The sequence below is a fragment of the Blautia sp. MSJ-9 genome (assembly GCF_018919065.1).
Lineage (GTDB): Bacteria > Bacillota > Clostridia > Lachnospirales > Lachnospiraceae > Blautia_A.
In genome coordinates this window covers 1-51,849 of the sequence record NZ_JAHLQG010000035.1, presented here as the reverse complement: position 1 = coordinate 51,849, position 51,849 = coordinate 1, and the positions used below count along the sequence as shown (strand labels likewise).

At 41.0% G+C, this 51,849-nt stretch carries 42 protein-coding genes, 1 pseudogene and 1 riboswitch; of the genes and pseudogenes, 7 read left to right on the top strand and 36 right to left on the bottom strand.

All coding sequences use genetic code 11. From position 1 onward, the window contains the following. Window positions 1-145: 145 nt before the first annotated feature. The 4 genes from KQI87_RS09915 to dapF all read right to left on the bottom strand — a co-directional run bounded on the left by KQI87_RS09915 (window position 146) and on the right by dapF (window position 4,130). Window positions 146-1,360, bottom strand: a complete 1,215-nt coding sequence (locus KQI87_RS09915) for a homoserine dehydrogenase (RefSeq protein WP_216460009.1) — start codon at window positions 1,358-1,360, stop codon at window positions 146-148. Between the two features lie 7 nt (window positions 1,361-1,367). Further along, window positions 1,368-1,823 carry an ACT domain-containing protein gene (locus KQI87_RS09910; RefSeq protein WP_216460008.1) on the bottom strand — a complete coding sequence of 152 codons (456 nt, stop codon included), beginning with the start codon at window positions 1,821-1,823 and terminating at the stop codon, window positions 1,368-1,370. A 242-nt stretch (window positions 1,824-2,065) separates the two neighbouring features. Next, a protein-coding gene (gene prfB / locus KQI87_RS09905) for a peptide chain release factor 2 (RefSeq protein WP_216460007.1) occupies window positions 2,066-3,176 on the bottom strand; the annotation gives its coding sequence in 2 pieces (ribosomal slippage) (window positions 2,066-3,100 and window positions 3,102-3,176; 1,110 coding nt in all). Window positions 3,177-3,281: 105 nt separating this feature from the next. Next, a complete protein-coding gene (gene dapF / locus KQI87_RS09900; RefSeq protein WP_216460006.1) occupies window positions 3,282-4,130 on the bottom strand; it encodes a diaminopimelate epimerase in 849 nt (282 codons plus the stop codon). A gap of 215 nt (window positions 4,131-4,345) precedes the next feature. Here dapF and KQI87_RS09895 point away from each other — a divergent pair, with 215 nt between their 5' ends. Continuing rightward, window positions 4,346-4,945 carry a hypothetical protein gene (locus tag KQI87_RS09895; protein WP_216460005.1) on the top strand — a complete coding sequence of 200 codons (600 nt, stop codon included), beginning with the start codon at window positions 4,346-4,348 and terminating at the stop codon, window positions 4,943-4,945. Window positions 4,946-5,403: 458 nt separating this feature from the next. Next, window positions 5,404-6,246 (top strand): AraC family transcriptional regulator, encoded by an 843-nt coding sequence (locus KQI87_RS09890; RefSeq protein WP_216460004.1) that lies wholly within the window; start codon window positions 5,404-5,406, stop codon window positions 6,244-6,246. Window positions 6,247-6,421: 175 nt separating this feature from the next. On the opposite strand, the gene KQI87_RS09885 is transcribed toward KQI87_RS09890, so the two are convergent. The 8 genes from KQI87_RS09885 to KQI87_RS17550 form a co-directional block, all read right to left on the bottom strand. Then, the gene (locus tag KQI87_RS09885) at window positions 6,422-7,885 is read right to left on the bottom strand and encodes a sodium-dependent transporter (protein ID WP_216460003.1); all 1,464 of its coding nucleotides are present in this window, start codon (window positions 7,883-7,885) and stop codon (window positions 6,422-6,424) included. Window positions 7,886-8,172: 287 nt separating this feature from the next. After that, on the bottom strand, window positions 8,173-10,746 hold the full coding sequence (gene secA, locus KQI87_RS09880) for a preprotein translocase subunit SecA (RefSeq protein ID WP_216460002.1): 2,574 nt from the start codon (window positions 10,744-10,746) through the stop codon (window positions 8,173-8,175). Window positions 10,747-10,950: 204 nt separating this feature from the next. Then, window positions 10,951-12,426: a 4-alpha-glucanotransferase gene (gene malQ / locus KQI87_RS09875; protein WP_216460001.1), complete on the bottom strand. Its 1,476-nt coding sequence runs from the start codon at window positions 12,424-12,426 to the stop codon at window positions 10,951-10,953. A gap of 197 nt (window positions 12,427-12,623) precedes the next feature. Beyond that, window positions 12,624-13,793 carry a putative hydroxymethylpyrimidine transporter CytX gene (gene cytX, locus KQI87_RS09870; RefSeq protein WP_216460000.1) on the bottom strand — a complete coding sequence of 390 codons (1,170 nt, stop codon included), beginning with the start codon at window positions 13,791-13,793 and terminating at the stop codon, window positions 12,624-12,626. Between the two features lie 5 nt (window positions 13,794-13,798). After that, complete coding sequence (gene thiD / locus KQI87_RS09865) at window positions 13,799-14,611, bottom strand: bifunctional hydroxymethylpyrimidine kinase/phosphomethylpyrimidine kinase (protein ID WP_216459999.1); 813 nt, start codon at window positions 14,609-14,611, stop codon at window positions 13,799-13,801. Between the two features lie 80 nt (window positions 14,612-14,691). Next, the gene (thiE, locus tag KQI87_RS09860) at window positions 14,692-15,336 is read right to left on the bottom strand and encodes a thiamine phosphate synthase (RefSeq protein ID WP_216459998.1); all 645 of its coding nucleotides are present in this window, start codon (window positions 15,334-15,336) and stop codon (window positions 14,692-14,694) included. Further along, window positions 15,323-16,144, bottom strand: coding sequence for a hydroxyethylthiazole kinase (gene thiM, locus KQI87_RS09855; protein ID WP_216459997.1), 822 nt, complete (start codon window positions 16,142-16,144; stop codon window positions 15,323-15,325). The genes thiE and thiM overlap by 14 nt, the downstream gene beginning before the upstream one ends. Before the next feature lie 112 nt (window positions 16,145-16,256). Beyond that, window positions 16,257-16,367, bottom strand: a riboswitch (TPP riboswitch). Window positions 16,368-16,464: 97 nt separating this feature from the next. Then, entirely contained in the window at window positions 16,465-16,656 is a 192-nt protein-coding gene (locus KQI87_RS17550; RefSeq protein WP_442860614.1) for a DUF6783 domain-containing protein, read from the bottom strand. On the opposite strand from KQI87_RS17550, the pseudogene KQI87_RS17545 reads away from it, so the two are divergent. Continuing rightward, window positions 16,633-16,689: pseudogene (locus KQI87_RS17545) on the top strand (hypothetical protein); the annotation flags it as partial. The gene KQI87_RS17550 and the pseudogene KQI87_RS17545 overlap by 24 nt on opposite strands. Here the strand turns inward: KQI87_RS17545 and hpf are convergent. From hpf to KQI87_RS09840, 3 genes are all read right to left on the bottom strand, one after another. Next, a complete protein-coding gene (hpf, locus tag KQI87_RS09850) occupies window positions 16,669-17,196 on the bottom strand; it encodes a ribosome hibernation-promoting factor, HPF/YfiA family (RefSeq protein ID WP_216459996.1) in 528 nt (175 codons plus the stop codon). The pseudogene KQI87_RS17545 and the gene hpf sit on opposite strands and share 21 nt — an antisense overlap. A gap of 334 nt (window positions 17,197-17,530) precedes the next feature. Further along, the gene (gene hisA, locus KQI87_RS09845) at window positions 17,531-18,298 is read right to left on the bottom strand and encodes a phosphoribosylformimino-5-aminoimidazole carboxamide ribotide isomerase (RefSeq protein ID WP_216459995.1); all 768 of its coding nucleotides are present in this window, start codon (window positions 18,296-18,298) and stop codon (window positions 17,531-17,533) included. A gap of 155 nt (window positions 18,299-18,453) precedes the next feature. Further along, window positions 18,454-18,921, bottom strand: coding sequence for a hypothetical protein (locus tag KQI87_RS09840; RefSeq protein WP_216459994.1), 468 nt, complete (start codon window positions 18,919-18,921; stop codon window positions 18,454-18,456). A 563-nt stretch (window positions 18,922-19,484) separates the two neighbouring features. Here KQI87_RS09840 and KQI87_RS09835 point away from each other — a divergent pair. Beyond that, entirely contained in the window at window positions 19,485-20,744 is a 1,260-nt protein-coding gene (locus tag KQI87_RS09835; protein WP_216459993.1) for a D-alanyl-D-alanine carboxypeptidase family protein, read from the top strand. Between the two features lie 218 nt (window positions 20,745-20,962). Here the strand turns inward: KQI87_RS09835 and dapB are convergent, their stop codons facing one another. From dapB to KQI87_RS09815, 4 genes are all read right to left on the bottom strand, one after another. After that, a complete protein-coding gene (gene dapB / locus KQI87_RS09830; protein ID WP_216459992.1) occupies window positions 20,963-21,724 on the bottom strand; it encodes a 4-hydroxy-tetrahydrodipicolinate reductase in 762 nt (253 codons plus the stop codon). A 103-nt stretch (window positions 21,725-21,827) separates the two neighbouring features. Then, window positions 21,828-22,721, bottom strand: a complete 894-nt coding sequence (gene dapA / locus KQI87_RS09825) for a 4-hydroxy-tetrahydrodipicolinate synthase (protein WP_216459991.1) — start codon at window positions 22,719-22,721, stop codon at window positions 21,828-21,830. 68 nt (window positions 22,722-22,789) lie between these two features. Beyond that, window positions 22,790-23,281: a cob(I)yrinic acid a,c-diamide adenosyltransferase gene (locus tag KQI87_RS09820; RefSeq protein ID WP_216459990.1), complete on the bottom strand. Its 492-nt coding sequence runs from the start codon at window positions 23,279-23,281 to the stop codon at window positions 22,790-22,792. Between the two features lie 315 nt (window positions 23,282-23,596). Then, window positions 23,597-24,223: a single-stranded DNA-binding protein gene (locus KQI87_RS09815; RefSeq protein WP_216459989.1), complete on the bottom strand. Its 627-nt coding sequence runs from the start codon at window positions 24,221-24,223 to the stop codon at window positions 23,597-23,599. 570 nt (window positions 24,224-24,793) lie between these two features. On the opposite strand from KQI87_RS09815, the gene typA reads away from it, so the two are divergent. Together typA and adhE are read left to right on the top strand one after the other, a co-directional pair. Next, window positions 24,794-26,626, top strand: coding sequence for a translational GTPase TypA (gene typA, locus KQI87_RS09810; RefSeq protein WP_008706255.1), 1,833 nt, complete (start codon window positions 24,794-24,796; stop codon window positions 26,624-26,626). A gap of 504 nt (window positions 26,627-27,130) precedes the next feature. Then, entirely contained in the window at window positions 27,131-29,788 is a 2,658-nt protein-coding gene (adhE, locus tag KQI87_RS09805) for a bifunctional acetaldehyde-CoA/alcohol dehydrogenase (RefSeq protein WP_216459988.1), read from the top strand. An 89-nt stretch (window positions 29,789-29,877) separates the two neighbouring features. Here adhE and KQI87_RS09800 read toward each other — a convergent pair whose 3' ends face one another. The 11 genes from KQI87_RS09800 to KQI87_RS09750 form a co-directional block, all read right to left on the bottom strand. After that, window positions 29,878-30,408, bottom strand: a complete 531-nt coding sequence (locus tag KQI87_RS09800; protein WP_216459987.1) for a class II aldolase/adducin family protein — start codon at window positions 30,406-30,408, stop codon at window positions 29,878-29,880. Window positions 30,409-30,511: 103 nt separating this feature from the next. After that, the gene (locus KQI87_RS09795; protein ID WP_216459986.1) at window positions 30,512-31,567 is read right to left on the bottom strand and encodes an FUSC family protein; all 1,056 of its coding nucleotides are present in this window, start codon (window positions 31,565-31,567) and stop codon (window positions 30,512-30,514) included. A gap of 101 nt (window positions 31,568-31,668) precedes the next feature. Beyond that, window positions 31,669-32,184: a flavodoxin family protein BilS gene (gene bilS / locus KQI87_RS09790; protein WP_216459985.1), complete on the bottom strand. Its 516-nt coding sequence runs from the start codon at window positions 32,182-32,184 to the stop codon at window positions 31,669-31,671. Between the two features lie 177 nt (window positions 32,185-32,361). Next, the gene (locus KQI87_RS09785; protein ID WP_055057898.1) at window positions 32,362-32,760 is read right to left on the bottom strand and encodes a hypothetical protein; all 399 of its coding nucleotides are present in this window, start codon (window positions 32,758-32,760) and stop codon (window positions 32,362-32,364) included. A gap of 227 nt (window positions 32,761-32,987) precedes the next feature. Next, complete coding sequence (locus KQI87_RS09780) at window positions 32,988-35,366, bottom strand: glycoside hydrolase family 31 protein (protein ID WP_216459984.1); 2,379 nt, start codon at window positions 35,364-35,366, stop codon at window positions 32,988-32,990. Window positions 35,367-35,398: 32 nt separating this feature from the next. Beyond that, entirely contained in the window at window positions 35,399-36,229 is an 831-nt protein-coding gene (locus tag KQI87_RS09775) for a carbohydrate ABC transporter permease (protein WP_118331180.1), read from the bottom strand. Window positions 36,230-36,243: 14 nt separating this feature from the next. Then, entirely contained in the window at window positions 36,244-37,467 is a 1,224-nt protein-coding gene (locus KQI87_RS09770; RefSeq protein ID WP_216459983.1) for a carbohydrate ABC transporter permease, read from the bottom strand. An 89-nt stretch (window positions 37,468-37,556) separates the two neighbouring features. Next, window positions 37,557-38,786 carry an extracellular solute-binding protein gene (locus tag KQI87_RS09765; protein WP_216459982.1) on the bottom strand — a complete coding sequence of 410 codons (1,230 nt, stop codon included), beginning with the start codon at window positions 38,784-38,786 and terminating at the stop codon, window positions 37,557-37,559. A 274-nt stretch (window positions 38,787-39,060) separates the two neighbouring features. Further along, window positions 39,061-40,083: a LacI family DNA-binding transcriptional regulator gene (locus KQI87_RS09760; protein WP_216459981.1), complete on the bottom strand. Its 1,023-nt coding sequence runs from the start codon at window positions 40,081-40,083 to the stop codon at window positions 39,061-39,063. A 149-nt stretch (window positions 40,084-40,232) separates the two neighbouring features. Beyond that, window positions 40,233-40,625: a VOC family protein gene (locus tag KQI87_RS09755; protein ID WP_022381321.1), complete on the bottom strand. Its 393-nt coding sequence runs from the start codon at window positions 40,623-40,625 to the stop codon at window positions 40,233-40,235. Window positions 40,626-40,672: 47 nt separating this feature from the next. After that, window positions 40,673-42,289: a mannitol dehydrogenase family protein gene (locus KQI87_RS09750; RefSeq protein WP_216459980.1), complete on the bottom strand. Its 1,617-nt coding sequence runs from the start codon at window positions 42,287-42,289 to the stop codon at window positions 40,673-40,675. 283 nt (window positions 42,290-42,572) lie between these two features. Between KQI87_RS09750 and KQI87_RS09745 the strand changes: the two genes are divergently transcribed. After that, entirely contained in the window at window positions 42,573-43,706 is a 1,134-nt protein-coding gene (locus KQI87_RS09745; protein ID WP_216459979.1) for an ROK family transcriptional regulator, read from the top strand. A 162-nt stretch (window positions 43,707-43,868) separates the two neighbouring features. Here KQI87_RS09745 and KQI87_RS09740 read toward each other — a convergent pair whose 3' ends face one another. The 6 genes from KQI87_RS09740 to KQI87_RS09715 form a co-directional block, all read right to left on the bottom strand. Beyond that, the gene (locus KQI87_RS09740) at window positions 43,869-44,861 is read right to left on the bottom strand and encodes a Fic family protein (RefSeq protein ID WP_216459978.1); all 993 of its coding nucleotides are present in this window, start codon (window positions 44,859-44,861) and stop codon (window positions 43,869-43,871) included. Window positions 44,862-45,127: 266 nt separating this feature from the next. Next, window positions 45,128-45,382, bottom strand: coding sequence for a hypothetical protein (locus tag KQI87_RS09735; RefSeq protein WP_117674226.1), 255 nt, complete (start codon window positions 45,380-45,382; stop codon window positions 45,128-45,130). A 209-nt stretch (window positions 45,383-45,591) separates the two neighbouring features. Then, window positions 45,592-47,400 carry a Na/Pi cotransporter family protein gene (locus KQI87_RS09730; RefSeq protein ID WP_008706243.1) on the bottom strand — a complete coding sequence of 603 codons (1,809 nt, stop codon included), beginning with the start codon at window positions 47,398-47,400 and terminating at the stop codon, window positions 45,592-45,594. 365 nt (window positions 47,401-47,765) lie between these two features. Further along, entirely contained in the window at window positions 47,766-48,476 is a 711-nt protein-coding gene (locus KQI87_RS09725) for a PdaC/SigV domain-containing protein (protein ID WP_216459977.1), read from the bottom strand. A gap of 412 nt (window positions 48,477-48,888) precedes the next feature. Further along, window positions 48,889-50,241, bottom strand: coding sequence for a sedoheptulokinase (locus KQI87_RS16995; protein WP_216459976.1), 1,353 nt, complete (start codon window positions 50,239-50,241; stop codon window positions 48,889-48,891). Continuing rightward, on the bottom strand, window positions 50,238-51,425 hold the full coding sequence (locus tag KQI87_RS09715) for a pyridoxal phosphate-dependent aminotransferase (protein ID WP_216459975.1): 1,188 nt from the start codon (window positions 51,423-51,425) through the stop codon (window positions 50,238-50,240). The genes KQI87_RS16995 and KQI87_RS09715 overlap by 4 nt, the downstream gene beginning before the upstream one ends. Window positions 51,426-51,849 lie beyond the last annotated feature (424 nt).

Sequence of the window (51,849 nt, the reverse complement as noted above, 5' to 3'; positions counted from 1 at the left end):
AGACAGGTCTGCCATTAACGTCTTATTTTCTTGGAAACGGAGACATTAAAAAAGTGCTAAGTCATAGGTTCTAATCTATGGCTTAGCACTACTTTTTTAATTCAACTCCTAAAGTCAGGTATAATACACGAAATCCGTCGATTTATCAATCTTTTACGCGGATTTTTGCAAGTACCTGGCTCTCAATCTGAGCCAGTTTCTCTTTAAATTCACCCTGTGTCATTTCAGCAGTGGTAAATGCGCATTCTTCCGGAAGCTGATCCAGGCTGATCACTTCAATCTCACCGAATACTTTCTTCGCTTCCTCCGCTGCATCTTTCTTAATTCTCACGAAAAATCTTCCGGTTACATCATCCAGCGGTTTCAGAACTGCAGGAGTGCTGTTCCAGTTTGTTGCGATATTTGTATGGAGATGTTTGGCCGCATCTACAATATCGCCAACTACAGCACTTGCAGTAGGCAGTTTACCTGCGCCACTTCCATAGAACATAGCATCTCCCAGCATATTTCCATGTACAAAAACTGCATTAAATACATCATTAACGCTGTAAAGAGGGCTATCCTGTCCGATCAGGAACGGTGCTACCATTGCATAGCAGGTTCCATCTTCCAGTCTGCGGCTGGTTCCCAGAAGTTTGATGGTTCTGCCAAGCTTCGCAGCATATTCCATGTCTTCTGGTGTGATCTTTGTGATTCCCTCTGTATAAATATCTTCGAAATCAAAATATCTCTCATAAGCAAGGGAGGAAAGGATTGCGATCTTACGGCATGCATCGTAGCCCTCTACATCTGCAGTCGGGTCTGCCTCTGCGTATCCTTTCTGCTGGGCTTCTTTTAATACGGTATCGAATTCGCATCCTTCTGTGCTCATCTTGTAAAGCATGTAGTTAGTTGTTCCGTTGAGGATACCTGTCACTTCATCGATCTCATCTCCTGTAAGGGAAGAATTGATCACACGGATGATCGGAATTCCGCCACCGCAGCTTGCCTCAAATAAGAAGTTGATGCTCTTTTCCTTTGCGATATCCATAAGTTCGCGGCCGTGTTTGGCAACCAGAGCTTTGTTGGATGTACATACATTCTTTCCTGCCAGAAGTGCTTTCTTTACAAATGTAAATGCCGGTTCTACACCACCCATTACTTCTACTACGATATCTACTTCCGGGTCATTGACGATCTGCTCATAATCATGAACCAGAACTTTCTCTACAGGCTGTCCCGGAAACTCGCGAAGATCCAGAACATATTTTACATTGAGTTCCTGTCCGGCACGTCTTGCAATACTTTCTTTGTTTGTGTTTAATACTTCAAATACACCGCTTCCTACTGTGCCATATCCTAAAATTGCTACATTGATCATTTTTCTTTTACTCCCTGCCTAATATTTTCAGATAGTGAATTCCTTCACTCTGTTCAATCGTCTCTACCATTGCCTCTGCATCTCCCTCTCCCGGAAGAATATCCACACTCAAAGTAAGTGTGGCAACTCCATTGATCGGAATACTCTGATGAATGGTAAGAATGTTTCCGTGAAACCGTGCAATCGTCTGCAGGACAACCGACAAAAGCCCCGGCTCGTCATCCATCTGGATGATAAAGGTGATGGTCTTTCCCCTGGTTTCCTCATGAAATGGGAAAATATCATCTTTGTATTTGTAGAAAGAACTTCTGCTGATCCCGGTCCGCTCTGCTGCATCCTGCACGGTATCTACCTTGCCAGAGTCCAGAAGCTTCTTAGCTTCTACGACCTTCAGCAGAACTTCCGGGACTGCACGTTCCCTTACTACGAAATATTTCTTTTTCTCTGATCCTGGTTTCTGCATCTCTATTTACCTGTCCGTTTCTTAAAGACATTTGTGTTCATACAATGGATATATTAACACAACAGCTAGAAATACGCAAGAAATAAGTTATTTCCTGTAAATGAAAATCCTTCAATAAAAACTGCTGTTCACTCATCCCGGCAATACGCTTTGCAAAACATCCGCATACAAAAATTAATCTGCAATAAATTCTTTATACAACACGAAAAGGCTGTCCTGCTTCAGACAGCCTTTTTTATTCATTATTTCTTCAGCGCGATCCACTTCAGATATGCGTTGATAAAGATATCGATTCCTCCATCCAGCACTGCATCCACATTTCCGGTCTCTTCGCTTGTACGATGATCCTTGACCATAGTATATGGCTGCATGACATAAGAACGGATCTGATTTCCCCATCCGATATCAGTTACTTCACCACGGATACCGGAAAGCTTCTCCTCTGCTTCCTGCTGTTTGAGAAGATACAGCTTTGCTTTCAGCATCTGCATAGCTTTGTCTTTATTCATATGCTGAGAACGTTCATTCTGACACTGTACCACGATTCCGGTCGGGAAATGTGTGATACGGATAGCAGATGATGTCTTGTTGATATGCTGACCGCCGGCACCACTGCTTCGATAAGTATCGATACGGATGTCGTCGTCACTGATCTCTACATCCAGATCCTTCTTGATATCCGGCATAACATCGCAGGATACAAAGGAAGTCTGGCGTTTACCTGCTGCATTGAAAGGAGAGATACGTACCAGACGGTGAACTCCTTTCTCTGATTTCAGATAACCGTAAGCATTTGTTCCGTTTACCTGGAAAGTAACAGATTTGATACCTGCCTCATCACCGTCCAGATAGTCCAGCACTTCCAGACTGAAGCCTTTCTTATCTACCCAGCGGCTGTACATACGGTAAAGCATTCCGCACCAGTCACATGCCTCTGTTCCGCCTGCACCTGCATTCAGCTTGATAATGGCGTTCTCACTGTCATATTCTCCGGAAAGAAGTGTCTTGATACGGATATTGTCGAAATCTCTCTGGAACTCATCCAGCATCTCCTGAATTTCAGGAATGAGTGCAGGATCGTTCTCTTCATATCCCATCTCGATCATGGTTTCCATATCTTCCATCTGAGTGATCAGATTCTGATAGGTCTCCATGTCATCTTTCATGTCTTTTAATTCTTTCATCTTCTTCTGGGAAACTTCTGCGTCATCCCAGAAATCAGGCGCTTCCATTTCGCGCTCTAATTCTTCAACCTTCTGCTCTTTGTTAGCGAGGTCAAAGTGAATCCCTCACTTCCACTAATGGTTCTGTATAAGTCGCAAGAATACTCTTGAACTGGTCTAATTCAACCACAGCTTCACCCACTTTCTTATTTTAAATATATCGCAAACATCGTTTTTTACAGTTTGACTCGCTTAAAATAATAGCATATCTTCAGACAAATTACAAACAAAGAATTTATGAGAAGAAACTCTCCGCAACACTCATATCTGCGATATATCCAACAGTTCCTGTCATATAGATCATTCCATCTTCTTCAATGTCGATCTGGATCATTCCACCCGGCTGGTTTACGTTAATACGGGATTCTACCAGGCCAAGTTTATATGCTGCCGCAGCGGCTGCACAGCTTCCTGTTCCAGAGGCTTTTGTATATCCAGAGCCTCTTTCCCAGATCTCAATATCCAGATTTCCTTTATCGATCTGACGGCAGATCTGCAGATTCATTCTCTCTGGAAATTCATCCGCGTTTTCCACATACGGTCCCAGATTCTTAACTGCTTCTGCACTTACGTTATCTGTAAAAATGATACAATGTGGATTTCCGACTGTCAGGCAGGTAGCTTTATATTCTTTTCCATGAAATACAAATGCTTCTTTGATTACTTCACGAACCTCTCCAGATACCGGAATATCACTTGAGATAAAAGAAGGTTTTCCCATATTTACTTTAAACTCTGTTGCACGGCTGTTCAGGCATTCCACATGGATGGTGCCGGCCATGGTTTCGATATCGAATTTTTTCTCTGTAATATATCCCTGATCCATCAGATATTTTGCAAAAATACGAACACCATTTCCACTGATTGCTGATTCGCTTCCATCTGCGTTAAAAATACGCACGCCAAGTTTTCCGTCAATCTCTACAGGTCCATAGAGCACACCATCTGCACCAAGTCCAAATCCTCTCTGACAGAGAAGTGCTATCTTCTTTCCCTGAAGCTGTACCTGATTCTTCTTCGGATCCAGGATCAGATAATCATTTCCAAGTCCCTGATATTTACTCATGATAATTGTATTTGCCATAGCCGCATCCCTCTCCTTATCTATATTCTAAGATCTTATTTCCTGTTTTTATCTGTACTCATCGCTGTTAGAAACATTATATTCCATTATTTTTACCATGTATATGGATTAAAATGCGAATAATATTGCAAAAAATGCTATATGATATTTATATAATCTATGTTATTATAAAAGTAATCTGTAAAATATTTTTACATAAAAAAGGAGGATGTTTAATGAAAAGAAAAAAGTTGTTATTCTTATGTGTTATGTTCTGCCTGAGTCTTATGATGTCTATATCAGTACAGGCAGCATCAAAGCAGGCACCTATTTATAAGGAGTTCCTGCTTAATCATCCATCTTACACGTGGTTTCGTACCCTGGATATTAATAAAGATGGTGTAAAAGAACTCATTATCAGTGAAAACCAGCAACCGTACCGTTCTAATATTTATTATATTTACACTGTAAAAAAAGAAAAAATGGTTTATCTTGGAAGAGTATCTCATTCCAACACTTTCAAAGATGGAACAAGTAAAGTTATTTTTTATAATTCCAAACTAAAAGCTATCAGAGAAGTCGTAACAGGTCCACACAGTTTAGGATTATCTTTATATAAAATTTCAGGATCAACCCTTAAAGGTATTGCTTACTCTAATGAAACCTATGGACGATTCCCTGTTTATGCTTTTACCAAAAATGGCAAAGATACTTACTATTCCACAACAACAGGTATAAAAAAATTCAAACAATTAGTTGATCAGTATTTCTATAAAGGCTGTAAGAAATATACATTATATAAGAATAATGCAGCAAATCGCTCTAGCAAACTCTGATCAATTCATAATATCCCCTGTTTTCAGACATAGACAGGGGATATATTTATACAAAAAAGACCATTATATCAGTTCTCTGATATAACAGCCTTACTGTGTTATCACTCCTCTCTATTCTGTTTTCTATTTCTTTACCCCATTTCGAAATAGTTACAAAGTTTTTACGATTACTTTGTAATTGTATGATACTATTATCGTGTGATAATGTCAATATCTTTGTAGCATACTTTCTCAAAAAATGTTATGATGTTGTTACTGTTCATTGGTAATATCCCGCGAGGTGTTTTTTGTGAGCGAAGGTCACAGAAAACCCAAGACATACCGCGCGAATTTATGCGATTAGCATAAATTCTGTGCATCGCGAAGCGTGTTACTGGGCACGAAGTGAACAGTAACATGATATTGTCAGTGAACATCACTTTATAATATCCCAGATACTAACGTTCAGGGAGGATAGCATGTTATTTTCAGAACAGTTCGAACAGACCGAGAAAACCGGATATTTAAATGAAGAGTTTCGTCTTTTTCATATTAAAGATCAGACAAAGAAAGAGTTTGCCTACCACTATCATGATTTCCACAAAGTTGTGATTTTTATTTCCGGAAAGGCGGCTTATCATATAGAGGGAAAATCTTATCATCTAAAGCCCTGGGATATTCTTTTGGTGAACCGTCATGCGATTCACCGCCCGGAGATTGATCCTTCTGTTCCGTATGAACGTTTCATTCTGTGGATCCAGAATGACATTCCCTGGCAGGAATTGTTAAAATGTTTCCAGAAGGCAAATGACAGAAGCTATAACCTGATACGTCTGAACTCTGCTCTTCAGGAAAAGATGAAAGATATTCTGTTTGAGCTGGAAAATTCTGCAAAATCCGATGGCTACGGAAAAAATATCCTGACGCAGTCACTGTTTCTCCAGTTTATGGTTTATCTGAATCGTATTTTTCTGGAAAAGCAATATATTTTTGATAAAAAATCCTATACTTTTGACTCGCAGATTGCCAGTATCCTTCAATATATCAATCACAACCTGAAGGAAGATCTGTCTGTCGAAACTCTTGCTTCCAAATATTATGTAAGCAAGTACCACCTGATGCGGAAGTTCAAAGAAGAAACCGGATATACCCTTCATAATTATATTGTAAATAAACGTTTGCTCATGGCGCGTACCCTGATTTCTGAGGGAATGCCCGTAACAAAAGCAGCACAGGAAAGCGGTTTTGCAGAATATAGCACCTTTTCCCGGGCGTACCGTAAACAGTTCAAAACTACTCCAAGCGAAGAATCGCCTCATTAACCAATACAGGCTTCTCTTTTTACTGCCATGCCAGACATCTAATCATTCTACTTCATTTAACAAAAAAGATGTGACCGTATCCGAAAGAACGTTTTCATCCAGATATAGTCACATCTTTTTATTTTCTCAATTCATGCTTATAAAAGCATCTTCTTCAAATTTTCTCAGGACGGGCTTATTTCATTTTCTTTTTTGCCACTGCACAGTAGAATACAAATCCCAGCAATACCAGTGCTACGATCATCCATCCAACTAATGCTGCAGTTCCCAGACCTGCAAATTTATCATAGTAACCTTTTAGATAAATAACGATAATGATCGCAGGAATTCCGTAGGATACATAGCCTTTGAGGGATTTCGGGAATTTCATTCCGGTACCGGCATTTGCTTCTGCAATGAAGTTATTCCATCCCCATCCATTCTTTCTGGTACAGAACAGAAGGTATCCAAGACTTCCCAGAGGAAGAAGGTTATTGGAAACAATAAAGTCCTCCAGATCCATGATGTTGCTTCCGTCACCAAATGGCTGGAATCCGGAAAGTACATTGAATCCAAGTACACATGGAATGCTCAGGATCACTACCAGAACCGCACATACAACAACGCTCTTCTTACGGTTCCATCTAAACAGTTCCATATTAAATACGATCAGGTTCTCAAATACAGCAATGATCGTAGAAATTGCCGCAAATGTCAGGAACAGGAAGAATAAACTTCCCCATAAAGCTCCGCCGCTCATCTGTGCAAAAATATTCGGCAGAGTGATAAAAATAAGACTCGGGCCTGCATCTGGCTGGATTCCGTAGGAGAAACATGCCGGGATAATGATAAATCCGGCTGTCAGAGCTACAAATGTATCCAGTACAGTGATACTTACTGCCTCACCTGTCAGGCTTCTGGATTTGTCCAGATAACTTCCGAAGATCAGCATCGCACCGATACCAATGGATAATGTAAAGAATGACTGGCTTAATGCAGCAAATACAACATTTCCAATGCCTGCATCTTTAATCTTCTGAAAATCAGGAACCAGATAGAAACGGATTCCCTCTCCTGCTCCATCCATCATAACAGAGTGAACTGCCAGGATTACCATAATGATCAGCAGTGCGCTCATCATTACTTTGGAAATCTTTTCGATACCATTCTGCAGACCCATGAAGCAGACTGCAAAACCGATGATACAGATAATTACCATCCAAAGCATCATTGTTGGCGCATTTCCAAGCATATCAGAAAAGGACTGTGTTACCATCTCCGGAGTTGCCCCAACGAAATCTCCGCGCAGACTCTTTACACAATAATAAAGCATCCATCCACCTACTGTTGTGTAGAACATCATTAACATGTAACATCCAATGATACCAATGGATTTCAGCGGCTTCCAGCAGGTTCCTGCAGGTGCCAGTTTGTCGAAGCATTTCGCAACGCTTGTGTGGCTTCCACGTCCCACTGCGAATTCAGATACCAGAACCGGAATACCAAGGATTACGAGGAAACATAAGTAGATCAGGATAAAAGCTGCACCTCCATATGCCCCGCAGATATACGGGAACTTCCATACGTTTCCAATACCGATGGCACATCCTGCTGATACCAGGATGAAACCAAGCCGTGAGCTAAACGACTCTCTTTTCATACTTTTTCCCCCTTTTAGGTTTTATAATTGTCATCGTTCATAAAGTGATCCCGTCTTCTATATTGTACAGTCCACTTTCTGCCCGGCAACGTACTTCATAAGGCATAAAATTCCACTGAAGCCTTACATCATTTAAAGCAGAGTTACTGCATCAGACTAATATGTCAATTCAACGCATTAACGTATTTCCGTCACGATAAAAGGGCTTCTTAGTTGAGCCCTTTTATCTTATCAGCAGTTCTGTTCTGCTTTCACTATTCTCTTTTCAAAAATCATCCAAAACAATCTCAGGCTTTGTTCTTACGTCCGCAGCACTGTTTGTATTTCTTACCACTTCCGCATGGACACGGATCGTTCGGATATACTTTGATTTCTTTTCTCTGAACTGGTTTCTTAACGGAACTGTCATCCTTGTTGGTTCCGGTAACTTTGGCAACCTGCTCACGTTCAATCTTCTGCTCTACATGTACATGGTACAGCATACGAAGTGTATCTTCCTGGATAGATGTGATCATGCTGTTGAACATATCAAATGCACTCATCTTGTACTCAACAACCGGGTCTCTCTGTCCGTATGCAGCAAGTCCGATACCCTGACGGAGAATTTCCATATCATCAATGTGATCCATCCACTTGCTGTCGATGCATTTCAAAAGTACAACACGCTCTAATTCACGAAGCTGTTCCGGTTCAGGGAACTCTGCCTCTTTTGCTTCATAGAGTTTCACTGCTTCTTCTTTCAGTTCATGCTTGATCTCATCGCGTTTCTTGCCTTTTACACTCTTAAGTGTAAGTGGCTTAACCGGAATGATCGGAAGAAGGACACCGTTAAATTCATTCAGATCCCACTCTTCAGAATCTACATCATCTGAGAAGCACATATCTACATAAGTATCTACAGTATCCTGAATCATCTTGTAGATTGCTTCACGCATGTTCTCACCATCGAGAACCTGACGACGCTCTTTATAGATGATCTCACGCTGTTCATTGTTAACCTGGTCATAGTCAAGAAGATTCTTACGAATACCGAAGTTGTTGAACTCGATCTTCTCCTGTGCTTTCTCGATCGCATTGGAAAGCATCTTATGTTCGATCTGCTCATTCTCAGCAACACCAAGAGATGTGAATATCTTCATCAGTCTCTCAGAACCGAACAGACGCATCAGGTCATCCTCAAGGGAAATGTAGAAACGGGATTCACCCGGGTCTCCCTGACGACCGGAACGTCCACGGAGCTGATTATCGATACGTCTGGATTCGTGACGCTCTGTACCAATGATCATCAGACCACCGGCCTCTCTGGACACATCATCCAGCTTGATATCAGTACCACGACCTGCCATGTTAGTAGCGATCGTAACTGCACCTGCACGACCTGCCTGTGCTACAATCTCAGCTTCAAGTTCATGGAACTTAGCATTCAATACATTATGTTTGATTCCCTGCTTCTTCAGCATACGGCTGATAAGTTCAGAAGTTTCAATTGTAATTGTACCAACCAGTACTGGCTGCTGTTTTGCATGAGCTTCCACTACAGCATTAACAACTGCGTTGAATTTCTCTTTCTTTGTCATATAAACAGCATCTTCATGGTCAACACGGATTACCGGTTTGTTAGTCGGAATCTCAACAACGTCCATTGCATAGATATCACGGAACTCTTTCTCCTCTGTGATAGCTGTACCGGTCATACCGCCCTTCTTGTCATATTTATTAAAGAAGTTCTGGAATGTGATTGTTGCCAGAGTCTTGCTCTCACGTTTGATCTTAACATGCTCTTTTGCTTCGATTGCCTGATGAAGACCGTCTGAATAACGACGTCCCGGCATAATACGTCCGGTAAACTCATCAACGATAAGGATCTCATCATCCTTAACTACGTAATCCTGATCCTTGTGCATCAGGTTATGGGCACGAAGTGCAAGAGTAATATTGTGCTGGATCTCCAGGTTTTCCGGATCTGCCAGGTTCTCGATATGGAAGAATTTCTCTACCTTATGAACACCCTGCTCAGTAAGGTTTACGATCTTATCTTTCTCATTTACAACGAAATCACCTGTCTCGATAACTTCCTCACCCATGATGGCTGCCATTTTGGTCATCTCATGGCTGGCTTCACCACGCTCTAACTGCTGAGCAAGGATATCGCAGGCTTCATATAATTTGGTAGACTTTCCACTCTGTCCGGAAATGATCAGAGGTGTACGCGCCTCATCGATCAGAATGGAGTCGACCTCATCAATGATACAGTAGTGCAAGTCTCTCTGTACCAGCTGTTCTTTATAGATAACCATGTTGTCACGCAGATAATCGAAACCAAGTTCGTTATTGGTAACATAAGTAATATCACAGTTATATGCAGCACGACGCTCGTCCTGCTTCATGTCATTTAAAACAACACCAACTGTCAGACCAAGGAATTCGTGGATCTGTCCCATTTCCTCGGAATCTCGTTTAGCCAGGTAATCGTTGACTGTAACGATGTGAACACCTTTACCCTCCAGAGCATTTAAGTATGCCGGAAGTGTAGCAACAAGTGTTTTACCTTCACCTGTTCTCATCTCTGCGATACGGCCCTGGTGAAGAATGATACCACCGATGAGCTGTACACGGAAATGTTCCATTCCAAGAACACGCTTGCCGGCTTCACGTACAACCGCAAATGCCTCAGGAAGCAGATCATCCAGTGTCTCTCCCTCTTCAAGACGTTTCTTAAATTCTCTTGTTTTTCCTCTAAGTTCCTCGTCACTTAATTTCTGCATGTCCGGGCGCAGGCTCTCGATTTTCTCAACCAGAGGCACGATACGCTTAACCTCTCGCTGGCTGCGGCTCCCGAATACTTTTGAAAACACATTCATATTAGGTTTAACTCCTGTTATCTCTTTATATTATCTGTTACCAGTATAAACATTTTCTTTATACACAATGTTACTGTTCACTTTGTTCTCAGTAACTGCACAATACTTATCTATTCTAACACTTTCCTATATGGAAAACAATGAATTTTTCTTGAACAAAGAAAGAAATTTGTTGGCATTTATAAACTTTTTGTATAGTTTTTATTATACACGCTTTGTCTCAATGATCAGTTTTCCAAATTTATGCAGTTCTTTTTCTGCCTGTGTGAAATTCGGTAAGTGCCACTCCCAATTCGGAGATCCGATGGTTCCCGGTGTATTGATATGGCCTTCTTTTCCAAGTCCAAGAATATCTGCAAGCGGGATAATTGCATATTCTGCCTGATTCTGCAGGGTATACTTCAGGAATCTTTCTTTCATGGATCCATAAGATGCGCCTGCTTTCTTCAGCATACGGCGGACTTTTCTTCTGGCTGCAGTACTCATGCCATTGTACCACTGCATAATGGTGTCATTGTCGTGAGTTCCTGTATAAAAGATCATATTTTCCACATCATGGAAGGTATCACGGGCATATTTTCCACTTGTATCCACAGAGAAGATAAGGATTTTCATACCTTTCAGATGGTAATGATCTTTCAGTACCAGAACTTCCGGACGAAGCAGTCCCAGATCCTCTGCCACCAGATTCAGTCCCGGAATCTCTTTCTTTAATATGTCAATTACTTCATATCCCGGCGCTTCGATCCATTCGCCGTCAATGGCTGTCGGGCATGTTGCAGGAATTTTCCAGTATGTATCAAATGCCCGAAAATGATCGATTCGGATGATGTCAAACAACTTATTGCTGTAACCAATTCTGTTTACCCAGAACTGATAATTCTGTTTTTTCATATGATCCCAGTCATAAATCGGATTTCCCCATCTCTGTCCTGTTGCGCTGAAATAATCCGGCGGTACTCCTGCGATGAAGATCGGACGTCCATCTGTATCCAATAAGAAATTATCTTTTCCGCCCCATACATCTACAGAATCCTGACCTACATAGAACGGAACATCTCCCATGATCTCAATTCCTGCTTCATTTGCAGCTTTCTTCACATTCATCCACTGTGTATAGAAAATATACTGAAGGAACATCTGATGCTGTGCTTCTGCCTCTGTCTCTGCCAGTAATTCATGCCTGTTCTCCGGCCAGTTTCTGTCTTCTTCTGCCCAGTCATTCCAACAGGCTCCATTGTTTGCTTTCTTCAGAGCACGGAATACTCCGTATTCATACACCCAGTCCTGTGAAACAAATTCCTTATATGCAGGCTCTTCCTGTCCGTTCTTCTCCTGAAATGCTGCAAATGCTTCTCTCAGATACGGTTCTCTGTACTGGCGGACAGCATCATAATCAACCCTCTTTGCATTCTGTAAAAATGCTTCCGGTGCTTCTTTCAAAAGCCCATCCTCTGCAAGCTTATCCAGGCTGATATATAATTCATCTCCTGCGCAGGAGGAATATGGCTGGTATGGTGAATTTCCATATCCTACCGGGTTCAGTGGAAGGATCTGCCATATTTTGACATGGTTCTTCTTTAATAATTCTATAAAGTGAAATGCTGACTCTCCAAGTTCTCCGGCACCTACTCTGGACGGAAGTGCGGAAACTGGCATTAATACTCCGGCTTTTCTCATAGTATTCTATTCCTTCTTTCTTCAAGACTTTCGTAACTGTTCAGTAGACTGCTGAACAGTTACAGACTTTCTAATATTCTACCATATTTCAGGTAGTACGTCAAAATTCAAGCAGGAAAAAGCAATATAAAACAGCCAGATGTGAAACACTACTGTTTTTCATGTTTCACATCTGGCTGAAATTTTGTTTCTATATATTACTTCTTCTCCGGCACTATTTTCGCTGCGATCAGACAAAGAATAACCGTGATCACCATATCCGGCAGTGTATTTCCTACCGGCATATCAATATTCATAAGAATACGATACACACCAAATCCGATCACCCAGATGATCATATTCGGAATATGTACTGCCCGGCTGCTTTTATCCAAGTCCAGAATAAAGAAATCTGCAATCTGAATAGCGATCATTGGTGCAAATACAGAACCAATCAGATACAGAAAATCTGTAATATTATCCATCGGATATACGATTGCTGCAATGGTTCCAATAACGGTTACTACAATCGCCACATGTTTTCCATTCCATTTACTTACGATGGTCTCACTGGAAATACCTGCAGAATAAGCATCCAGAAATGTAGTTGTCACTGTTGAGAACACAATGATCAAAAGTCCTGCAATTCCCAGGCCTGCTTTTAACATAATCTGCGCAATATCATACTCTCCGGTAATAATCGCAGCGCCCATTCCAATCACATACATCCAGCAGCTCACAAGCCCGTATGTCACTGCACTGACTGCTGTTGCTTTCACAGGCTTTTCCGCTTCTCTTGTGTAGTCACTGATCAGCGGAAGCCAGGATAACGGCATGGCAACGCCAAGTTCTACTGCTGCTCCGAATGTCATACTGTCATCAGTAGCTACACCTGCACCGCCTCCGGTAAAAATCACCTTACAGAGGATCAATGTCAGGATAAACAAAGCTGCCATGGCAACCGTATTGATCTTTCCAAGATTTGTAATTCCAATGACGATCCAGAGGATGATCAGTGCTCCGATGACCAGACACCAGATCCAGCGTCCTGTATTTACCACCCCGTCTGCTGCCAGTGCACCGTCATAAATCATAATGGCAGTCCAGCCAACAAGCTGAAGCACATTCAAAACAGCAAACAGAATACTTCCTTTCTGTCCAAAGCTCATTTTTACAGTTTCCATGGCGCTCTTTCTGACTTTACCGCCGATCACACCTGCCAGAAACAGCATCAGGCAGCCGATGATATGTCCCACAATAATTGCTGCCAGACCTTTTCCCATGCCAAGCGGTGCCAGGTAAGTTCCTGTCAGGATTTCTGCTATAGAAACTCCCGCTCCAAACCAGATCAGTCCGTTTTCAAATAAGCCGGTTCTTTTCGTTTCCATGAGACTTATACCTCCCCGGCTTCTTTCTTATATTCTCCTGTGATCGCAAATCCATGATCCATCGGGCCGCTGCCTTTTCCCAGATCCAGCATTGCTGCCAGCGCACCTGAAATGTAGTCTTTCGCACGTTCTACAGCTCTATCCATATCAAATCCTTTCGCAAGATTAGATGCAATAGCGCTGGAAAGAGTACAGCCAGTTCCATGGGTATTTGGATTATCAATGCGTTTTCCCTCAAACCAGCGATAGGAACCATTTCTGTAGAGGAGATCATTGGCATCATTTAACTTATGTCCTCCTTTACAGAGAACTGCGCAATGGTATCTGTCACTGATTTTCTTTGCTGCCTCTATCATATCCTCTGCTGTATGGATTTCCATTTCTGCCAGAACCTCTGCCTCCGGAATATTCGGAGTCAACACACTTGCAATAGGAAGTAACCGCTGTTTTAAAGTCCCGATAGCTTCATCACTGATCAGCTTTGCTCCGCTTGTTGCCACCATAACCGGGTCAACTACAATATTCTTTGCTTTATATTCCTCCAGTTTATCTGCAATCTTCTCGATCAAAGCACCAGAAGATACCATTCCGATCTTCACTGCATCCGGATAAATGTCTGTAAAAATATTATCCAGTTCTTCCCCCAGAAATTCCGGTGTCACTTCCATGATCGCCGTCACCCCTGTGGTATTCTGTGCTGTCAGTGCCGTAATCGCACTCATGGCATAAACGCCGTTTGCAAGCATTGTCTTAATATCTGCCTGGATCCCTGCTCCACCGCTGGAATCACTTCCTGCAATCGTTACTGCTGTTTTCATTTTCTGTTTACTCCTCTTTTCATCTCTCTACAAATAGCATTACTGTTTTCATCCCATCCACTGTACGTAGAAAATTTATGCTAACGTGCTTCCACCATTTTCGCGGTAGCTTCTTTCAGCTCTTCTGCTGCTTTTTTTATGTCCGGCTTCGCAAAGATAGCACTGATAACTGCAATTCCACAAAGTCCACATCCTGCCAATTCCTGTACGTTATCTTTTGAAATACCACCGATCGCAATGACCGGAATATCCACTGCTTCACAGATAGCTTTCACTGTTTCGTGATCTACTTCCACTGCATCATCCTTGGAACTGGTTGGAAATACTGCACCTACCCCCAGATAATCTGCACCACGTTCCTGAGCGAGAAGTGCCTGTTCTACAGTCTGGGCAGATACTCCGACAATCTTATCTTTTCCAAGTTTTGCACGGACATCTCCGGCTTCCATATCACTCTGTCCTACATGAACACCGTCTGCACCAACTTCCAGTGCAAGTTCCACATCATCATCCAGCACAAACGGAACCTGATATTTCGCACAAAGTTCTTTCAGTTCCTTTGCCTCTTTAAGAAAAGTCTCATGATCCAGATGTTTCTCACGAAGCTGTACAAATGTTGCTCCACCCTCCAGTGCTTTCTCAACCTGACTGTAAAGAGTTTCACCATTTAACCAACTTCTGTCTGTCACTGCATAAAGCAGTAAATCTTTCTTATCGCACTTCATATTTCGCACCCTCATCTAACTGTTCTTTTGTCATATTATAAATTGCATCAATGATCCTGTTTCTGTAAGTAGAATTGCCGTCACCTTTCTGCATATAACTCCATCCGATTTCTCCTGCAAGTCCCATCGCGCCGACTGCTGCAGCTGCTGCTTCTAACTTCTGTTCTGGGTTTGCGACAAGATATGCTGTCATAAGACCGGATAACTGGCATCCTGTTCCTGTGATCCTTCCCATTTCCGGACGGCCATTACGGATCACATAGCATTTCTCTCCATCACTGACAAGGTCGATTGCTCCTGTTATGGCAACAATACTTCCTGATTTCTCTGCAAATTTCTTTGCAAATGCAACTGCTTCATCCAAATTCTCTTCTGACACTGCATCAGCTACATCTGCATCAACGCCCTTGGTTGTACCACTTCCTGCTGCCAGTGTCTTAACTTCTGAAATATTTCCACGGATCACATCCACCTTTAACTCCTGTATCAGCTTCACTGCTGTATTTGTTCGAAGGGAACTTGCACCTGCTCCTACCGGGTCTAAAAGTACCATGTGCCGCAGTTCATTAGCCTTATGCCCTGCTTTCAGCATTCCTTCGATTGTTCTCACATTCAGAGTTCCGATATTGATATTCAGCCCTCCGCAGATTGCTGTAATTTCCTCTACATCCTGCGGCTCATCTGACATGATCGGGCTTGCCCCGCTCGCAAGGATTACATTTGCCACATCATTTACTGTGACATAATTAGTGATATTGTGGACAAGAGGTTCTCTTTCTCTGACATTCTGTAAACATGTACCCAGCATAATTCTTATCTCCTTTTCGTCGTTTTTAATGACACCTGAAAGACTTCGGAAAAACGGCATAAAAAAACAGATATACCTGTTTGATATATCTGCTCAAATTCACGTTTGTATTTATACTTACGTATCCATTCCCTACGTTGGCATTATCCAAATCAGGTTTGCAGGTCTGGGCATTCATCCCACTCTCAGCCTGCTTGATACGCAAGCTCCCTGTTGTTCATTATTTTGTTGTTCATTACTCTTTTCTTCTTTATTATACATAATATTCAGATTTTGGCAAGTTTTTTATAACGTAAAAAGAATTTTAATCTGCTCTCAATTTATTTTTTGACATAAAAAAACTTCCGTGCAGAAGTTTTTTTATTCCGCACGGAAGTTCTTTTGTTGTTGTTATGAAAACTTTTCTTATGGCCTTTTATGTTCTGATAAGGTTTAGAGCGTGTTCTAGAGCGTATTTGAAAAATCATTCCCACAATCTGCACACCCCACTTTGCGGTATATTTTGTCCGAATTCGGTTGTCGTATTAGAATTCTGGTTCAATTAAACCGTAAGTATTACCTTTACGTTTGTAGACTACGTTTACCTGCTCGGTCTCTGCATTATAGAATACAAAGAAGTTATGTCCAAGAAGTTCCATCTGTACGCATGCATCTTCCGGATACATTGGTTTAATCCCGAATTTCTTGGTACGGATGATCTTAACATCTTCATCTTCATCATAATCTTTATCCAGATATGCTTTCTGGAAGTTTGCAGCTGCCTGCTGTTTGTCTACAATTTTATTTTTGTACTTGCGAAGCTGACGTTCAATGACTTCTTCAACCAGATCGATTGATACATACATGTCATTGCTTACCTGTTCGGAACGGATAATGTTTCCTTTTACAGGGATTGTTACTTCGATTTTCTGTCTTTCTTTTTCAACACTTAAAGTTACTACAACTTCGGTGTCAGGAGTGAAATACCTTTCCAGTTTACTGAGCTTGTCCTGGACCGCTGTCTTAAGACCTTCTGTAACTGTAATATTCTTTCCGCTGATGATAAATTTCATGCTTCCATCCCCTTTGCTGTTTGATGAATCTATTATAACACACCTTTTTGAATTTTAACACTATTTTATTAAAATTTCACATTTTTTCTGTTTACTTCAGGAATAGAAGAGGAATTCTTGTCCTATTATGTCGAAATTTGGCAACTATTCAGTAGTCTATTATCCTGTATCTCATTGCCAGATGCATTTTTTACGTTCACCGCGCGGGATATTATCAGTGAACAGTAAAATTTTTATCACTGATTCAGACATTAAGCCTCTACTCATAATCAAAACAATGAACTTCGAGTCAAACGGATATTCTCAATTGAAGCATAGGAGTTACTTGATTCGATTAAAGTTTAATTAGCTCAGCAAAAGGAATACTGCCTCCAAAGAGATCCAGTGCACTTCCCACTGTAACATCCAGTCTGTTTTTTCCATAAGTACGCAGATCTTCGATATCAGCCATAGAGCCAACACCACCCGCATAGGTGACTGGATTTCCCTTATATTCCCCAAGCAGAGCTGCCAGTTCAGTCTCTACACCATGTGCTTTGCCTTCCACATCAACTGCATGTACCAGAAACTCATCACAGTAGCTTCCCAGCTCTTCCATTACTTCCAGAGTCACTGTAACATCCGTAAATTTCTGCCAGCGATCTGTCACGATATAATATTTTCCGTCTTTCTTACGGCAACTCAGGTCAAGGACCAGATTCTCCTTTCCTGCCGCTTCTTTCATCTTATTCAGATTCTCCCAGGAAATCTTTCCATCTTTAAACACATAGGATGTGACGATCACATGGCTTGCCCCTGCATCCAGATATTCTCCGGCATTCTGCGGATTCACACCGCCACCGATCTGCAACCCCTTAGGGTAAGCGCCCAGTGCAAGGAGTGCCTGTGCTTTCGTTGCTTCATAATAAGGAGAATCCAGACTGTTCAGCAGGATTACATGACCGCCTTTTATACCAGCTTTCTTATACAGTTCTGCATAAAATGCTGCATCCTGCTCAGACACAAAATTCTCTTTTGCCTGGTCCTGTACATCTGTAAGGCTTCCTCCAACAATCTGTTTCACTTTTCCATTATGTATATCAATGCATGGCCTGAATTTCATTATAAATAACCTCCATATAGCGATTCCTTTTAGACTTTACTTTGATAATACCATAAATCGTTGCAAATGTCCTGCCTTTTTTCTCAAATATAGAGACTGCTGCACCTGTTATCGTCTATCTGCAAGCAGTCTCTTTGACTTTTTGTTATTTTTCCTTATCTTCCTTCTGCCGCATTTCCGATTGCATCACCCACGTCTTCTACCGCATCTCCAACTCCATCTCCGAGATCTCTTACTCCATTTCCAAGTGCTCCTGAAGCAGTGCCATTGTTATCCGTATTATCTGTCATTCCGTCTTCTGCTGCCCCGTTGCCTGTGCCCTCTTCCACTACCGTTCCATTATCTGTGGAAATTTCAGCATTGCCATCTGTATTCGTATTATTGTCCGTACTTGCATTATTCCCTGTGTTATCAGCTGCAGTATTATTTTTATTATCATCTGTAGCATTATTGTTATCCGCAGCATTGTCAGCATCGTCCATTCCATTATCTTCAGTAATGTTTCCATCTTCAGTTGTATCTACTTCATCTGCCGCATTGTCAGCGTTTCCACATGCTGTAAACATACATAAGGACATGATCAGTGCTGCACTCACAAGAATTTTTTTCGCTTTTTTTCTCATATTCGTCTCCTGTTCCCGGAAAGCAGTCCGCCGGTTCTCGGGCAGAATCCCTCCGCTTTGTCATATTATAATTTTATGTTATATGATGCTGACAGCAGAGTCATTTTCAGTTGTTCAGCTTCTGCTGTCATTGTATTTTTAATATGTGCATAAAACGTAATACTATTCTGGAAAAAATTTACTTTTCATGCTATGATTCTAGTACATCGAAAATTAAGTATCTGCTATATTGACGCAGGATGAGTTTCTCATATGCAAGGCGGAGAAATGAGGCGTAGCGGTGGCTACGGCGATTGACGACAACGCGGCAGATGAAAAATCAGACAAGTCAATATGGCTGTTACTTAATATTCGATGTACTAGTGTGCCGACAAATTGATTCTTGAAACAATCTTGCAGTATAAATTTTTTTATTTCAAGGCGGAGGAATGAGGCGTAGCGGTGGCTACGGCGACCGACGACAACGCGGAAATAAGAAATTTAGACGCAAGATTGTTCGAGAAATCAACTTGTTGGCACACTAGTGAACAGTTACAATACAAAACGCATTACAGGAGGTTATTATGAAAAGAAAAAGCAACTATTCCATACGCAGCGCCATTCTTATGATGATTGCTGCCTTTTTCCTGCTGTTCACCTGCAGTGTTTCTACTATCTATGCGTCCACACTTCAGAAACCAGACATCGCAGCAGCCGGAAAATTTGTAAAAGACGGTGATTACTGGATCTATCGTTATGATGACAAAACAATCGCCAAAAATGTATTCCTGAAAATTGACAAAAAAACTTATTATTTTAACAAACTTGGTCATCGATGGTGCAGCTGGCATACGATCAATGGAAAAAATTATTATTTCGGAACCAGATCACAGGGATATCTGATCAAAAACTCTCTTATTAAATACAAAGGAAGCTATTATTACGTCGGCAAGGACGGTTCTATGATCACCGGATGGTTCACAGATAATGCCGGCAGGAAATATTATTTCGGCAAAGATGGAAAAGCAGTTACCGGCAAACATAAGATAAGTGGTACTTATTACTATTTCAATCAGAACGGCACTGTTACACATACCGGATTGAATTATAATCTTTCTTCTGACTGTGCATTATTGATGAATGCAGATACCGGCAAGATTGTTTATGCAAAAAATGAAAACGTTGCACATGCCAACGCCAGCACAACCAAGATCATGACCTGTATCCTTGCACTTGAGAACAGCAAACTGACTGATAAAGTAAAGTTCTCTTCTTATGCAGCATCCATTGAACCAAGTAAACTTTATGCAAATGCCGGTGAAGTATTCTACATGAGAGATATGCTTTATTCGCTGATGCTTCCTTCTCATAATGATACTGCTGTAGCAATTGCAGAGCATATCAGTGGTTCTACTTCCAAATTTGTCAAATTGATGAATCAGAAGGCTGCACAGATTGGATGTACCAATACCCATTTTGCAACGCCAAATGGTCTTGATGCCGGATATAACCATTACACAACTGCTTCCGATCTGGCAAAAATCGCTCAGTATGCGATCAAAAAGCCAATGTTCAGAAAACTGGTCGGTACCAGCTATTATTCATTCTCCAATCTTAATACAGGCCGCAGTTATTATGTTGGAACCACCAATGCCCTCCTTGGAAACGTACCTGGAGTTCAGGGCATGAAAACAGGTTATACCAATAAAGCAGGTTATTGTTTCGTAGGTTTATCTACTTCCGCTAAGGGAAATACTTATATTTCTGTTGTTCTGGGTGCAGATTCATCCTCTGCACGCTGGCAGGATTCCCGTACCCTGCTGACCTACGCATATAATCATTAATTATAAATCAAATGTAACTATTCTGCAGTCTACTATTTTGCGAGGTGTTTTGGCATAAAAATACCAAAATCCCGAGACATACAAGTTAAAATCCTATCGCCGCAGGCGATTTTCAATGGATTTTGACTCTATTCCTGTCATAGTAAAAGGGAAGTGTATCGGTAAATCCACCGAAGACACTTCCCTTTTTATATACATCTGATTTTTTGTTTTTATTATTATTTAGCGCTGATAACGTCGCTCATGTCATATCTTCCTGCCGGTTTGCCAGCAAGGAATTTAGCAGCCTCGATCGCACCTTTTCCAAATACAGCTTTAGAATAAGCAGTATGCTTAAATTCGATTACTTCATCCGAACCCGCGAAAATCACTTCGTGTTCTCCGACAATTGTACCACCGCGCACTGCAGAAATACCGATTTCTTTATCATCACGCATTTCACGTCTCTGGCTGCGGTCATAAGTATAATGATACTGATTATCCATCGCTTCATTGATACTGTCTGCCAGTGCCAGTGCTGTTCCGCTCGGAGCATCCAGTTTCAATCTGTGATGTTTCTCAACAACTTCAATATCAAATCCCGCTGTTGCCAGAACCTTTGCAGCGTCCTGAAGCAGTTTCATTAATGTGTTGATTCCGAGAGACATATTTGCAGATTTCAGTACTGCAACATTCTTGGCAGTCTCTTCAACCTTTGCAAGCTGCTCTTCACTTAAACCTGTTGTACATAATACAACCGGAAGTTTACGCTTCTCGCAGTAAGCAAGAAGTGCGTCTGTTGCTTTTGCAGAAGAGAAATCGATAAGGGCATCTGCCTCTACCTGACATTCTTCCATATTTGTATATACAGGGTAGCTGTTCTTTCCCTGATCTGTAACATCAATACCTGCTACGATCTCAGCATCCGAATCCTTCTCAACCAGTTCGGAAATTACCTGACCCATATGACCGTTGCAGCCATGCATAATAATCTTTACCATTTGTATTTTCCTCTCAATTCCAGCCACATCAATATTGTTTACATTTCAGACCGGATCACTGCGTTCTCAGCAGCTATTCAGTCACACGAAACCATATCTGTTTTTATGCAAGTTTGATTCCAAAGTTCTTCAGTTCTGCAGCAAGTTTCTCTTTGTTTGCTTCTTCCATCTCGGATAATGGCATACGAAGAGGTCCTACTTCCTGTCCCATCAGGTTCAGGGCTGTTTTAACCGGAATCGGGTTTACTTCACTGAACAGTGCATGGATCAGCGGGATTGCTTTTAACTGGATCTCTGCTGCGCCCTTTGTATCTCCCTCTAAGAACTTCATAACCATATCATGAGTTTCCTTAGGAGCAACATTGGAAAGTACGGAAATTACACCAAGTCCGCCAAGTGAAAGGATCGGGAGTACCTGGTCGTCATTTCCAGAATACAGTTCGATCGCACCGTCTGCCATAGCCATCATAGTTGCAATCTGTGAAAGATCTCCGCTTGCTGCTTTGATACCAACGATGTTTTTAACGTTCTTAGCCAGAGCTACCGCTGTTGCAGGCTGGATATTACATCCTGTACGGCTTGGAACATTGTACATAATGATCGGTGTTTCCAGAACTGCTTCTGCGATTGCTGTATAATGAGCGATCAGACCCTTCTGAGTTGCTTTGTTATAATATGGAGTTACTACCAGAAGTGCATCTGCACCGTAGGAAGCAGCTTCTTTTGACATCATGATCGCAGTCTCTGTACAGTTGGAACCTGTACCTGCAATGACCGGAACACGTTTATTTACTTTGTCGATCGCAAACTTAATTGTCTTAAGATGCTCTCCGTGTGTCATTGTAGATGATTCTCCTGTTGTTCCGCAAATGATGATCGCATCTGTACTGTTTGCAATCTGATACTCCAGGAGTTCCTCCAGTTTATCATAGTTAACCTTACCGTCTTCATACATAGGGGTTACGATCGCAACACCTGCACCTTTAAAAATTGCCATTTGCTCTCCTCCTTTATTCTTCTGTAGTTTCTTCTATATAGGATACCGTTTCTTTCGTAAAACGTCCCCTATAAGTTCTCTGTTGTCAGTGTAGTTATGCTGTCTGCATATTTACGCAGGCTGTCAGGTAACGTCCGTCCTGTAAGCAGGATGTGCATACTCTCATCTTTCATGCTCAGAATCTCTCCGATAGCCTCTGCTGTAGTGATCCCGTAATCCGGAAGTGCAAGGATTTCATCAAGAAGCAGGAAATCACATTCCTGAGTTGCAATAACTTTTCGCGCAAAATTTAAAGCATTAAGAATGTTTGTCTTCTCTTCTGCTTTCTCCTGCTCGTTCAGTTCCTCGTAACACTCATCATGCTTTTCAAAACGAAATATCTTAATATCCAGATTATCCAGATCCTCCAGGAAATCCAGCTCTCTGCGCTCTCTTCCTTTCAGAAACTGAATAATAATGACGCTTTTACCCTGGGTGGAAGCTCTCAGACACTGACCAATTGCCAATGTTGTCTTTCCTTTTCCTCCACCGCAGTAAACCTCTGTAAATTCTTTTTCCATAACAAACAATTCCTCTTATCGCTGTTGAAATTGTACCTTCTTTATAGACATAATAAACAGTATCCTGTTCGTTACTGTTCACTGGTAATATCCCGCGAGATGTTTTTTGTAAGCGAAGGTCACCTACAGAACCTGCCACTGGCAGCTTCTTACGGATGCATGGCAACAGAAAACCCGAGACATACAGCGCGAAGCGTGTTGCTGAGAACGTAGTGAACAGTAACTCCTGTTTTTATCTGAATACGCTTATATTACCGCAGTTTATGAAGAATTGCAAGTAATTAATAGTGAACAGCAGTTACTGTTTGCGTGCCGCTATTCCATATATTCCAGCTTACTTACAGAGACTTCATACGCAATCCTTTTCTCTGTTTCATTCTCGCCGATACGTTTCATATATTCTCTGCTCTGGATACGGCCCCAGATCAGGACATGGCCTCCTACCTCAAAAGCGGATGCATAGCGGGCATTTCTGCCCCAGCAGATGCATGGTATGTAGTCTGATTTTCCATATGGACGGTTGACTGCCAGAAGCACATCCGCGATTTCTCTTCCCAGAGGAGTTTTACGATATACCGGCGGTTTACAGATAAATCCGTCAAGGAAGATCTGATTTACCGGGACAGTCTCATCCTCTTCTTCCACGAATTTCAGCTCTCTGGTAAATACGGAAAGTACGAGACGGTTATGTTTCTCTTCATGCCGGTTGTAGGAACGGAACTGGCCATGGATCTCTACATATTCTCCGATATAGTCCTGTGTCACATCCACCAGTCGTTCTGAGACCATCACCGGGATCCTGTCTTCCGAATCGCTGAGTCTCTTGACCAGCAGTTCCGTCATATAGAAGCCTTCTCCAAAGACCTGATGACTGAATGTGAATCCTGCTGCAATTTTTCCCATCATAGATACCTGATTGTTTTCAATAATTTTATCTGCCATAATGTGGTTCTCCTTCCTCGTAGAGCACCTGCGCCCGGAAAATGTCGTCAGACGGACCGTGAATATCCTCTGCTGCTTTCCATTTTCGGCATATGCTCCAGTTACCTTGTATTGTTCTTTATATAGTTATGTACAGGCTTTCCCGTTTAGAACCAGAATTTATAAAAATAAAAAAATTTATTTCAACACCTTGTAATCTGGCGAAAATGTGGTAAACTGGAAATTCGGGTAACTAATCAAAGAAAAATCACATATAATAGGAAGAATAAATCCATCTGCGTAATTCCATAAACGTTACTGTTCACTCCGTTCTCAGTAACACGCTTCGCGATGCACAGAATTTATGCTAATCGCATAAATTCGCGCCGTATGTCTCGGGATTTTGGCATATGCATGCCAAAACACCTCGCGGGATAGTGGCATGTGAACAGTAACCCATAAACTGCTTTATGGTGAAATATCCCGGAATTTTGACATATGTCACCGGATAATAACAGGCGAGCAGTAGTGAATAATCCGCAGGTAACTGTAAATAATATTCAAACTTAAAGAGGAAAGGAAAATCATTTTATGAGAACAAAACGTGAAGACGTCCGTAACGTAGCCATCATCGCACACGTTGACCACGGTAAAACAACTCTGGTTGACCAGCTTCTGAAACAGAGCGGTGTATTCCGTGAGAACCAGGAGGTTCAGGAACGTGTCATGGACTCCAATGACATCGAACGTGAGCGTGGTATCACTATTTTATCCAAGAATACAGCTATTCATTACAAAGATACAAAGATCAACATCATCGACACACCAGGACATGCTGATTTCGGTGGCGAAGTAGAACGTGTACTTAAGATGGTAGACGGAGTTATTCTTCTCGTTGATGCTTTCGAAGGTGCTATGCCTCAGACTAAGTTCGTTCTTAAGAAAGCACTGGAACTTGATCTTCATGTTATCGTATGTATCAACAAGATCGACCGTCCGGAAGCTCGTCCTGACGAGGTTGTAGATGAAGTTCTGGAACTTCTTATGGATCTTGGTGCTTCTGATGAGCAGCTTGACTGTCCGTTCCTGTATGCTTCCGCAAAAGCAGGACATGCTGTAATCGACTTAAACGATACTCCTAAGGATATGGCTCCGCTGTTTGACGCAATCCTGAAATATATCCCGGCTCCTGAGGGAGATCCGGATGCAGATACTCAGGTTCTGATCAGTACAATTGACTACAACGAATATGTTGGACGTATCGGTGTAGGTAAAGTTGAGAATGGTAAAATTGCTGTTAATCAGGAACTGACTCTGTTAAACCATCATGATCTGGACAAACGTAAGAAAGTTAAGATCAGCAAGCTTTATGAGTTTGACGGTCTGAATAAAGTTGAAGTAAAGGAAGCTACTATTGGTTCCATCGTTGCTATTTCCGGTATCGCAGATATCCACATCGGTGATACTCTTTGCGGTGGAGAGAACCCGGAAGCAATTCCTTTCCAGAAGATTTCCGAGCCTACTATTGCCATGAACTTCATCGTAAATGACAGTCCACTGGCAGGCCAGGAAGGTAAATACATCACATCCCGTCATCTTCGTGACCGTCTCTACCGCGAGCTGAATACAGACGTCAGCCTTCGTGTAGAAGATACTGAGACAACAGAGGCATTTAAAGTTTCCGGACGTGGAGAACTTCATCTGTCTGTCCTGATTGAGAACATGAGACGCGAAGGTTATGAATTCGCAGTAAGTAAACCGGAAGTTCTGTATAAAACAGACGAGCGCGGTAAGAAACTTGAGCCAATGGAAATCGCTTATGTAGATGTTCCAGAAGAATTCTCCGGTACTGTAATTCAGAAGCTGAGTGAGCGTAAAGGTGAGCTGCAGGGTATGAGCACTGCCAGCGATGGTACTGTACGTCTGGAATTCCACATTCCTTCCCGTGGACTGATTGGATTCCGTGGTGAATTCCTTACTTCCACTAAAGGTACTGGTATTATCAATACTATGTTTGATGGATATGCACCTTATAAGGGAGATTTCCAGTACAGAAAACAGGGATCTCTGATCGCTTTCGAGGCTGGCGAAGCTGTTACTTATGGTCTGTTCGCAGCCCAGGAGCGTGGTACTCTGTTTATCGGACCTGGTGCAAAAGTTTACAGCGGTATGGTTATCGGACAGAATGGTAAAGCCGAAGATATCGAGCTGAACGTATGCAAGACAAAGCATCTGACTAACACACGTTCTTCTTCCGCCGATGATGCACTGAAATTAACTCCACCAAGAGTTCTCAGTCTGGAACAGGCCATCGATTTCATCGACCAGGATGAACTCCTTGAGGTTACACCGGAATCTCTCCGTATCCGTAAGAGACTTCTGGATTCCAGAGAACGTAAGAGAGCAGCTTTCAGAAAAGCCTGAAACAAATAGAAACTTAAGAAAAACTAAGCCCTGCAGATTTTGCAGGGCTTAGTTTTTCTTAATCATTACTGTTCACTCCGTTCACAGTAACTTTTAATCTCCTGCAAACATATGGAAAAACATAAATCCTTCTACAAATTATATTGTTATATTTTCACGAAATTTCAAGTTAGTATTTGTTAACTTTTTCATATGTTTTGTAATTGACAAATGATTAACAAAGTCATATAATAGCATTATCGAGGTTGTTAATTTATTAACGTTATTTTTTTAACTTTCTCTCAGTTGCCACCAGATAATATATTGTTAAATTTTTCTCATATATTCTGACAATTGATATTTTATTCACATTATTTACGTGATTATGCACAATTTTTACCATAATATTTCGTTATACTCATATTAACGTTACTGTTGACCGAATAATCAGTTTATTTGTATAATAATACCATAACAGGTCACGGTAAATACTTTTAACGAAAATACAAACAGGAGGATTCCCAAATGGCAAAAAAAGAGAACACTATCCCAACCATCATCGACACCCCTGAAGCCCTTACTGCAAAGATTGCAGCCATGAAAGAGGCACAGAAGATTTTCGCAACATTTACCCAGGAGCAGGTAGATAAGATTTTTAAAGCTGCTGCTACTGCTGCTGACAAAGCACGTATCCCGCTTGCTAAAGATGCTGTTGAAGAAACAGGAATGGGTATTGTAGAAGATAAGGTTATCAAGAACCATTACGCAGCCGAGTATGTATACAATGCGTATAAGAATACCAAAACCTGCGGTGTGATTGAAGAAGATACTGCTTACGGTATTAAGAAAATTGCTGAGCCGATCGGTCTGATCGCTGCAGTTATTCCTACAACCAACCCGACATCTACTGCAATCTTCAAAACTCTGATCGCGCTGAAAACACGTAATGCGATTATCATCAGTCCGCATCCCCGCGCAAAGAAATGTACCATTGATGCAGCAAAGGTTGTTCTGGAGGCTGCTGTAGAAGCCGGTGCACCGGAGGGAATCATTGGATGGATCGATGTTCCGAGTCTTGATCTGACAAACCAGGTTATGCGTGAAGCTGATATCATCCTTGCAACTGGTGGTCCTGGAATGGTTAAGGCTGCTTATTCTTCCGGAAAACCTGCATTAGGTGTTGGACCTGGAAATACTCCTGTTATCATTGATGACAGCGCAGACATCCGTCTGGCAGTTAACTCCATTATCCATTCCAAGACATTTGACAATGGTATGATCTGTGCTTCCGAGCAGTCCGTAACTGTTCTCGAGAGCGTTTACAAGAAAGTAAAAGAAGAATTCCTTTACAGAGGATGCTACTTCCTGAAACCAGATGAATTAGAGAAAGTAAGAAAAACTATCCTTATCAACGGTGCATTAAATGCCAAGATCGTAGGTCAGAAAGCAGCTACTATCGCTGAAATGGCCGGCATTGCAGTTTCTCCTGAAACCAAGATCCTGATCGGTGAAGTTGAATCTGTAGATATCAGCGAAGAATTTGCACATGAGAAACTTTCCCCTGTACTTGCCATGTACAAGGCTAAAACTTTTGATGAAGCAATCGCCAAGGCTGAACAGCTTGTAGCTGACGGCGGTTATGGACATACATCCGCTCTCTACATCGACACAAGAGAGAAAGAAAAGATGGAAAAACATGCAGCAGCTATGAAGACCTGCCGTATCCTGATCAATACTCCATCTTCTCAGGGTGGTATCGGTGACCTTTACAACTTCAAACTTGCTCCGTCCCTGACTTTGGGCTGCGGTTCCTGGGGTGGCAACTCCGTATCTGAGAACGTAGGTGTAAAACATCTCATTAACATCAAGACCGTTGCTGAAAGGAGAGAAAATATGCTCTGGATTAGAACACCGGAAAAAGTTTATTTCAAAAAAGGCTGCCTGCCGGTTGCTCTGGATGAACTTGGCACTGTTATGCACAAGAAACGCTGCTTTATCGTAACAGACTCTTTCCTTTATAAGAATGGATATACTAAAAAGATCGAAGATAAATTAGATCAGATGGGAATCGTACATACCTGCTTCTACGATGTAGAGCCAGATCCATCTCTCGCTTCTGCAAGAGCCGGTGCTGCTGCAATGAGAATGTTCGAGCCTGACTGCATTATCGCAATGGGCGGTGGTTCCGCAATGGATGCCGGCAAGATCATGTGGGTTCTCTATGAAAATCCGGACGCCAACTTTGATGATATGGCTATGGACTTTATGGATATCCGTAAGAGAATCTTCACATTCCCGCATATGGGTAAGAAAGCTTACTTTGTAGCTGTTCCAACATCTTCCGGTACAGGTTCCGAGGTAACACCGTTTGCTATCATTACTGATAAAACTACAGGTATCAAATGGCCTCTGGCAGATTATGAATTAATGCCTGACATGGCTATTGTTGATACAGATAATATGATGAGCGCACCTAAGGGACTGACCTGTGCTTCCGGTATCGACGTTATGACTCATGCACTTGAAGCCTATGCTTCCATGATGGCATCTGATTATACAGATGGTCTTGCATTAAATGCCATCAAACTGGTATTTAACTATCTGCCACGTGCATACAAAGATGGTTCTGATGTAGAAGCAAGACAGCATATGGCAAATGCTTCCTGCATGGCTGGTATGGCTTTCGCAAATGCATTCCTTGGCGTAAACCACTCTCTTGCTCATAAGCTGGGAGCTTTCCATCATATTCCACACGGTATTGCAAATGCTCTGGTTCTGCTTCATGTTCTGCGCTATAATGCAGCCGAAGTTCCGGCTAAGATGGGTACCTTCCCACAGTATCAGTATCCGCACACACTTGCACGTTACGCTGAGATTGGCCGTTCTATAGGTCTGACAGGCAAGAACGACAGCGAAGTATTTGAGAAGCTTCTCCAGAAACTGCAGGAACTGATGGATACTATTGAGATCAAACATACGATCAAAGAATACGGCGTAGACGAGAAGTACTTCCTTGAAACTCTGGACGAAATGACCGAACAGGCATTTAACGACCAGTGTACCGGTGCCAACCCGAGATATCCATTAATGTCTGAGCTGAAAGAAATCTATCTGAAAGCTTACTATGGTGAGGGAAATGTTCCTGAATCCAGGAAAGCCAAAGAGAAAAAAGAAAAGAAATAAGATTTGCTGAAAATAAACCTTTTCCTTTAAAAATATAGTGTTTAAACCAATATAATAAGGGCTGTCAAAAAACGACAGCCCTTATTATATTATTTCTTACTGCGATATGCTTCTGCTTCCCAATGCGTGATAAAGTATGTAATATCATCTGTCATGTGAAGCGGACCGCCAAAGCTTTCTGCATATACTGCAAGCTTGATGGCATCTTTTACAAGAAGCTGTTCACTGAGTTCCTTTGCCCCTTTTCCGCAGGTCAGTCCATTGACAAGTGTAGGATGAACATGCAGTACATAAGTATAGGCAAATAAGTTATGAAGCAGTGCTTCCACACTTGGACGTTTTGTTTTGTCAGCATCTGTTACTGCAGCCATAACATCTGCAAGATACAGTGATTCACGTTTGACATCATCTTCAGGATAATCTGTCTTCATGATTTCATTCAAACGTGCTCTGCTCATTTCCACAAATTCCTCTGCCTTGATTGTGGCAAGCTGTGTACCGGAGCCTTTTACATACAATGTGGTGTCATCTTTTACAGAAGTATTGCCGCCGCCTGCCAGAACATAGGCCGGGTTGCTTCCATAAGCATTTGACATTTTTACTAAGGTTGAAAGATCCATAGTTAAAATACTTCCCATATTTATAATAGTTTTGCTATTCCCCATTCCATTGTACACGATATCCTGCTTTTTTCCAAGCGTTATAACAATCCCGCAAATAACCTCATAAACAACATTCCCCGACACAGGTATGCGCTGCTACTTTATCTATCACTTTATTGCAGATCACCGTATAGGCTGCTCCCAGTACATTTGCCCCTATACGGAGTGCTACTGCAGCCGGCATTCCGAAGATCCCTGCTGCAATAGATAAAGCTCCAAAAGTATTAAATGCAGTCTGCCATGGATATCCTGCTGAATATCCGACTCCGATTCCTCCGATCATTCCGATATACGGATACATGGATTCCGGAAGTACCAGATACAGCACAATAAATAACAGACATCCCACAATATTAAACATTCCTCTGCTCACAGACCTTGGGATACAGTCTTCTGTAAAAGGCAGGCATACGGACATACAGGCGATTCCTGCCCACATTGCTCTGGGAAGTCCCAGAAGATTCATAAACAGCATTGCGCTGGATACGATCAGTGTCAGTTTCACATACCATCTGCTTCTTGCTGACTTAAGATCAAATTCCCGGAACAGATCCAAGAAGGTTCTTCGATAAGCTCTGTTTCTCTGATTCTTATAGAAGACGATCATACAGATCACCATTCCCACCAACAGACCGATCACACGGAAGGTATATTCCTTTCCTGTCACATCATAGCCCAGAAGCAGCAGATAGCCCAGAACAAAGGTGGAATGATTGTACATGATCACATTGTGACAGCCCAGTATCATCAGCAATAAGATACACACTACATTCACTGCAAATGCAGCTAACGGAGGTGCCATATTTGCCAGACGGGGACCTGCCATAAGAATGCCGAAGATTCCTGCAATGGAAAGCAGTCCATGTGTTGTCCTGATTCCGAAATCTGCCTGCCGCAGCACAAGCACTGCCAGCAGAACAGTAACACCAACTACACTGTTGCTGCTCCCTGTAAGCTTACTGTACATGCTTACCACTGCTACGCAAAAAGCCATGACCAGATACACTTTAAAGTTATAGATTAAAATGTGCCGTCTTTTCTCTTTGGGGTCTGTGGTGCTTTTGATCAGCTGTTTGGAGCCGGCCGAACTCAATTGTAATTCCTGATAAAATGTCATATCTCGTTACCTCTCTTTCGCGAAAATCTATAAAAATTTATGAATTACCTTTTTTAGTAACGAGCACTATACCGCAGTTCCCTCTGTTAGTCAAGACTTAATTATTTTTTCAGGTCTCTTCTGATTATTTCTTCCAGTCTGTCCAGATCCTCATTGTCAGGATGAGATAACGCCCTGTCAAAATTCTGGATCAGTTCATCCAGGTTTGGTGCATGATCCGGCTTCTCTTTCATCTTTACGTATCTGTCCCTGACTGACTGGGGCATTTTCCCCTGACACATAAATTCTCCGATTACTGTATTACTCTCATCCACAGATTCCTTAACTTTCCCGAGAACCTGCTGAAAATAGGCTTCACTGCCTCCAAAGCCTGCTGTTCCAAACAGAAAAATCTTCTTGTTTTTCAGGCTCTTTAACAGTTCAAGTGTTGCAGGATCTGCATTCCCTATATCTGTCCAGAATCCAATGTATAATATGTCGGATGAAAGAGCCTTCGCTCCTTCTGTTCCAAAATAATCACAGTTTTCCTCAGGCAATACCTCCCTGATCTTCTCCGCAAGTTTTTTTGTATTTCCTGTTTTACTGCTGTACAGAATTGAGTATCTTTGTGTTCCCATGCTGTCTTGCTCCTTTTTGGTTTTATGCACTCTTAGAGTCTTCCTTGTTTCTGCTTTTGTAAGAAGATTTTTTTAATTCCGAAAATACATTTTTGTCTGCATTATTTATATTGCTTATTCCTTCCAACTGATACATAAGCACATTCGTTCTACCGTAACCGAATTCGGTAAAACATTTTAAAAATCTTCCTCTGATTCATTTACAGTTCTATCCCGGAACATTTTCAGCAGCTCTTCCAGACTTTCTCTCAGCTTCTCATTCTTATTATACTGAATCAGTACCACCGTAACAATGGCAGACAGGATCATGCATCTGCGGATCAGTTTTCGGATGCGGATGCATCTCTTTACATCTTTTCGTCCCTTTTCATAGAGTTTCTCTGCCATCCTGTCAGCTCTGGCATCTTTGCAGGCAATATAATCATCAATCACCTGCTTATCCTCCTCACAGATATCCAGATTCTCATACTGACTCCTCAGTTCCTCGAGTTCTGCATTATTCTGTCTGATCACGGTATCTTTGCGGTTGATTCTCTCAGCTGCACTCCGGCTCATTCTTTCTGTTCGTTTACTCATGATAAAAACTCCTTTCGTTTATTTTTTATTATTTTCTATTTTAAACTTTTCTCAGGCTTTTCTCAATAAAATAATAAAATAATGGAGGACTCCTTTTTTATAAACTTAAACAGGGAGAGTATAACTCAAAATGAGTCATACCCTCCCTGTTCTGGGGATCCTATTTCCCGATCACTTTTTTATTTTTTGAACTGTTGAAAATAGTTTCATCTAACAGATATTAAACATTACATTTCTGCTGTAAGAATCTCTAATAATTCTCCATAAAGAGCCTGATTCAGATGCATCGCATTCAAAGATGCCACAGCATCCTTTCCAAGTTTCTGTATGGTAAATAAAATTTCAGATTTCAAATTGTATTCAATCTGCGCACGTTCCAGAACAGCAAAAATCTCTTCTGTCCATCTATGCTCACACTCTGTTATTCCATCAACAAACTCTACACATATTTCCTGATCCACCGGAATATCCTTTACAATAATCTCAAATCTGTCAGGATTCTTTTTCCATTCAGATACACAGTCACATTCCCGGTCTCCGACATATATTTTAAAGTTGGATTCCTTCACACCATAGAACCATAACTTCCATGTACGGTTCACAGGAATTACATCTGTATTTCCCGCAGCCCTGGAAATTATAAATATATTCTTCTCCTTTGCAAACCGTGTTTTTACCCAGTTCTCATCATTATCTTCCGCTGTATCCCCCTGATCTTCCCACAGTTCAAATGATCCTGTATTACCAGGGAATATTTTTATCAGGAATTTTTCCGGATTATCTATGGAATTGTCATATTCCTCCATATCTTTCAGCGGGATAATACCGCCCTCTTTTACAAGTACAGGAATCTCATCTATAGTTCTCCACAGTTCCATCAATCGTCCGCCATCATACCTTCTTCCATTAAAGAAATCATACCAGACTCCTTTAGGGATCCAGGTAACTGCTTTGGCAGCAACTGCAACCTCATCCATTTTTTCCGTAATCGGAGAAACCATCATCTCATTTCCAAAATAATAATTGTTTGGCACATGATAAGTCTGCTCCTGATCCGGTTCCTGATAATACATTGGCTGTACAAGCGGAATTCCGTCTCTGCTTGCATACTTATTCATAGTATAAAGATAAGGAACCAGGCTATGACGCATACGAAGATACTTCTTCATTGTTTCTTCCACAATCCGGTTATACTTCCACGGTTCTTTTCCATTAAATGGATTATCTGTACTGTGAAGGCGGTTGATCGGAGAGAATACTCCCAATTCTACCCATCTGGCAGTCAGTTCATCATCTCTGTATCCAAACATATGACCACCAATGTCATGGCTCCACCATCCATATCCGATATTGCTGGCATTTGCAGTGAAATATGGCTGGAACTTCAGACTCTCCCATGTAATAATCGTATCACCAGAGAATCCAATGGGATATCTGTGGCTTCCCGGACCTGCATATCTGGAAAAGGTAAGTTGTCTCTTGCCTTTCCATACACTGTCAAGATAGTGATAATGGTTCAACATCCAAAGGGGATCCAGACCCGGTATTTTCGTAACAGTTCCCTGCTGCCAGTCAAGCCACCAGAAATCTACGCCGTCTTCTTCCATCGGATGATGCAGATCATTAAGATAAACCTCAAGGAATTTATCATCTGCTATGTCAAAAAGTACCGGCTCTTTTTGCTCAGGATCCATTCCCATTTTCTTTGCAATACGTGGATATGCTTCTTCATATGGGCGGATTCCATCTGCCGGATGAACATTCAATGTTACCTTCATATTATGGTCATGAAGCCATTTCAGGAATTCCGGCGGATCCGGAAACAGCTTTTTGTTCCAGGTATAGCCTGTCCATCCGCTTCCATATACAGGATCCACATCCTCAACAAGGTGCCAGTCCATATCAATAACAGCTACTGAAAAAGGAACTTTTTCTTTTTCAAATCTCTCTACCAGCTCTTTATACTCTGCTTCATCATATTTGTGGTAACGGCTCCACCAGTTACCCAGCACATATCTTGGTAAAAGAGGTGTTTTTCCACAAAGATGATAAAAATCCTTCAGACATTCAAGGAATCGATGACCGTAACCAAAGAAATAAAAATCTTCTCCTTTGTTTTGTCTTGGTTTTACAGAACCATTTTCCATAAGTACCATTGTATGAGAATCATTCAGAACAGAAAATCCGTCTTTTGACATAATTCCATGTTCCAGCGGGATTTCACCGTTGGCCCAGTCCAGAGTTCTTGCAGTTCCCCGAAGATCTTTCGTCTCTTCTCCGTAATGCCATACTCTCTCTCCTGCCATTCCCCCTGCAACGCGGACCATCAGACCGCCCGGTGTAAATTTCTGTTTATCATAATGAATCTCCAGATTCTTTGTATAGATATCAAGAGTTTTCTCTTTTTCTACAACACGAAATTCCGGAACAGGAAATTCTCTGTTGTAAACCATCTGGGTTGCATGATCTTCAAATTTCCCATCTTCGCTATACTCAAATCTGATCAATGCGGTTGTCAGCATTGATATTCTGTAATTTCCCCCCTGCAGCACTGCGCCGGCAGAGCACAAAGGATGTGTTGGTACTGCGTATTTTTTTAAGCTCATCAGTTTATGCCTCCTTTTTACTCTTTAACTGTTTACTCCTTGACTGCACCATTGGCAATTCCGGCTACGATCTGTTTCTGGAACAGTAATACCATCACTAAAGTAGGAATTACTACAACTACAGCAGCTGCCGCAATCTGGTTCCAGTAAATTGTATACTGCCCTCTCAGATATCCGATACGGACCGGAACTGTCTGGATTGATTCATTACTGTTCATGGTACATGAAAGAAGATATTCGTTCCATGCTGAAATAAAAGTCATAATCGCAGTTGTAAATACTCCCGGTGCTGCAATTGGAAAAATAATTCTCCATAAAGTTCCCCAGGTAGAACATCCATCAATCTTCGCTGCCTCCTCCAGTGCAAGAGGAACCTGTTTGAAATGTGCCACCATAATCCATACTGCACTTGGCAGAGTAATAGATGAATACGCCAGACATACCCAGTAGGAATTCAGTTTTCCAAGAGAATAGTACATATTGAACACCGGTCCGATAATAATCATCTGGGGAAACATTGCTACTGTAAGGATCAGTGCCATCAGAAGATTTTTTCCTTTGAATTTGAATCTGGATATGATATATGCAGACATAGACGCAACAACAATTACATACAAGGTAGTAAATCCGGACATAACAAAGCTGTTCCATACTGCCCTAAGAATATTTTTTTCAAAAATAACTGTTTTAAATGCATCCAGTGTAGGGTGCTGCGCAATAATACGATATGCGCCATCTCCGAATATTTCTGTTTCAGGTTTAAATGATGTGACCAGAATCCAGAAGAATGGAAATACTGAAATCAGCAAAAAAGCAATAATAAAAATCCAGCTTACTACTTTAAACGTACTTACCTTTTTCATCCTTTCTCCCCTCCTTAGTCATTTCCCATGACATCTGCCCCGAGTACTTTTACGTACAGGAATGCAATAATTGCTACTACAACAAACATTCCCATAACAACTACGGAACTATATCCATAATTACTCTGGTCAAACATCAGCTTATAAGCATAAATAGATAAACTCTCTGTTCCATTTCCAGGACCGCCGCCTGTCAGGATTGCGATCAGGTCGTATACACGGAATGCATCCAGTGTACGGAATAACAAGGCAACCAGAAGGCTTGGTTTCACCAGTGGCAGTGTGATCTTAAAGAATGTCACCACCGGACCTGCACCATCAATCGCAGAGCTTTCATAAAGGCCTCTGTCAATAACCTGCAGGCCTGCCAGCAAAAGAAGTGCCATATATGGAGTTGTTTTCCATACATCTGCAATAATTGCAGCACTCATCGCCCCATGAGAGGTCAGAAGCATTGCAGACTGACTGTTTATAATTCCCAGTTTATTAAACAGAAAAGAAACAATTCCATAACTTCCATCATACAGATAACTCCAGATCATAGCTGATACTGCTGTGGGGATTGCCCACGGAATCAGCGCAACCGTACGGACAAGACCGATTCCTTTCATTGCTTTATTCATAATCAATGCCAGAAGCATTCCCAATACCAGCTCAATTCCTACTGAGATCACTGTAAAAATCAGTGTATGTCCCAGAGCTTTCCAGAAACGGGTATCTTTGATCAGATTCCCATAAGCCTTCAGGCCAATAAAATTAGACTTTACAATACATGTGTCCATTTCATCTAAAATCTCCGGTATTTTGTCTTTATTATAGAACTCTACATCCGGATATTTATCATAAAGTGCAGTAATATCTGTTCTGAGCTTTTCTTTAAAAGCAACCAGTTCATCCTTTTTATCAGAAGAAATCTTCTCTGTTCCCTTTGCATTTTCATATTCACTCATTACGCTGCTGACTGTTGCCTGGATTTCCTCTACTGCTTTCTGATCCTCTTCTGATATTAAAGTCTTATCATCATCCAGAAAATAATTGATATAATCACAATCCTCATAGAACAGCTCTCCATTAAAACGTTCTGACAAATAGAAGCTGTTTGCGGTCTGATCATTAATGCGATAATCAAAAAATGTATACATAAAGGATGTTACAATTGGATAGATAGAAAAAACACCAATAAAAATCAAAAGCGGCAGAATAAACAGAAACTGCTTAAAGGTCATTTTCTTAACCATGTTTTTCTCCTTTTCTCTGCAAAATTGATATCTGAAAGTTCAAAAGGACTGTCTGACAAACCGGACAGCCCTTTTATTCACTGAAGTTTTTATTTTCCCTCTGTGTCCAGTAAAGTCTCTATCTGATTTACTGTATCATCCAGTTCAGCCTCACCAGATAAATATTTGTGCATAGTAATCTGCAGATTATCAGATAATTCCTGATAATTGTCAGAGCTTGGACGGGCAATCGTATTATTTAATGCTGCAATAAATCCAGGATTTTCCAGAAGCTTGTTTCCTTCTTTTACTTTTTCATCATCAGCTGCTGCAGTCCATCCGGGAGCACTTCCGCTTCCAGCTGCATAGATCACCTGTCCATCCATGGAAGTAAGGAAATCAAGGAATGCCCATGCGCCATCTTTATGTTCACTGTTTGTATTAATTGCTGCAAGCCATCCACCGATACAGGATCCATTTGGAAGAGGTGCAATATCTATCTGATCCTGATGAACAGCAGTCTCATCTGTAAGGAGTGCCCATGCATATGGCCAGTTTCTTGCAAAAACACAGTCTCCATTGACCATGCTGTTTGCGGTCTGATCTTCCTGATATACCAGGATATCTTCCGGAGTCGCGTCAGAATCAACTGCTTTCTTCATTAATTCCAGGCCACCCTTGACATCATTGAAATTATTTGTCCATTCATTTGCATTACATACAAGTCCTTCATACTGATTAGCCTGGAATACAAGTCCGGTCTTTGTTCCTTCCTGACCTTTGTAGTTCTCTGCCATAGTGATCAGATCATCATATGTATAATCTCCACTTACCAGTTTGTCCGCATCTTCCTGTGAAACAATATCTTTGCGGAAAAATAATACACCATAATCCGGATTAATAGGCAGTGCATATGTTTTCGCACGATAAGTTCCTGAATCAAGAGAGCCTTTATTATATTCAGATGCCTTTCTTCCGGATTCTTTCATATATCCATCCAGTGCTTCCAGATATCCGGCACCTGCCAGATCGCCAGCCCAGGCAGTATCAATAGAAACTACATCATATTCAGAACTTCCGGCAGAAAAAGAAGTAGTCAGCTGACTCTTTTCCTGATTTGAATCATTAGGAGCAACCACAATATTTACTGCGTATTTGTCCTGGCTTGCCTCAAATGCATCAATTACATCCTGCATAACATCCATATGTCCATCATCTGCTCTGAAAAAATTAATGACTTCACGTCCGCTGTCATCTTTCTCCTCTGCCATTACCGGAACTGTCATTCCTGCTGCCATAACTGCACACATAACTAATGCTAATACTTTCTTTCCTTTCATTTTGATTACCTCCTGCTATCTTCCCTTAAAATCATTGTATTCTCTATAGGTGTTGCGCAACACTTAGCTTGTATTTATAATAGCATCTATTCCTAAAACGCACAATAGGTGTTGTGTAACACCGTATATTTACATATTGTCATTCTATTATTTTTATACATTTTGCACAATCGCATAATTATTGGACCAACAACAGTCCGCTTATGTCAAACAGTAAAAAAGCCTGAAAACACGAAAAATATATTTCATTTCCCGCATTATCAAGCCTTTTATTTTAATTCTGTTTTCTGGTACTGTCACGAATCACTAACTGTGTGGGAAGAATCACTTCCTTTTTTCTTACCTCTTTTCCCTCAATAAGATCAATAAGCATCTTCACTGCCTCTTCCGATTTTCTCGGAATATCCTGATTAACTGTTGTCAGGCGCGGATATAGCATTGTCCCGTAAATATTATTATCGAAGCCTGCAATTCCTATATCATCCGGAATTTTATACCCATCCTCCTGAAAGCTTCTCATGACTCTTGCTGCCAACTGATCACTTACACAAAAAATAGCATAATTTTTGCCACAAAAGCGTTCTAACTCTTTTAAACGTTTTCTCCGTTTTTCTGAATCTGCAGGATCTACATAAATATGATATTTCGCCTGATATTCCCGTCCATTTTTCCTAAGTGCCATTTTGTACCCTTCTACACGCACAAGATCTGCACCTTTGGCGGTTTCTTCCATCAAAACCAGGATTTCCTCATAACCGCATTGAAATAAATAATTTACAAGATTATAACTTCCATTTAAATCATCCAGTCCAATATTATAAATATCCGCATCCTGTTTTCCATATGTATCAATTCCAACCACCGGACAACCGTCTACAAGGTTTCTTAGTTTCTCATAATCTTTCTGCGCAAATGTAACTGTAATGATCCCTGCCACACTCCATGATGCAGACATCTGGAAAATTTTATCCAGATCCATTTCTGCATACAAAAGCATATAATATCCCGCTTTACGCAGTTCTCTTTCTATAATTCCCACGATTGTTCCATAGAATGGGTCTGCAATGGTTGTATCTTCATAAACTTTTGTTGTATGAATCACCACACCGATCAGCCTGGTCTTTCCCCTGGTCATTGTCTCCTGGGCCAGCTTCGGGACATAGTGGTTTTCTTTTAACGCTTTCTGAATACGTTCCACATTTTCCTTGGAAACTTTATTAGTCCTTCCGTGAATGACATTTGCAACTGTAGTCGGACTAACCCCTGTAATATTTGCTATATCCTTAATCGTAACCATATCTTCCTCGTTTACTTTTTTATTATTATATGTTTTTTCACCATTTTTTTCAATCCATGAATGTTCTATACAAATGTTATTATTCCATAAATTGTTTTGGTATGAATACGATCTTCAGAATTATGTCAGTTTGTGGACAATTGTCCCTTTTATAAATACTGGCTGAACTCAACCTTCTCTTTATTCGGTCCCTCAATTGTAAAGAACTTTACTCCGTTTTCCCAGAAGGGAAGAAAATGAACGGTATCGTTGGTTGTATTTAATCCTGCCTGATTAATCATTTCATATACTTTTTCAATATCTTTTACATCAATCGCCATATGATCGATGGCACCTGCTTCCATCTTAGCTGCTTTATTCTCATATGTCTCAACAACAAGTGTATTTAATTTCAGAAAAGCAACCTCTTCATCTGCTTCCTCATTTACTGTACGAAAAGCAATTTCAAATCCCAGAGCCTTATAAAAATCAATGGTTGCTTCAATATCATTGGTCGGAATTCCAATATGCTGAATTCCATTAAACTGTTCTTTTAAATTCATTTTCATTTTCCTCCTGATAGTCCGTTATAATATCCATCTGATGAAAATCATCCAACATATTTATGTATTGTCGCTCTTACAGCTCCAGGTCCTGCGATCATCTCACGGAACATATCCTCAACCTTCTCTCCCACACCGTCTTTGTAAAGGTCAGTGAAGAACAGACGCTCATTAGAAAGAATTGATTTTAACTGATCTTTGAATGTTTCAGGTTTGCCTACTACAATATCCTTAAACTGTTCCTTCAGTTCCTCATTCATTGGATCCGGTGCAAGTTCAAATTTGTTTCCTTCATCATCTACACCAAGCATATATCTGAGCCATCCTGCAATTCCCAGAGGAATAGCTGTCAGTCTGGAAGCATCTCCGAATTTCTGTACATATGCTTTGATTGTTTCGCCGAAACGGATGCCAACCATCTGAGATACATCTACTGCCAGACGAAGATTTGTGTCTCCCAGATATTCATTTGGAAAACGATCGTTAAAAAGCTCATCAACAAATGCCTGGGGAGAAAGGATTCCAGGGTCAGCAACTACCGGAAGACCTTCATCATAAGCAATCATACGTGCCATTTTCATCATATCTTCATTTGTATTAAGCATATGCGCAAACAGATCATATCCAAGAACTACTCCCAGCGGACCTGTAGCAGAATGAACCGGATTCAGACATACTGTTACTTTCATACGTTCAGAAAGGTTAACTGTATTTCTGTCTGCCATATATACGCCGAAACCTTTTTCCAGAGCCGGACGTCCGTTAGGGAAGCTGTCCTCTATTACCAGATACTGCGGTTTCTCAGCATTGACAAATGGTGCAATGTATGTCTTCTTACCTGTGATCACCGGCTGCATGTTCTCAACACCCAGCTTTTCAAGATCTGCTGCGATCTGCTCGCTTGGACGAGGTGTGATCTTATCAATCATTGTCCATGGAAAAGCAACAACTTTTTCATCGCTTACATAGTTTACAAATCCCTCATCAACAAATCCGGCTTTCTTCCACTCTTCTGTCATTGTCAGTACTGACTCGCGAAGCTTTGCACCGTTCTGTGAGCAGTTATCCATGGAAACCAGTGCAATCGGATATTTGCCTGCTTTATATCTTTCATAAAGCATTGCAACCAGAACTGCCATGGCACCAACTGCTTTATCCGGACCATTCTTGATATCTGCCTCTACAAACGGGAACCATGTTCCGTCAGCTTTCTGTAATGCATAGCCTTTCTCTGTGATCGTAAAGGAAACCATCTGCAGGGATTTGCTTGTGAAGATTTCTTTCAAGCGTTTCCACTGTGCTGCATTAGAAGACTGTGCCTTCACTGCTTCTGCAAAAGCTCCGACTACTTTATACTCACGGGTTCCATCCCCATGCAGGATCACGCTTAATCCCAGATTGTCATATGGATCATAAATCTTGTCTGCTACATCATAATCAAAGGTTTCCACACAGGTAATCCCACGATCCAGAACTCCCTCTTCCAGAAGACCATCTGCAATTCCACCGATAAATACGCGGAAAATATTTCCGATACCAAAATGAACCCATACCGGATTCTCCTTTGCTTTCTCAGAGGCAGCCTCTACATCATAACCCGGAAGAGCGATCCCTGCCTTTTTCCATGCTTCCTGTTCCTTGATTCCATTGATTGATAATTTCATGTTATATCCTCCTTGTTTGTCTTATTCGATGCTTATTGTTTGTTATTATGTTTTTTACTTACGTTTATATCTCAACTTTAAGTCGAGTATATATTTTTTTATTTAAAAAATCCATTGACAGAAATTCTAATTTTCAAATGACTTTTTTGTTTATTTTTACTATAGGTATTGACAAGTTGATTCGTTACTGTTCACACCGGATATTTTTATTGTTTTTTTTTCGTTGTATGCTACAATAAATCTGAAACTTAACATTATCTTATAACATAATCAGGAGAATATTATGAGTGAAAAGGGATTGACCAACATTAGTCTCAAGAAAATAAATAAGTCAAAGGTTTACCAGTACATTTACAGAAAAAAAACGACCTCCAAGCTGCAGATCGTTCAGGAACTGCAGATGGGTTTATCCACTGTCAGCCAGAACCTGAATCTCCTGGAGCAGGAAGGTCTTATAGAAAAAAATGGTTTTTTTGAATCCACCGGTGGAAGAAAGGCAAACGCCCTTCAGATTGTATCAGATTTTAAAATTTCCATTGGTATCGGTATTTTAAAAGGGATGTTTCATATTACTGCTGTAGATCTGTATGGAAATGCTTTCTATACAGACACCATTCCGCTTCCATATTCCAACACACCGGATTACTATAAACAGGTTACTGACGCAGTAAAGGAATTCATCTCATCGCGCCAGTACGACAATGACAAAGTTCTTGGCATCTCTATTGCCACACAGGGTATCACATCCCCGGATCATACCACTGTACTATATGGAGATATCATGAATAACGTTGGCATGAAACTGGATGATTTTTCCAGATATCTTCCTTATCCCTGCTATCTGGAACATGATTCGAAATCAGCTGCGTTCCTTGAATTATGGAATCATCCGGAGCTTGACAGTGCTGTTATCATCCTGCTGAACCGAAATCTGGGCGGCGGCATCATTACCAATCATCATATTCATCAGGGAATCTCCATGCACAGCGGAACTCTTGAACATATGTGCATTAATCCCGATGGTCCGCTTTGCTATTGCGGCAGCCGCGGCTGCCTGGAAACCTACTGCTCTGCCAATGCACTGGAACAGGCTGCAGGCATGCCTTCCAAAGAATTTTTCCCTCTTCTGCGCGAAAAAAAATCTCCCCAGATCATACAAATCTGGAAAGATTATTTAAACCATCTGGCATTTGCCATGAAGAATCTTAACCTTGTTATTGATGCACCGATCATCCTCAGCGGATATCTGGCACCTTATTTTACAGAAGAAGATATTGAATATCTGACAGAACATCTCCATACAGCCGCACCATTCATACTGGATAAAACTCAGATCCTGGTCGGTACCAACGGACAATATACACCGGCAATCGGAGCGGCTCTGCATTATGTAGAGAAATTTATTCAATCTGTTTAACTATGGCAATCCTTATAAATAATGCAATCAAGACAGTTCAGCAGAGTGCGAAAGACAAGAAAGATATCTGACGCAGGACTTCACACTATGATGGGCTGGATTGCTTGCATTATTTTATGGAATTGCTATAGATTGCTATAAATCAGATAAGCTTCCTGCTATTCATACTTTCATATATCGCTGATTTCTGCTATTCGGTTTATCTGGTAATGTCATTTGGATCAAATTCATCTCAAGTGCAGGTTGCAAATAATTTCTGCGAAATCCATCTCTGGACTTTAACCCCAGTTTTTCCATAAGTGTTTTTCTTGTATAAGGCGTATCATACTCCATGATTTCAAGCATTTTCCTGACAGTTTCTGAAAACTGCTCATTTTCTTCATTCATCTGAAGCGAAATATCTTCCAGAATCCTGTCTATCTGCGACAACATAAACTCTATAAAAATGGTAGATTCTCCCGAAACATGACATCTGGCAATCGCATCATAATATTCATCCTGAAATTTTTCAATCTGACTTTCGATTGGAATATACTCAAATACAGGTTTCCATTTAGACAAAATCGCAGTGTGCCATAATCTTGCCATTCTTCCGTTACCATCAGCAAATGGATGAATAAAGACAAACTCATAATGAAATACACTGCTCATAATCAATGGATGAACACTATTCCTTGATTTCTTCATCCATTCAAACAGTTCATCCATAAGCTGAGGTACAAATTGCGCCGGAGGCGTCATAAAAATGCATTCACCTCCATTAAAAACTCCCTCTTCTCCATGGCGAAACTCCCCACATTCTTCCACAAGATATTTTGTCATAATCCCATGAAATTTCTTTAAATCTTTTATACTATAGGGATTAATTTCCGAAAGGCTTTCATATGCCGCATATGCATTTTTAACTTCCTGTATTTCTTTCTGTTCCCCCAGTACAAGCCTGCCATTAATTACATCCCTAACCTGCCCCAGAGAAAGAGAATTCGCTTCTATTTTTAAAGATGAATGAATAGATTTAATTCGGTTATTCTTTCTCAGGTGCGGTTTTGTTTCCAGACTGCTGATTGCCGTGATTCGCCCTATTTTTTCAGAAATTGAAGACACATATGACAGTATCTCATTCGTTATTGTAAATGGCGGTTCATATTCTCCCACAAAAACACCTCCAGGATTTCCGTTATCTTGCACACTTTTTTGCGTACTTGCTTCTTCGATTATATAAATATGGCAGCAAAAATGTCAAACAAATCTACTTTTCTATTAATCAAGTTTCGTCTTTATCCGCATTTTTTCTGCATCTCATATTCTTCTCTATTTGTTCTGGCTGAGATTATGCGTATGTCAAATCCGCAGGCTATCTTTTCTTGATCTAAGTCATTCAGAATGGCTTTTCCTCGATTGCTCTTCAGGGTAAACTCTGTCTACTTCAATGCTGTCAGAATCCCCATTGCATTGTCGTAATCTTTCTCTCCGACCATGATTTCATACAATGTTTTATCTGTTCCAAAGTTTCCGCCCATACTACGGACGATTCCCCTGCCCGGGGCTGTCATTTTTTCTTCGTGGTTGACTCTCTTTGTTTTGTATTTGATTTTCTCTGAATCTAAGGCTTTACAATACTGCTCATATTTATCTCTGGATGCACCGAGATAAACTGTTCTACTGTCGAATAACATAATTAATTTCTCCTCCTTTGGGGTGTTGTTTTTACAAAAATGATCCTGTCTGCTGGCTCCTCAGCCTGCACACGCAGGAGCGTATTCGAAAAATCATTCCCACCATCTGCATGCACGGCAACTATAATGAAAAAAACAGCAGACATCCGTTTCCAGATCATCTGCTGTCATTATATCATATATATTTACTGCTTTGTAGTATAAAAGTATTATTCTACTTCTTCCGGTTCCATGCTTCGCATGTGTTCCTCGTTCTTTACGATTTCATACTTCTGGCGATATTCCTTGAAGTATGTATAATATTCCACGCTGTCAGATGGGTAAATCTTGGAATCATGGATATGCATATCCGGATTCTCGTCCCCACTCTTAAGGAGAGCTACCATTGCACTTGCACAATGTGCTGCAATACGGTTGAAGCTGTTGAGAATGTCTGTATATACAGTTCCCTCTTCCAGTCCGCAATTGCCGTTACTCAGACGCTCTACATGATGCATCTTCAGCTCATTGCATAAGGATGTGATAATCATTCCAAGAGGTGCAACTCTCTGTGCCATCTCTTTGTCATCATTGAGGAATGCACGGCAGGTAAGATTGATCTCCTCACGAACTGCTTCCATTACTACATTCAGCTCATCCCAGGCTTCCTGTGAGAAATTAGTGTGATTATCATGCATTTCACTGGACATATAGGCAATGTAGGATGCATGGTCACCGATTCTCTCAAAGTCATTGATGGTATGAAGATAAAGGGATGCCTGCCTTGTCTGGGCACTGTTCATCTCATGCTTTGTGAGCTTCATCAGATATTCCCCAAGACGGCTTTCGTATTTATCGATCAGGTTCTCTTTTCTCTGTACCTTATCAAATTTATCCTGCTGATATTCATTCAGAAGGTTCATGGCACGGTTGACATTCTTGCGAAGCTTCCTTGCCATACCGCTCATGGCACGATGACACTGTCCAATAGCAAGTGCCGGATAATTCAGAAGACGTTCTTCCAGAAGATCAAAGTCTGCTTCATCTTCCAGTTCCTCTGCACTGTCTTTTACAAGCCAGCACACCAGCTGCTCAATCTTCGGTATGAACGGGAAAAGAACACATACTGTTGCTACACGGAATACAGTATTCAGTAAAGCAATTGCAACCGGTGACATGATCATATCCATAAATCCGAAATGCACAACAGCATTTACAGTGTAGAAGATCACTGACCAGAGGATAAGACCAAACAGGTCATTGATCAGATAAACAAGTGCTGTACGTTTACCATTCTTATTCGCACCGATTGCTGAAATCAGAACCGGACAGGCAGCACCTACACCGATACCAAGAACGATCGGGAATGCACTGGAGAATGTCAGGATACCTGTTACAGATAACGCCTGCAATACACCGACTGTGGCAGATGCACTCTGCAGCACTGCAGTAAAGGCAATACCTACCAGAATACCAATCAGCGGGTTGGAAAACATTGTCAGCATGTTTGTAAATGTGGGGCTGTCCTTTAGTGGTGAAACAGCACCGCTCATTGTCTGCATACCTGTCATCAGGATTGCAAAACCAAGCATGATATTACCGATATTTTTATGCACGGAACGCTTACATGCCATGCGAAGGATAATACCAATAATCGCTACTACTGCTGAAATTGTTGCTGTAGATAAAATCTTCGCAATTCCGTTCTTTCCGTCAATATAAGAAAGACAGAGGATCCATCCGGTAATACTGGTTCCGATGTTGGCTCCCATGATAATACCGATGGCCTGTTTCAGTTTCATCATACCTGAGTTAACAAAACCAATAACCATAACGGTTGTGGCAGAAGAAGACTGAATCACGCTGGTAACACCAGTACCCAGAGCAACTCCCTTCAGCGGTGTGTTTGTCATTCGATACAGGAAAGCTTCCAGCTTATTTCCGGCAACCATTTTCAGGCCGTCGCCCATCAATGACATACCGAACAGGAATAACGCTACTCCGCTCAGTAATGACAATATCATTGAAAAAATTCCCATTATTTTCTCCTTTGTCGTCTGCCTGATTTCCCACCTCATCTCAGAAAATCGGCGCATAATGTAAGCAGGTTATTTTACCTGTCTCTAATCAGAATTTAACCTGCCCTTTACTTTTCCATTCTTATTATGTCACGTTCGGGAGATTATTACAATAATTGTTTTTTCAAAAATTACATTTTTTCTATAGCGTTTAAAATGCTGTCTTTTTTTTCCTGAATTTTTTTGCAGTTTTCATAAAATTTTCCGGCATGCTCCAAAACATATCGGACCATGCCGTAAAATAACATACAATAAATCGGACAGTAAAGAAGCATGATATGATTTAAACTCATACCATGCTTCTGTCACCCTATACCAACTTGATATTAATTTATTTTTCCCTTCATCGTAATAGAAGATTTTCCATTTCCTCCCATTGGCTGATACGGTCCAAAACATACTACAACTTTCTTGCCTGGTTTAATATAAAAACAGAATTCAGAGTATTTCATCTTCATAATTGGTTCATATCCCCTGCTGGATATCTTATTCGCATATGTACTGGCAATTCTTTGCTTTGCGGAATCTCTGCTTCCTGCAAGCACATCCTGAATCCCCATCTTTTTCCCATCTTTAAGACGATAAGTCAATCCATATTCCCAAACATTACCTACTCCACCGGCATACCATTTACATGAATATCTAAAACTAATATATCCATTTTGGTTAAACATAACTTTACATGTCACTGTGTCATAATATTTCTCACCATAATCCTGACGAAAAGAATTATATTTGTCTCCCTCAAAATACTCAAACAAGCTCTCTTTACCAGAAAGAGTCTTTTTATAATCAGCTCTGAGAGACTTATTGATTTTCTTAATTGCCGCACTGTTTCCCTTTAGCTGTGGTAACTGATAAAGATACTTTGCACTCACGTTTTTATATTTTCTTATTTCCTTCTTATTTATTATTTCATAAGAAGCCTTAGACGCTGCAATAACCGGAACAGGTTTAATATTTGGTAAAACAAAAGCCAATCCTAGAATCAAACAGATAGTAAATAACGATTTGCATATGGACTTTTTTCTTTTCATAGCTGAAATCTCCCTTCTTTTATTTATAGTTGTATTTTACTACTAACAAGCCTGTTTTCCAACTGCAAATAAAGCACATTATTGAAATTTTACATATTATCTTATCTCAATACATATTTAACCAAATCAAACAAATCCCTACCAATTTGGAGGTTCTGAATAATTTGTAGTTTTTTGCTATATGATAGATACATCACCTGAAATTTACAAATATGGATCCGAATACTTATTACTCTCCAAAAGAAGCGGAACAGATTATAAATCGTATGATTAAACATCTGGAAGCAAAATAAAAAACAGAAAAGAAAGTACCACGTAACCATCTTTTAATGATTGCATGACACTCTCTTTCCTCAAATTCCAGTATTAAAATCAATTGGTTACTCACAATCCGCTTCACTGCTTCATTTTATTATCTGGTGGAGTTGCTATAGTTATACATACTACTGCTCATTGCCGCTCCTGTCGCAGCTTCCTCTTCACATTCTGCCAGAACAAGTTCTGCCTTGAACATATCCTCAATAATTTCGCACAGTACCGGATTTTTTCTCAGTCCATTCCCTGAACCAATCATACGCCTGATCTTTATGCCGGTTCCATTCTGAATAGTCATATACATCTGATACAGTTCTGTGCTCATTCCCTTCAGAACACCATAGCAGAAGTCTTCAGGTGTAAAGTTTTCGGAACTTACCCGGGTAATACTGCCGCTTTTTTCCGGATTCATCCGCGTACCGTCAAATGTTGTTTCCACTTTAATCTTTCGACTTTCAGATCTTTCACTATTCAAATCTTTCCCTGTTCTTGCCATCTTTTCCATTACTTTGTATAATGGCTGATCCTGCCCTGTCGCTTCTTTTACAATTTTTCGGAAAAACTGTTCCAGAAGCGCATATGCCTTGCCGCCACACAGAGATGCTCCTGCAAGCAGATACTTCCCATTCAGGAAAGGTCTTGCCTCAATTCCATCTCCTGCAAAATACTGACTGGAAAGAACAGAAATCTGTCCGCCGGTTCCCATATTGACCAGTAATGTATTCTCCTCATCACCTGCTGCGCCAAGGAAGCTTGCCTGGTTGTCTCCGATTGCAGTTGTAACTGTCCGTCCTCTGTATGTACCCAATTTTTCTATTTCAGTACAGACATCCGGCAGCCAGTTTACGTCCACTCCCATTTCAGCCAGTTTTTCTTTTTCAAAGCACATCTTACGGCTGTCAAAGAATCCAAAACCTGCCGCATTGCTCACATGTACCAATGGTTTTTTACGCCCTGTCAAATACATCCCAAAATAATCCATGATCGTACAGAAGCTCAAAGCCGAATCCGAAACCAGATTATGTCTGATATTATAAATGTGTGTGACAAGCCCATATCCTGAAGCAGCATGGATTTGACATCTTTCCCGGATTTCTTCTGTTAAAGGAATCCGATCCCCATCGCAGATACTTCCTCTGGCATCCTGCCATGTATATAACGGACTGACACAATTTCCTTCTTTGTCAACATAGACAATTCCATGCATCTGCCCTGTGAGCCCAATCCGCTCAACATGCGGATACTTCTCCAGGAAATAATCCAGCAGATTCACTGCTCTTTCTACAATTTCTTTTGCATACTGTATTCTCTCCCATTCATTTCCGGTTTCGATAAAGCAACCGTTCTCTACAGTTTTTGCCTCCAGAATCTTTGCCAGTCCGTTTTCCTCTTTTTCCAGAACAACACCGCTTATCGTTGTTGTCCCAATGTCAATCCCCGCCGTTTTCACAGTCCAAACTCTTCTGCCAGTTTCTTAAACTCCGGCAGGGAATTAATGATAGTATCATAAGATACACAATAAGCCAGTCTCACATAACCCGGGCAGGCGAAAGAACTTCCCGGAACCATAAGGATGTTGTATTTCTTTCCGGCTTCACAAAATGCTTTTTCATCTGCTACCGGAGATTTCACGAAAAGGTAGAATGCGCCTTGCGGTTTAATACACTCGAATCCGCATTCTTTCAATCCGTTATACAATGCCAGACGATTCTTGTCATATGCAGCTACATCCACTTCTGCATCTACACATTTGGCAATCACTTTCTGCATCAGGGATGGGGCGTTGACACATCCGATAGTACGATTGGCAATAGCCGCTGCAGTAATAAGTTCTTCACTTCCATCTGCTTCATCCGGAATTACCAGATAACCGATACGCTCTCCCGGAAGGGACAGAGATTTACTGTAAGAATAGCCAACAATAGTATTGTCGTAATATTTTGTCAGATACGGAACCTCTACACCGTCATAAGCCAGCTCTCTGTATGGCTCATCAGAAATCAGGTAAATCACACTGCCAAATTCCTGCTGCTTTTTATCAAGAATTGCTGCCAGCTTCTTAATAGTTTCTTCGGAATATACAACACCAGTCGGGTTGTGAGGTGTATTTACGATCACTGCTCTTGTCTTTGCTGTAATCTTCTGCTCAAACTCCTCAAGATTCGGCTGAAATGTAGTAGTATCCGGAGAGATTTCCACAAGCTTGCCATCAAAATTGCGCACATATGCACCATATTCCAGAAAGTATGGTGCAAAAACAATCACTTCTTCCTCAGGATTCAGGATTGTCTTGAAAATCACATTCAGACCGCTGGCTGCCCCAACCGTCATAATCAGATTCTTTGCCGCAAATTTAGTTCCAAAGCGGCGGTTCAAAGATTCCGCTATCGTCTGGCGCACATCCTCAAATCCTGCATTACTCATATAACCATGAAGCACTGTAGGCTCCACTTCATTCACCAGATCAATAATAGCCTCCTTCACACACTCCGGTGCCGGAACACTGGGATTCCCAAGACTGAAATCATAAACTTTGTCCGCACCGTAAATGGCTCTGAGACGATTTCCCTCCTCAAACATCATACGGATGGCTGAATTATTTTTTACATAAGGTTTCATTTTTTCTGCTATCATAACACATTCGCTCCTGTTCAAATAATCCCGGCGGCAAACCACCGAAATTCAGAATAATATTGCAACTGTCCAATTTCTCTTGCAGTGCATAATTTATCTTTATTTTAACCTTATCATGGTAAAGTGTCAATGTGCGACAATATACTATATTCCATCTTTTTAGCCGAAGTCAAGTTAGTCCCCTGCTTTAATTGCGAAAAGCAATAAGCAGTGGGTGGGAACTTGCTTGTATCAGGAGGAGTGCAAGCTCCTCCAGTAACAAAATGTCAATAGTTTTTTAATCACTTTTTTCAAAAAAGGCAAAAAAACCTGCTAACAAAAGTCAAGTACTTTTAAGCAGGTTTTTAAAATTATTTCTTTAATCTATTTTTGTGTACAACAAGAAGACTGGCGTTATTTCCAGTCTGTATAATTACATCAGATG

Bases quoted from the DNA above. Each gene is read 5' to 3' on its own strand.
- KQI87_RS09915 (WP_216460009.1), bottom strand. From the start codon at position 1,360: ATGATCAATGTAGCAATTTTAGGATATGGCACAGTAGGAAGCGGTGTA.
- KQI87_RS09910 (WP_216460008.1), bottom strand. From the start codon at position 1,823: ATGCAGAAACCAGGATCAGAGAAAAAGAAATATTTCGTAGTAAGGGAA.
- dapF (WP_216460006.1), bottom strand. From the start codon at position 4,130: ATGGCAAATACAATTATCATGAGTAAATATCAGGGACTTGGAAATGAT.
- KQI87_RS09895 (WP_216460005.1), top strand. From the start codon at position 4,346: ATGAAAAGAAAAAAGTTGTTATTCTTATGTGTTATGTTCTGCCTGAGT.
- KQI87_RS09890 (WP_216460004.1), top strand. From the start codon at position 5,404: ATGTTATTTTCAGAACAGTTCGAACAGACCGAGAAAACCGGATATTTA.
- KQI87_RS09885 (WP_216460003.1), bottom strand. From the start codon at position 7,885: ATGAAAAGAGAGTCGTTTAGCTCACGGCTTGGTTTCATCCTGGTATCA.
- secA (WP_216460002.1), bottom strand. From the start codon at position 10,746: ATGAATGTGTTTTCAAAAGTATTCGGGAGCCGCAGCCAGCGAGAGGTT.
- malQ (WP_216460001.1), bottom strand. From the start codon at position 12,426: ATGAGAAAAGCCGGAGTATTAATGCCAGTTTCCGCACTTCCGTCCAGA.
- cytX (WP_216460000.1), bottom strand. From the start codon at position 13,793: ATGGAAACGAAAAGAACCGGCTTATTTGAAAACGGACTGATCTGGTTT.
- thiD (WP_216459999.1), bottom strand. From the start codon at position 14,611: ATGAAAACAGCAGTAACGATTGCAGGAAGTGATTCCAGCGGTGGAGCA.
- thiE (WP_216459998.1), bottom strand. From the start codon at position 15,336: ATGAAGTGCGATAAGAAAGATTTACTGCTTTATGCAGTGACAGACAGA.
- thiM (WP_216459997.1), bottom strand. From the start codon at position 16,144: ATGCTGGGTACATGTTTACAGAATGTCAGAGAAAGAGAACCTCTTGTC.
- hpf (WP_216459996.1), bottom strand. From the start codon at position 17,196: ATGAAATTTATCATCAGCGGAAAGAATATTACAGTTACAGAAGGTCTT.
- hisA (WP_216459995.1), bottom strand. From the start codon at position 18,298: ATGAAATTCAGGCCATGCATTGATATACATAATGGAAAAGTGAAACAG.
- KQI87_RS09840 (WP_216459994.1), bottom strand. From the start codon at position 18,921: ATGAGAAAAAAAGCGAAAAAAATTCTTGTGAGTGCAGCACTGATCATG.
- KQI87_RS09835 (WP_216459993.1), top strand. From the start codon at position 19,485: ATGAAAAGAAAAAGCAACTATTCCATACGCAGCGCCATTCTTATGATG.
- dapB (WP_216459992.1), bottom strand. From the start codon at position 21,724: ATGGTAAAGATTATTATGCATGGCTGCAACGGTCATATGGGTCAGGTA.
- dapA (WP_216459991.1), bottom strand. From the start codon at position 22,721: ATGGCAATTTTTAAAGGTGCAGGTGTTGCGATCGTAACCCCTATGTAT.
- KQI87_RS09820 (WP_216459990.1), bottom strand. From the start codon at position 23,281: ATGGAAAAAGAATTTACAGAGGTTTACTGCGGTGGAGGAAAAGGAAAG.
- KQI87_RS09815 (WP_216459989.1), bottom strand. From the start codon at position 24,223: ATGGCAGATAAAATTATTGAAAACAATCAGGTATCTATGATGGGAAAA.
- typA (WP_008706255.1), top strand. From the start codon at position 24,794: ATGAGAACAAAACGTGAAGACGTCCGTAACGTAGCCATCATCGCACAC.
- adhE (WP_216459988.1), top strand. From the start codon at position 27,131: ATGGCAAAAAAAGAGAACACTATCCCAACCATCATCGACACCCCTGAA.
- KQI87_RS09800 (WP_216459987.1), bottom strand. From the start codon at position 30,408: ATGGATCTTTCAACCTTAGTAAAAATGTCAAATGCTTATGGAAGCAAC.
- KQI87_RS09795 (WP_216459986.1), bottom strand. From the start codon at position 31,567: ATGACATTTTATCAGGAATTACAATTGAGTTCGGCCGGCTCCAAACAG.
- bilS (WP_216459985.1), bottom strand. From the start codon at position 32,184: ATGGGAACACAAAGATACTCAATTCTGTACAGCAGTAAAACAGGAAAT.
- KQI87_RS09785 (WP_055057898.1), bottom strand. From the start codon at position 32,760: ATGAGTAAACGAACAGAAAGAATGAGCCGGAGTGCAGCTGAGAGAATC.
- KQI87_RS09780 (WP_216459984.1), bottom strand. From the start codon at position 35,366: ATGAGCTTAAAAAAATACGCAGTACCAACACATCCTTTGTGCTCTGCC.
- KQI87_RS09775 (WP_118331180.1), bottom strand. From the start codon at position 36,229: ATGAAAAAGGTAAGTACGTTTAAAGTAGTAAGCTGGATTTTTATTATT.
- KQI87_RS09770 (WP_216459983.1), bottom strand. From the start codon at position 37,467: ATGGTTAAGAAAATGACCTTTAAGCAGTTTCTGTTTATTCTGCCGCTT.
- KQI87_RS09765 (WP_216459982.1), bottom strand. From the start codon at position 38,786: ATGAAAGGAAAGAAAGTATTAGCATTAGTTATGTGTGCAGTTATGGCA.
- KQI87_RS09760 (WP_216459981.1), bottom strand. From the start codon at position 40,083: ATGGTTACGATTAAGGATATAGCAAATATTACAGGGGTTAGTCCGACT.
- KQI87_RS09755 (WP_022381321.1), bottom strand. From the start codon at position 40,625: ATGAATTTAAAAGAACAGTTTAATGGAATTCAGCATATTGGAATTCCG.
- KQI87_RS09750 (WP_216459980.1), bottom strand. From the start codon at position 42,289: ATGAAATTATCAATCAATGGAATCAAGGAACAGGAAGCATGGAAAAAG.
- KQI87_RS09745 (WP_216459979.1), top strand. From the start codon at position 42,573: ATGAGTGAAAAGGGATTGACCAACATTAGTCTCAAGAAAATAAATAAG.
- KQI87_RS09735 (WP_117674226.1), bottom strand. From the start codon at position 45,382: ATGTTATTCGACAGTAGAACAGTTTATCTCGGTGCATCCAGAGATAAA.
- KQI87_RS09730 (WP_008706243.1), bottom strand. From the start codon at position 47,400: ATGGGAATTTTTTCAATGATATTGTCATTACTGAGCGGAGTAGCGTTA.
- KQI87_RS09725 (WP_216459977.1), bottom strand. From the start codon at position 48,476: ATGAAAAGAAAAAAGTCCATATGCAAATCGTTATTTACTATCTGTTTG.
- KQI87_RS09715 (WP_216459975.1), bottom strand. From the start codon at position 51,425: ATGATAGCAGAAAAAATGAAACCTTATGTAAAAAATAATTCAGCCATC.